Raw genomic sequence first — 56735 nt, forward strand, 5'->3', positions numbered from 1 at the left:
TCACCTGGAGCTGGACGCGGGTGTACGCCTCCCGGCGGGCCGCGGTGTCGGTGGTGCGGCGGGCCTCGTCCAGCGCCGCGTTGACCGCCGGGCTGTTGTAGCCGGACAGGTTGGCGAAGCTCGCGGCGTTGAGGACGTCGTAGACACCCGGTTCAGGGTCGTCGATCCACTGCTGTCCGACTGCCGCGTTCCAGGCGCCGGAGCCCTTCCGCACCGTCCCGATGTATGTGGGGACGTCGACCTCCCGGATGCTCATCGAAACACCGCGGTAGGCAGCGAGCTTGGCCTGCATGTACTGCGCGACCGCCACCGTGGTCGGCGCCGCCGGCGTCACGTAGGTGAATTCCAAGGGCTTGGCACCGTTGCCGGTCACCTCGTCGAACAGCTGCGCGGCCTGCGCGCCGTCGTTCTCCGGCGCGGCGATCTGGTTGTTGGCCAGCGGCGACGACGAGCTGAAGATGCCCTTGGCCGGAGTGCCCGCGCCTTTGTAGAACTTGTCGTTGATCTCCGAGCCGCTCAACGCCAGCGCGACGGCCCGGCGGGCCCGTGGGTCGGCAAACGGACCGGTCGCGGTGTTGAACAGCACCATCGCACCGCCGTTGAGCCGCAGTTCCTGGACATCAAGGCCGTGGTCGCGGGCAAGCGCCAGGTTCTTGGGATCGACGGTGACGGTCAGGTCCGCGTCGGTGCCCAGCCCCTTGACCGCGTGTTCGATGTCGAGTTCCGGCTTGATGATCAGTTCGTCGAGATACGGCAGCCCTTTGTCCTTCTCCCAGTAATCCGGGTTGCGGACGTAGACCTGGCGGCCTTTCGGCCCCTTGGTCCATTCCTTGAGCAGGAACGGCCCGGCGCCGACCGGCTTGTCGCGCGCCGTCCCGGCGCCGTCCAGGGTCTTGGGCGCGGCGATGAAGGACAGGTTGCGGGCCACGATGCGGTCGAAGTTCGCATTGGCCTGCCCCAGCGTGATGTGCAGGACGAGGGGATCGGCGGGATCGACGTCGAGGGCTTTGATGTTGAGTACGGCCATCGTCTGGAACGACTTGTTCGCGGGGAGCTTGTGCCATTGCCAGTTGGCCGCCACCGCCGCCGCGTCGTACGGCGTGCCGTCGCTGAACTTCACGCCCGGCCGGATCCGCAGCACCCAGGCCGCGCCTTCGCGTTCGGGTACGAGGCTTTCGGCGATGTTCGGCTGGACCGTGCCGGTGCCCGGATCGGTCCACAGCAGATTGTCGTAGACGGCGGCCAGCCGCTGGCCGTCGGCGACGTTCGCGAACATCGTCTGCGTGGGGTCGAAACTGGCCGCGTCGCCCGGCAGGCTCAGGGTCAGCGAGCCGCCCTTGCGCGGCGTGTCCGCCGGCGTCGGGGATCCTCCGCCGGACGCGCAGCCGCTGACGAGAATGCCGACGGCCGCGGCCACCGCGACGAGCCGCCCGCGGCGCGGTCGTGCGCCCCGGCCGTGTCTCGAGAATGGGGGGAGTACGCGCGAAATGCGAGTCAATGCAGGGCCAACCTTCACCTGATGGGCCGCGCCCGCGTCAACGGGCGGCTGTGGTACGCGGATCCGGGGCCGGTGCGGCTTCCGTCGGGGGGTGGTCGGCCGCTTCCGGTCGGGGTGGTGTGTGGTGCGGCGTGCTGTCCGTGCTTATCCGCGAGCCTTGGGACGGAAGGCCGTCGACAACGGTGGTGCCGGTGCGATTCCGCGGACGCGAAGCACCGGGTGGTCGAGGCGGTACGACCATCCGGTGGGACTCCGTTGCGGTGCGGTCTTTCTACCGCCCGGTGCAGGCGGGTTCCCCTCGCGCGCGGCCTACCCTGCGGGCTCTGGACAACCGGAGGTCATCGCCGCTTCGGTGCCGGAATCCTGCGGACCTTCGCGGACTCGATCAGGTAGGGGAACCCGTCGCCGTCGGGACGGACTTGGAGGATCCAATCGGGCCCGCCGGCAGGTTTCGCCACCATGACCACCCGGCCCGCCGGGCGGTACACGAAGCCGTCGCGGGTCGCGACCCAGTCGCCGACGGCGAACGGCGCGCCGGTCCGGTGGGGCTGCGTCGGCTCGCCGCGGAGCCTGCGGAGCACGGCGGTTCGGGCGCGGACCTGGCTGGGCTGGAGCACCACGATGTCGCCGTCCCGGTCCCAGGCGAACGCCGCGGCCTTCACGCGCGCTCCCGGATCCAGTCGGCGAGCCGGGCGGCGACGTTGAGCGATACGGGACCGACGTCAACGCCCACTGACCCGTCGGCGAGCAACCGGGGCTCGATTCCCGGGAGTTCGAATCCGGCCATCCGGAAAGCCGCGTGCAGGTCACGCACCGTCCCGGTCGCCGGACCTGCGGGATACCGGCGCCTGCTCGTCTCGCCCATGCCCTACCTGCCGTCCAATCGGTCAACCGCACTGTCACCGTGTGTATCTCGACCGTGGCGCAGCGCGGCTACTCTCGTAAGGCATGCCTTCCTGAAACGTGGAGGTTTCAGGGGAAATGATCTTGGCCGAGGGGGAATTCGTGCCAAACGTGAAACCGGTCGACTCGTTGGCCGCGTTGTTCGGGCGCCGCGTGCGGCTGCTGCGCGAGGCGCGCGGCTGGACGCAGGAGAAGTTGGGCGAGGAGGTGCGCGTCCACAGCACGCGGATCACGCAGATCGAACGAGCGCGGGGGCACCGGCCGACCCGAGAGCTGGCCCAAGCCCTGGACGATGCCTTGGGCGCCGACGGATGGCTCGTGGACCTGTGGGAGCACCTGATCAAGCAGGCGTTCCCGGACTGGTCACAGGAATACTTCGACAGGGCCGGGCGCGCCCTGGAGATCCGTCAGTACCTGGCGCACGCCGTGCCCGGTCTGCTTCAAACCGAGGATTATGCAAGGGCGTTGCTCCGGGTATGGCCCTCGTGGACGAGCGAGGAGCAACTGGCGGAGCAGCTCATGCTTCGGATGGGTCGTCAGGAACGACTCCGGAAGCCGGATGCACCGAAGCTGGGGATCGTGCTGGACGAAGCGGTGATCCGTCGTCCTGTCGGAGGTCCTGAGGTCATGCGGCGACAGCTTGCACGGATTCGAGACGCGGCAGATGATCCCCGAATCACCATGCAGGTGTTGTGTTTCGACCAGGGCGAACACGGGGCTATGGGTGGCTCGTTGACGCTTCTCTCCCTGCCTGGAGACGAACCCCTGGTTGCCTACACGGAAGGCGCCGACTATGGCCAACTCGTCGAAGACGCCACGGATGTTGCGCGCTATCAGACCACTTACGATCAGCTCCGGGCACTAGCCCTGCCCCCGAGCATGTCGCTCGACTTGATCGCACAAGCAATGGAGGACTTCAGCCGTGGACGTGTCCCGCCCCCGCCCCGAATCCCTCGCGTGGCGAAAGAGCAGCTACAGCAACCAAGCCGGCGGCGACTGCGTGGAGGTAGCCGACGGCTGCCCCGGTGTCGTCCCCGTCCGTGACAGCAAGGAGCCCGCGCGCGGCTTTCTCTCCGTCTCGACGTCCTCCTGGGCGACGATGACGGCCGCCCTCAAGTCGGCCGCCCGCGCATAAGCCCGGGCCGGGCGAGGCGCTTCGGGGGCGCGCCTCGTCCGGCCCGTTTTCACCGCCCGGACGGTGGGCGGCAGTCCGTTACTTGATCGATCCTGCCGTCAGCCCCGACACCACGTGGCGTTCGATGTAGGCGAAGAGCACCACGACCGGGATGATCGCGACCAGCGAGCCGGCGAACATGTACTGCCACTGCACCTCGTAGGCGCCGCGGAAGCTGTTGATGCCGACGGTCAGCGGCTGCTTCTTCGGGGTGGTGATCAAGGTCAGCGCGACCACGAACTCGTTCCACGCGGTGATGAACGCGAAGATCACCGCGGTCACGATGCCGGGCATCGCCAGCGGCAGCGTGACCCGGCGCAGCGCGCCGAAGCGCGACGCTCCGTCGATCATCGCGGCCTCTTCCAGTTCGACGGGGATCGACGCGAAGTACGCGGTGAGGATCCACACGGCGAACGCCAGGTTGAACGCGCCGTTCACGATGACCAGCGCCCACACCGAGTCGAGCAGGTCCGCGTTGTAGAACTCCCGGTACAGGCCGATCACCAGCGACGTCGGCTGGAACATCTGGGTCACCAGCACGAGCATCAGGAACGCGCCGCGTCCGCGGTAGCGGTGCCGGGCCGTGTAGTACGCGGCGGGCAGGGCCACCGCGATGACCACCACGGTGGACAGTGCGGCGACGAGCAGCGACACCTGGAGGTTGTGGCCGAGCTGGGAGTCCCGCCACACGTTCACGAAGTTCGACCACTCGAACTTCGAGGGCAGGTAGCCCGCTTCGGTGAGTTCCTCGCTGGGGCGCAGCGCGCCGAGGAACATTTCCACGTACGGGAAGAGGAACAGCAGCGCGATCGCCCACGCCGCTATGGCGACCAGCCACTTGCGGTATCCGGGGGAACGGCGACGCGGCGGGGCGGGGGCGGCCGGCGGTTCGACGCGCACGTCCTCGGCGACGACGGTGTCCGCCATGTCAGTCCGCCTCCTTGGTCGTCCAGCGGTTGACCCCGAGGTAGACCAGCACCAGGACGATGAGGATCCCGAAGTTCACCACCGACAGCGCGGCGCTTTCGCCGATGTCGGCCGCTTTGAGCTTGTACATGAACGTCGTCGTGGTGTCGGTCTCGTAGCCGGGACCGCCGCCGGTCATCGCCCAGATGATGGGGAACGAGTTGAAGACGTTGATGAGGTTGATGACGACGGCGACGAGGATCGCCGGGCGCAGCAGCGGCAGCGTCACGGACAGGTAGGTGCGCCACTTGGAGGCGCCGTCCACGCGCGCGGCTTCGTACACCTCGGCGGGGACGGTCTGGAGGCCGGCGAGCAGCGTGTACGTGGTGAACGGCAGGGACACGAACACCGCGACGCCCATCATCCACGGGAAGGCGGTGGCCGGTTTCCCGAGCCAGTCCTTGCCCTGGTCGATGATGTGCAGGTCGACCAGCAGGGTGTTCATCACGCCGTAGCTGTGGTGCAGCATCCAGCGGAACACCAGCGCGGTCATGAAGACCGACGCGGCCCACGGCACGATGAGCGCCCAGCGGGCGACCCGGCGGCCGGGGAAGTGCTGGTTGAACAGCTGGGCGAGGGCCAGTGACAGGACGATGGTGACGCCGACCACGACGACCACCCACATGACGGTGTTCCACAGCACGTGGGTGAAGTCGGGTTCGTCGAACAGCTTTTTGTAGTTGTCGGTGCCGTTGGAGCCTTTGACGACGCCGCTGCGGCGGATGCGCAGGAACGAGCTGCGCACCATCTCGTACACGGGCCACAGCACGACGAGCACGATGAGCAGGACCGCGGGGGCGATCCACGGGACGGGGCCGAGCGCCCGGCGCAGCCGGACGGGCAGGGGGCGGCGGGATCGGGCGGCCGCCCGGTCCGCCGCGGAGGCGTCCCGCGGCGGGGACGGTGGCGCGGTCTCGCGCACGGTGGTCTCCTCCCTCGGTCGGAGGGTGGTCGGCCGGGGCCGCCGCCGTCCCGCCGCGGTCCGGGCGGCGGGGTGGGCGACGGCCCCGGTCAGGGTCCGGCAGGCCGGCATTCGGACGTCGCGGCGGCTACTTCTGCTGCTGGACGGCGGCTTCGGCTTCCTTCTGGAGCTGGTCCAGGACGTCCTTCGGCGACTTGCCGGAGACGGCGAGGCCGAGCTGCTCCTTGATCTTCGGCGAGAGGACGTCCCACGCGGTGTCGTTCAGCGGGTAGAACTTCGCCTTGGGCAGCAGGTCGATGTACGGCTTGAGCGGGGCGTTGGCCGGGTCGGCGACCATCTTGGCCATGACCGACTTGGTGACCGGCGCGAACGAGTTCTCCTGCTGGAACTTCAGGGAGTTCTCGGTGTTGAAGGCGACGTCGAGGAAGGCCTTGATCTGGTCCTTCTTGCCGTTCTTCTTGAACGCCATGACCCAGTCGCAGACGCCGAGGGTCTCGGTGAGCGGGCCGGTCTTGCCCGGGATGGCCGCGGTGCCGTAGTTGAGGTTCGGGTACTTGGACTTGATCTGGGTCAGCATCGTCGGGTTGCTGTTCACCATGCCGACGTTGCCGCCGTAGAAGTCCGTGTAGACCTCTTTGCGGTCCTTGGTGCCCGGGTTGGGCTCGGTGAGGCCGGTCTTGACGAGGTTGTCGTTGATCCACGCCATGGTGTCGACGTTGGCCTGGCTGTTGACCGTGTACTTGTCACCGGTCTTGTAGCCGCCGCCGTTGCCGAGCATCCAGTTCATGAACTCGCCCTGGGCCTCCTCCTTGCCGAGCGGCAGGCCGAAGGGGGTGGCGACGCCGGCCGCCTTGAGCTTCTCGGCGTCGGCCTTGAGTTCGTCCCAGGTCTTCGGCGGCTCGGCGATGCCGGCCTTGGCGAAGAGGTCCTTGTTGTAGATCAGCTGGCGGGTGCTGGAGGTGAACGGAATTCCGTACTGCTTTCCGTTGACCGTGGCCGCCGGCAGGAACGAGTCGATGAAGTCCGCGCGCGTGGTGTCCGACATGACTTCGTCGACCGGGTAGAGGAGGTCGTCCGCGACCTTGTCCGCATATCCGCCGGTCTGCAGGATGTCCGGCAACTGGTTGTTCTGGACCATGGTCTGGACTTGCTTGTCGATGTCGTCCCAGTTGATCACCTGGAGGTCGACCTTGATCCCCGGGTATTTCGCGTTGAAATTCCCGATCACACCGTTCCAGTACTTCTGCGTGCTGCCGTCGCCGCTGCCGTAGTCGGCCACGACGAGCTTGATCGTGCCGTCCTTGGGGGCGCTGCCGCCGCCTCCGCCGGGCGCGGACGCGTTGGTGTCGTCCGTCTTGTCGTCGCTGCTGCCGCACGCCGTGAGCATCATCGTCGCGGACAGGCCGATTGCCGCCGCCGCCATGAGCTTCCGCTTCACCCTGAATCCACCTTTTCACCGGAGATCACGACTGGTGCCGTGGCCGGCTCCGGCAAAAAGCGGAGCCGCATGCTTGCCCGTGCGCATAAGTGTTTGCAAAGGGACCACTCTGCAAACGTTCAAGCAGTGACGAGCATCTTGGGACTCCACCGGTATCGAGTCAACACCCCGGCTCGCGAAAGGTCTACACCAATTCCCGGATTGGAATGATCAATTCGGCGAAGATGCACGGCAATGCGCGCCGAACCCGTACATGAACCGGCAAAAGGGGCGGCTCGGCCCGGAATTGGATCAGTAACGATTGGGCGTCGGCGGATCGGCCGCGGCCCGGATGCGGATCAACTCCGGGCCCGCGGCGGGTCGGAGGCGGTGCGGCGGCAGGTCAGACGCGCAGCACGCGGACGCCGGCGTCCTGGAACCGGGCGATCAGCGCGTCCGATGCGGAGGCATCGGTCACCAGGGTGTCGATGGCGTCGACCGCGCAGATGCGCGCGAACGCGCGTCGGCCGAGCTTGGACGAGTCGGCGGCCACGACCACGCGGTCGGCGCCCGCGGCCATCAGCTGGTTGATGCTCGCCTCGCCCTCGTGGTGGGCGCTCGCGCCGTGCTCCACGTCCACCGCGTCGACGCCGAGCATCGCGACGTCCAGGGCGACTTCGCGCAGGATGCCGGTGGCCAGCGGGCCGATCAGCTCGTAGGACTGCGGACGCGCGACACCCCCGGTGACCACGATCTTCACATGCCGGCGGACGGCGAGTTCGCCCGCGATGTTCAGCGCGTTCGTCACCACGGTGAGCGTCGTCGCGTCGCCTTCGGCGTGCAGGTCGGCGCGGGTCACCAGGGCCCGCGCGACCTCGGTCATCGTGGTGCCGCCGTTGAGGCCGACGGTCTGCCCAGGCTGCACGAGGCCGGCCGCGGCCACCGCGATCCGCTGCTTCTCGGAGGCCCGGCGCGCGGTCTTGTAGCGCAGCGGAAGGTCGTACGAGACGGAGTGCGCGACCGCGCCGCCCCGCGTGCGGGTGAGCATCTGCTGCTGGGCGAGCTGGTCGAGGTCGCGGCGGATGGTCGCCGCGGACACGTCGAGGACGCCGGCCGCCTCGTCGACGTCCAGGCGGCCTTCCTTCGCCAGCAGCTCCAGGAGCGCGCCCCAACGCTCATAGCGACTCACGCCGCACCTCCCACTTGTCGACGACATCCTGCCGGGTCGGGCGGCCCGGCTGTGCGGCGGGCGCCGCGGTCCGGCGCGCTCCGCACGCGCCAGCCTATGGCGTTCTTGCAGATTTGTGCTTTCAACTGCTATTCAATGAGCACATTCGAGCAGACAACCCCTGCCGACCTCGGCTCGGACCGCTCGTTTCACGCCACTTTCACGCCAAGAGGTCGAGACCGCTCCGCAGCCCCGGGAGGACACGCGCATGACGGCGAACGACGGAACGGGCGGCCCTTGCCTCGGCGCGGGCCACACCCTCGCCGAGATCGCCACCCAGCCCGGGCTGTGGGCGCGGGCCGCGAAGCTCGCCGCGGAGCCGCCGGCGGACCTCGCCGCCGCGCTCCCGCGGCCGGGCGAACGCGTCGCGATAGCCGGCTGCGGCACCTCGTGGTTCGTCGCGCAGGCCTACGCCGAACTGCGCGAACGCGCCGGGCACGGCTGGACGGACGCGTTCGCCGCGTCCGAGTTCCCCTACGGCCGCGCCTACGACCGGATCGTCGTGCTCACCCGCTCGGGCACCACCACCGAATGCCTCGACCTGCTCACCCGCCTGCGCACCACCTCCCCCGACGTGCCCGCCACCGCGATCACCGGCTCCCCCGGGACCCCCGTCGTCGGCGCCGTCCGGCACCTGGTGATGCTCGACTGGGCCGACGAAGAGTCCGTCGTGCAGACCCGGTTCGCCACCACCGCGCTCGCACTGCTGCGTGCCCACCTGGGCGAGGACCTGGCCGCGGCGGTCCGCGATGCGGCGGACGCGCTGGCCGAAGACCTCCCCGGCGACCTGGTCGCCGCCGAGCAGTTCACCTTCCTCGGCACCGGCTGGACGGTCGGCCTCGCCGCCGAAGCCGCCCTCAAGATGCGCGAAGCCGCCACCGCCTGGACCGAGCACTACCCGGCCATGGAGTACCGCCACGGCCCGATCAGCATCGCCGCGCCGGGCCGCGTGACCTGGGTGCTGGGCGCCGTCCCGGACGGCCTCGCCGCCGACGTCGCGGCCACCGGCGGCCGCCTCGTCACCGCGCCGGACCGCGACCCGATGGCCGAACTGGTGCGCATCCAGCGCCTCGCCGCGGCCGTCGCCTACGCCCGCGGCCTCGACCCGGACCGACCGCGCAACCTCACCCGCTCGGTGATCCTCGGCCAGGAGCAGCAGTGACGCACGCACACCCGGACCAGCTCCCCGCGCCCGGCTTCCCGGCCGACTGCGTGGTCGCCCTCGACGTCGGCGGCACCGTCGTCAAGGGCGGACTCGTCGGCGCCGACGGCACGTTCGTGCACACCGAACGCCGCCCCACCGGCCGCGAAGGCGGCCCCGCCGCGGTGACCGAGCGCATCATCGGCTTCGCCGACGACCTGCGCCGCACCGCGCTCGAACGCGGCCTCGACCCGGTCGCCGCGGGCGTCGTGGTGCCGGGCATCGTCGACGCGGCCACCGGCACCGCGGTGTGGTCCGCGAACCTCGGCTTCCGCGACCTGCCGCTGCGCGACCTGGTCGCGGAACGCCTGGGCCTGCCGGTCGCGTTCGACCACGACGTCCGCGCGGGCGGGCTCGCGGAAAGCCGGCTCGGCGCCGCGAAGGGCTGCGACAACTTCCTGTTCCTGCCGCTCGGCACCGGCGTCGCGGGCGCGTTCGTCCTCGACGGCAAGCCGTACGCGGGCGCGCAGGGCCGCGCCGGCGAAATCGGCCACATCGTCGTGCGGCCCGGCGGCGCGCCGTGCGGCTGCGGCGCGCGCGGCTGCCTCGAAACCGTCATCTCCGGCCCCGCGGTCGCCCGCATGTACGCCGAGGCCGTGCCGGGCTCGCACGCCACCGCGGCCGAAGTCGCCGCCCGGGTCGGCGCGGGCGACCCGGTGGCCGCCCGGGTCTGGGACGAGGCGGTCTCCGCGCTCGCCGACGGCCTGCTGATCGCGCTCGCGCTGCTCGACACGCGGCTGGTGGTCGTCGGCGGCGGTCTCTCACGCGCCCGCGACACGCTTTTCGAGCCGCTGCGCGCGGCCCTCGCGGAACGCGCGACCGTCCAGCACGTGCCGCGCATCGAGGCCGCCGCGCTGGGCGACGACGCCGGCTGCCACGGCGCGGCACTGCTGGCCTGGGACTTGGCCGAGGGCCTCAAGTGAGGCGCCGCACCCGGCTCCGCGGAGCCCGCGTCGTGCTGCCGTCCGGCGTGCTGGAGAACGGCGAGATCGTGGTCGCGGACGGCCTGATCGAAAGCGCCGGCCCGGCTGCCGACCCCGTCGAACCCGTCGGACCCGTGGGGCCCGTGGGACCCGTGGGACCCGTGGGACCAGCCGTCGCGGACGCCGTGCACGACCTGTCCGGGCACTGGCTGGTGCCCGGCTTCGTCGACATGCACGTGCACGGCGGCGGCGGGGCGTCGTACATGTCCGGCGACCCCGGCCAGGCGCTGCGCGTCGCGGCGTTCCACCGCGCGCACGGCACCACCACGACGATGGCCTCGCTGGTCACCGCCTCGCACGAAGAACTCGTGCGTTCCGTGGACGCGTTGGCGGGCCTCGTCGAGGACGGCGTGCTGACCGGAATCCACCTGGAAGGCCCCTACCTGAGCCGCGCACGGTGCGGCGCGCACGATCCGGAACTGCTGCGCGAACCGGACCGCGGCGAAGTCGACGCGCTCCTCAGGGCCGGCCGCGGCACCGTGCGGATGGTCACGCTCGCCCCCGAACTGGCGGGCGGCGTCGACCTCGTGCGGCAGCTGGTGGACGGCGGCGTGCTGGCCGCGGTCGGGCACACCGACGGCACGCACCGCGAGACGCAGGCGGCGATCGGCGCCGGGGCCTCGGTGGCGACGCACCTGTTCAACGCGATGCGCAGCGTCCACCACCGCGAGCCGGGCCCGGTCACCGCGCTGCTCCAAGACAGCGACGTGGTCGTCGAACTCATCAACGACGGCGTGCACCTGCATCCGGGCACGGTGAACCTCGCGTTCGCCGCGGCGGGTGCCGAGCGGGTCGCGTTCATCACCGATGCGATGGGCGCCGCGGGCATGCCGGACGGCGTCTATCCGCTCGGGCCGATGACCGCGCGGGTCGAGGGCGGGATAGCGCGGCTTGCGGACGGGGATTCGATCGCGGGCAGCACGCTCACGCTGGACCGGGCGCTGCGTACCGCGGTGCGCGACAACCATCTGCCGATCACCGACGCCGTCCGGGCGCTGAGCACGACGCCCGCGCGGGCGCTCGGCCTCGGCGACCGGGTCGGCGCGATCGCCCCCGGCCTGCAGGCCGACCTGGTGGTGCTGGACGCCGACTTGCGGGTCGCCGGAGTGCTGTGGGGCGGGCGCTGGGTCGGGGAGGCGCCGCCGCGCCGGATCCGGCCGGACGGGCGGTGAGGGCGTGACCGCGCCGTCGCCGGGGAGCCCGTCCGGGGAGTCCGGCATACCGCCGGCTCCGGCCGGCCCGCCTCGCCTGCCGTCCCGGGTGGCCGCGTGATCGTCACGGTCACCGCGAATCCCGCGCTGGATGTCACCTACCACCTCGACCGCGTCGCGTGGCACGGCAGCAACCGCGTCGAGCGCGTCGCCGCCCGAGCGGGCGGCAAAGGCGTCAACGTCGCCCGGGTGCTGGCCGCGCTCGGCATACCGGCCGCGGTGCTCGGTCCGGTCGGCGGCCGCACCGGCGAGCAGATACGCGAGGACCTCGCCGCGGCCGGACTCCGCGACGCCACCGTCCCGGTCGCCGCGGAAAGCCGCCGCACCACCACCGTCGTCGACGCGTCCGCCGACGACGCGACGGTCTTCAACGAAGCCGGTCCGCACCTCGGCGATGCCGACTGGGCCCGGCTCCGGGACGCCTACGACGCACTCCTCGGCGACGCCCGCGGCGTCGCGCTGTGCGGCAGCCTTCCGCCCGGCGCACCCGCCGGCCTCTACGCCGGCCTCGTCCGCCGCGCTCGCGACGCGGGCGTCCCGGTGCTGCTGGACACCTCCGGACCGGCCTTCCACGCAGGGCTCGCCGCCGGCCCCGACCTCGTCAAGCCGAACGCCGACGAACTCCGCGACGCCACCGGCGAATCCGATCCCGGGCAGGCGGTGGCCGCATTGTCCGCGAGACTCCGTGCCGCGGGCGGCGGCGCGGTCGTCGCGTCGCTCGGCCCCCGCGGACTGCTGGCCGCCACCGGGGCGGGCTGGTGGCGGGCGCGGCTGCCGTACGCGATCCGCGGCAACCCGACCGGCGCGGGCGACGCGGGCGTCGCGGCGCTGCTGGCCGGGCTGACCGCGGGCCGGCCGTGGCCGGATCTGCTCGCCGAAGCGGTCGCGTGGTCGGCCTCCGCGGTCGCCGCACCGCTCGCCGGCAGCGTGGACCGCACGACCTACGCGACCGCCCGCGCCCATGTGCTGGTCAGCGCCACGGAGCCTCCCGAAAGCAGGCCCCCCGGCAGCGGACCCCCGGAAAGCGGCCCCTCGGACGGCGGCCCCTCGGAAAGGAACTGCCATGCCGCTCACGGTGACCGGTGAGATCGTCGGGTCCGCGCGCAAGGCCGGGCGCGGGGCGGGCGCGTTCAACGCGATCACGCTCGAACACGCCGAGGCCGTCGTCGCCGGTGCGGAGGCGGCCGGACTGCCGGTGGTCCTCGCCCTCAGCGAGAACGCGGTCCGGTTCCACGGCGGACGGCTGCGTCCGCTCGCCGCGGCGTGCGCGGCCCTCGCCGAAGACGCCGCGGTCCCGGTCGGCCTGCACTTGGACCATGTGGTGTCCGAAGACCTGCTGCACGCGGCGGCCGGGACGGCGATCAGCTCGGTGATGTTCGACGCGTCGAAGCTGCCCTACGCCGGCAACGTCGCGGCCACCCGCGCCGCCGCCGCGTGGGCGCACGACCGCGGGCTGTGGCTGGAAGCCGAACTCGGCCAGGTCGGCGGCAAAGCCGGCGAACCCGCCCTCGACGCGCACGCGCCCGGCGCCCGCACCCGGCCGGACGAGGCCGTCGAGTTCGTCGCCGCGACCGGCGTCGACGCCCTCGCCGTCGCGGTCGGCAGCAGCCACGCGATGACCACGCGCACCGCCGCCCTCGACCACGCGCTGATAGCCGAGCTGCGCGCCGCGGTCGGCGTACCGCTCGTGCTGCACGGCTCGTCGGGAGTGCCGGACGGCGAACTCCGGCAGGCCACCGCGCACGGCATGACCAAGATCAACGTCGGGACGGCGCTCAACATCGCCTTCGACGGCGCCCTGCGCACGGAGTTCGCCGCCCACCCGGACCGCAAGGACCCGCGCCCCGCCCTGTCCCGGGCCCGCGACGCGATGGCCGAAACCGTGCGGCACTTGCTGACGGTGATCACCGCGACCCCCGGCCCCGCACCGGCAGGCTGAGCCCGTCCCGGACCCCGTTCCGGCCCCGGTGCCGGGCCCTGTGCCAGGCCCTGTGCCGGGTCCGGCTCACAGCTCCAGAATCGCCCGCAGCGCGATCTCCACGCGCTCCATCGTGTCGACGTCCACGCGCCCGAGCAGCTTGCCGTGGTCGAACCGGGCCTGCCGGAAACCGGCGACGTCGGGCACCCCGACGACACCCTCCACCGGCTCGGTCAGCGGCACCGTCACCAACGACTCGGGGAACGTGCCGGGCTCGTGCACGACCACGCACAGCGCCTGCCCGTAGAGCGCGGTCACCTCGTCGGCCCCGACCACCAGCACGGTGCGCTCGCGGCCCACCGTGGGAATCCGCCAGACCTGGCCGCGCCTCATCGCAAATCCGTCTCTGCCGCGTGCAGCACGTCGTCGGGCGGCGGTGCCGGAGGCCCGGCGTCGGCCACTTCCCGCATCGCGTCCATCAGGAGCGCCGACCGCAGCGCCTTGACGATGTACGCCTCCAGATCGCCGCCCGAGGCTTCGCGCACCGCGGCCGCCAGGTCCTCCGGCAGCGACAGCGCGACCTCCACGACCGCCATGGCCGACCCCCTCCCCTCGTCGTCCCTCGTCCCGAGGATCCGCCCGGGTCCCGGCCCGGCACGGCCCCAAGGTAGCGGGTTCCCGGCCGCGTCCCGGACCGCCGCGGCCGGAAGCCGGCGTCCGACGCGGATCCGCGCCCCGATCCGCACCGGATCGGCCCGCGGTCGGCGCGCCGCGGATGAGCAGGCGCCCTCCCGGGTAACAGTGGGCGCATGTTGGGACTGCCGGACTCGATCCACGCCTTTCTGTTCGACCTCGACGGAGTGCTCACGCAGACCGCGAAAGTGCACGACGCCGCCTGGAAGGACATGTTCGACGGGTTCCTGCGCGCCGAGGCGGCGCGCACCGGAACCCCGTTCGTGCCGTTCGACGCGGGCGCGGACTACGACACCTACGTGGACGGCAGACCCCGCCTGGACGGCACCCGCGGCTTCCTCGCCTCGCGCGGCATCACGCTGCCGGAAGGCGACCCGGGCGACCCGCGGGGCACCCGCACCGTCTACGGCCTGTCCAACGAGAAGAACGACACGGTGCTGCGGATGATCCGCGAGCAGGGCGTCGAGCCGTACGCGGGCTCGCTCGACTACGTCCGCAAACTGCAGGCCCTCGACGTGCCGCGCGCCGTCGTCTCCTCCAGCGCCAACTGCCGCGACGTGCTGCACGCCGCCGGATACGACGGCCTGTTCGACGTGATCGTCGACGGCATCGTGGCGCACGACGAGAACCTGCCGGGCAAGCCCGCCCCGGACACCTTCCTCGCCGCCGCCCGCAAGCTCGGCTGCACGCCCGCCGAAGCCGTGGTGTTCGAGGACGCCTTGGCCGGCGTCGCGGCGGGCCGGGCGGGCGGCTTCGGGTACGTCGTCGGCGTCGACCGGGTCGGCCAAGCCGACGCCCTTCGCGAGCACGGCGCGGACACCGTCGTCACCGACCTCGCCGACCTGCTCGACCCGCGGCACCCGCACGACCCGGAGGACCCCTCATGACCGCGCCCGACGCCTACACGGTCGAACCGTGGGGGCTCACCGAAACGTCCCTCGACCTCGACGTACTCGCCCGCGCCGAATCGGTGTTCGCGCTGTCCAACGGGCACGTCGGGCTCCGCGCCAACCTCGACGAAGGCGAGCCGCACGGCCTGCCCGGCACCTACCTCAACGGCGTGTTCGAACTCCGGCCCCTGCCGTACGCGGAAGCCGCCTACGGGCAGCCGGAATCCGGCCAGAGCGTCATCAACGTCACCAACGGCAAGATCATCCGGCTGCTGGTCGACGACGAGCCGTTCGACCTGCGGTACGGCGACCTCAGCGAGCACCAGCGCCGCCTCGACTTCCGGGACGGCATGCTCCGCCGCCGCGCGGAATGGACGTCCCCGGCGGGCCGCTCGGTGAGGGTCACCTCGACACGCCTGGTGTCCCTCACCCAGCGCGCCGTCGCCGCCATCGCCTACGAAGTCGAACCGCTCAACGGTCCCGCACGCATCGTCGTGCAGTCCGAACTCGTCGCCAACGAGCAGCTTCCGGCGTGGACCGGCGACCCGCGCGCCTCCGCGGTCATGGAAGCACCGCTGGTCGCCGAGCAGCACACGCACAACACCGACGCCAAGGCGCTGCTGGTGCACCAGACGCGGTTCAGCGGCCTGCGGGTCGCCGCCGCGATGGACCACGAAGTCGACTGCCCCGCCGACTTCCAGGGCGAGGTGGAAAGCGACCCCGACCAGGCCCGCTACAGCGTCACCACGGTCCTCCAGCCCGGCCAGAAGCTGCGGCTGGTGAAGTACATCGCCTACGGCTGGTCCGCCGCGCGCTCCCTCCCCGCGGTCCGCGACCAGGTCGCCGCCGCGCTCACCGCCGCCCGGTTCACCGGCTGGGACGGCCTCGTCAACGAGCAGCGCCAGTACCTCGGCGACTTCTGGAAGCGCTCGGACATCGAGATCGACGGCGACATGGAACTCCAGCAGGCCATCCGGTTCGCGCTGTTCCACGTCCTCCAGGCGGGCGCCCGCACGGAGGAACGCGCCATTCCCGCCAAGGGCCTCACCGGCCCCGGTTACGACGGCCACTGCTTCTGGGACACCGAGACGTTCGTGCTCCCGGTGCTGACCTTCTGCCTGCCCGACGCGGTCGCCCAAGCGCTGCGCTGGCGCCACTCGACGCTGCCGCTCGCCCGCGAACGCGCGAGCCAACTCGGCCTGGCCGGCGCGGTGTTCCCGTGGCGGACGATCCGCGGCGAGGAGTGCTCGGGCTACTGGCCGGCCGGCACCGCGGCCTTCCACATCGGCGCCGACATCGCCCGCGCCGTCGAACGCTACGTGCGGGCCAGCGGCGACATCGATTTCGAGCGCGACTTCGGCATGGAGATCCTCGTCGAAACGGCGCGCATGTGGCGGTCGCTCGGCCACCACGACGCCGAAGGCCTGTTCCGCATCGACGGGGTGACCGGGCCCGACGAGTACAGCGCCATCGCCGACAACAACATGTACACGAACCTCATGGCACAGGCGAACCTCCGCGCGGCCGCCGACTCGGCCACCCGGCACCTGCACGAAGCCGGCGCGCTGGGCGTGGACACCGAGGAGATGGCGGGCTGGCGCGACGCCGCCGCGGCCATGTTCCTGCCGTACGACGACAAGCTCGGCGTGCACTGCCAGTCCGAAGGCTTCACCAACCACGAGATGTGGGACTTCGACAACACGCCGCCGGAGAAGTACCCGCTGCTGCTGCACTTCCCCTACTTCGACCTGTACCGCAAGCAAGTCGTCAAACAGGCCGACCTGGTGCTCGCCATGCAGGTGCGCGGCGACGCGTTCACCGCCGAGGAGAAGGCCCGCAACTTCGCCTACTACGAGCGCCTTACGGTGCGCGACTCGTCGCTGTCCGCCTGCTCGCAGGCCGTCATCGCGGCCGAGGTCGGGCACCTCGACCTGGCCTACGACTACCTCGCCGAAGCCGCCCTGATGGACCTGCACGACCTCGGCGGCAACACCAAGGACGGCCTGCACATGGCCTCGTTGGCGGGCGCGTGCATCGCGCTGACCGCCGGGTTCGGCGGACTCCGCGACCACGACGACCACTTGGTGTTCCGGCCGCGCCTGCCGTCCGGGCTGTCCCGGATCGCGTTCTCGATGATGCTGCGGCGCGATTCGCTGCTGTACGTCGAGATCACGCCCTCACATGCGACCTACGAACTGCGCCAGGGCGACAGCATGACGCTCATGCACGACGAGGAGGAAGTGGAAGTGGTCCGGGGCCGCCCGGTCAGCCGCCCGATCCCGCGCCCGGTGCCGCTGGAACGCCTCCACCAGCCGCCGGGCCGCGAACCGGCGCGCCGCCACGCGCAGTCCGGCCCGAACGTCGGCTCGGGCGCCGAGCCCGCGCTGCACGACGCCGACCTGTGACGCCGGTGCTGCCCATCTCGTTCCTGACCGACTACGGCACGGCGGACGGCTTCGTCGCGGCGTGCCGCGGTGTCATGGCCCGGATCGCCCCGGAGGCCCGGGTCCTGGACATCACCCACGAAGTCCCGCCGGGGGACATCCGGCGCGGCGCGCTGCTGCTCGCCCAGACGCTCCCTTATCTCCCGCCGGGGGTGCACGTCGCGGTCGTCGATCCGGGGGTGGGGACGGCACGGCGCGGCGTGCTGGTGCGCACGTCCGAACACCTGCTGGTGGGGCCGGACAACGGGCTGCTGCCGTGGGCGGCGGACGCGCTGGGCGGGATCCGGGAGGCGTACGAACTCGGCAACCCCGCGCTGATGCTGCCGCAGGTGTCCGCGACCTTCCACGGCCGCGACGTGTTCGCGCCGGTCGCCGCGCATCTCGCCACGGGGACGCCGCCGTCCGAGGTCGGGCGACGCCTCGATGCCGGGAGCCTGGTGCGGTTGGCCGATCCGGTCGCCTACGTGGACCGCGGGACGGGCTACGCCGAAGTCCTCACCGAGGACCGTTTCGGGAACGTGCAACTGTCCCTGGCCGAAAGCCACATCCGCGAGCTGGGCGTGGAACGCGGCGGCGCCTTGGACGTCGAGGCCGGCGGCGACGTGCACTGGGTGCCGTACCGCCGCACGTTCGGCGACGTGGCCGCGGGTGCGCTCGTGGCGCTGCTGGACTCGGCCGGGTACGTCGCGCTCACCGTCAACGGCGGCGACGCGGCACGCGCTCTCCGCGTGCGGCCGGGCGACCCGGTCAAACTCCGGCGGCCGGACAGCGGCACGGGAGCGGTGTAACAGGCTGTGCGCGACGGGGGCGGGCGGTACGGCCCGCCCCCGGCCGACGGCTACTTCTTCGGCCCTATCCACATCTTGTCGACGGCGACGTTGCACGAGTCGCCGGGCTGGCAGGTGAGGCTGACCGCGTTGGTGCCCTGGTTGAGGTCGACCGTGCGGTACGTGGTGTACCAGCTGTCCGGGCTGCCGGTGCCGTACATGTTGAGCTGGCCGTACTTCGGGTCGCCGTTGGCGCTGACCGTGAGGGTGCGCTTGGCGCGGTTGGCGCCGCTGGTGACCGGGTCCGGGTTGGCGTACAGGACGTACAGCGAGTACGTGCCCTTGGCCGGCGCCTCGACGGTGATCGTGATGGACGCGCCCGGCGTGGCCGGCACGTTGACGAAGCCGCTGCCGCTGAACTTCTGGGCGTTGTTGGCGACCGCGGCACCGCCGGCGAGCTGCGCGCTCTCCGCCTCGTTCTCGCCGAACTTGTCGGGTGCCGCCGTCGTCGCGGGCGCGGAGGTCTGCGGCTGCGTCGAGGCGGGTGCGGTACTCGGCTGCTTGGCCGTCGGCGAGGCGGACTCGTTGCCCTTCGCGTCGTCGCCGCCCGAGTTCATGGCGAGCACTCCGGCGATCACCGCGATGACGACGACCACGGCGACGACCGCGCCGATCAGCGGGCCGCGGCCGCGCGAGCCGCCGCCCCGGCCGCCGTGCCCACCGCCGTCGCGGCGCTGCGGCGGCACACCCGGCGGCGCGGACGCGGGTCCGCCCGGTATGGCCTGGGTGGCCTGCGAAGCTTGTCCGGCCGCTCCCGAGGCAAAGGCCTGGGTCTCCGGTCCGGGGGGCGAGCCGTAAGGCTGCGGCTGCCCGTAGCGGGTCTGCCCGACCTGCACATACGGCGATGTACCGAACCCCGACGGGGGCGCAGACGGGACGCCGCCTTGCGCCTCACCCGGGCCGGGGCGGTAGAGGTAGCCGTACGGGTCCTCCGGCTCTCCCTCGGTACCCACCGTCATCGGGTTCGCCCTTCCTGTGAGACTGACTTCGTACGCTCCGTGCGGTCCACTAACGGCGCACGGCTATCGATTCGCGTCGACAGGCCGACGCATCACACTAACGGGCGACGGACGACGGGATGGCCACTGTCCATCGCCTGGACGACAAACATCCGCCCCACGGTTGGGCCGTACGGCGGCAATCGCCCCGCTTTCCGGCGAACATGCGTGCCCCTTTGCGACGCTTTTCCGACGTTCCCGCGACAGGTCCGAACGGGCGATCCGCCCCGTCAAGACCGAGATGCGCACACCTGTCGGAGCGGCGGCCGGGTCGGCGACCGGGTCGGCCGTCAGCCTGCTTGGCGCTGGGCGCGCTCGCGGCCGCGCTTCTGCCGGTACATGCGCTCGTCCGCAATCCGCAGCAGGTCTTCCGGTTTCTCCGCGGAGTCCGCCCACGCAATGCCGAAGCTCGCGCCGTCCAGCGGCACCATCTCGCCCTCGGCGCGGATCGGCAGCGACAGCGCGCGGCGCAGCCGGACCGCGAGGTCGTGCGCCTCGTCGCGCCCGATGCCGTCGGCGAGCACCACGAACTCGTCCCCGCCGAGCCGGGCGACGGTGTCGCCTTCGCGGACCGCGGCGGTGAGGCGCCGGGCGACCTCGACGAGCACGGCGTCGCCGACGTGGTGGCCGTAGTCGTCGTTGATGCGCTTGAAGCCGTCGAGGTCGCAGAAGAGCAGTGCGAGGCCCTTCCCGTCGCCGTGCGCACCGTGCGGACCGTGCGCGTGCGTGTGCATGGCGTGCTGGCCGTGCGCGGCCATCCCGCCGGGGTGCAGGAGCGCGGGGGACTGCGCGGGGACCGGGCCGGCGCCGACCTCGGCGAGCCGCGGGGCCCGGGTGAACGTGGCGTCGAGGCGGGCCCGGAGTTCGCGGCCGTTGGGCAGCCCGGTGAGCGGGTCGTGGCTGGCCTGGTGCACGAGGGCCTGCTCGCGTACCCGGCGGTCTTCGACGTCCTCGACGTGGGTGAGCAGGAACCGCGGGTTCCCGTCGCCGTCGCCGACGTGCGAGGTCCGCAGGGACACCCAGCGGTAGGTGCCGTCGCTGCGGGCGAGCCGCAGTTCCGTGCAGCCTTCGGTGGGTGCCGTGCCGCCGAGGTGGCCGACCAGCAGGTCGATGTCGTCCTGGTGCACGACGGCGGCCAGGCCGAGGCGGCGCAGGACCGGCGCCGGGTAGCCGAGCATGCGGCACAGGGCGTCGTTGGCGCGCAGCAGCTTGCCGCGTTCGCGGCCGAGCACGCCGGTCATGACCATGCCGCTCGGCGCGTATTCGAAGGCGTGCCGGAAGCTCTCCTCGCTGGCCCGCAGCGCATGCTGCTCGTCTTCGAGCCGGGCGAGCGCGCGCACCATCTCGGCGCGCAGCCGGGCGTTGTCGACGGCGATGGCGGCTTGGGCGGCGAACATCCCGAGCACCTCGCAGCGCCACGGGCCGGGCCTGCGGCCGTCGACGGGGAGGTCGACGGACAGTACGCCGACGAGTTCGCCTTCCGGGGTGGTGAGGGGGGCGAGGAGCGCGTCGTAGGGGTGCCAGGCGTCGGGGTGGTCGCTGACCGGGATGTCCGGCACCCAGGCGGGGACGCGGCCGTGCGGGTGCGGGCCCTGTCGGTGGCTCAGGAATCGGAGCGGTCCCCAGTGCTCGGCGGAGGCGAGGAGGCGCTCCCAGTCGGCGCGCGGGCCGACGCGGCCGACGAGTGCGGCGGAGAGGTCGCGGGCCCGGTCGTCGGCCACGCCCGCGCGGTGGTCGCCGCCGGCCACCGCGGACACTTCGAGGTCGCCGTCCGCGCGGACGACGTTGACCGCGGCGGCGTTGAAGCCGAGCCCGGACACGACGCCGTCCACCACGGCTTGCAGGGTGTCGCGCAGGTCTCGCGTGGCGTTGAGGTCCGCGACGACCCGGTAGAGGAGGCGGAGGGTCGCCAGCCGGACGTGGGTTTCCGTCTCGGCGGTCATCGGTCTCCCCGAGCGAGGGCGAAGGTGCTTCTGGGGTGGTTCTCGTTCATCGGTGCTCGTGTGAGCGTCTTCTGAACAGATATCGTCCGATTCCAGGGAAACTGAATCACAGGGGGCACAGAATCGGCGACGTACTGTCATCGATACCGGGCTTACTGTGAGCCACCTCACGCGTCACACCGTATCGGGCTGCACAAACCGTTTCGCTGGTGACGCGGAGCGCGCTCATTCAACCGCCTGCGGACCGGGCCGGGCAACGGGAATCCGTGAGGGCCCCGCGGAGAGATCACGACGACCCCGTGAAGGCCCGCGACGACCACGAACCGGCGGGCAGCGAACCCCCTCGGCCGGAGCCCCCGGCCTCGATCGTCGAACCCGCGCGGCGCGGCCTCGGTCGGCCACCTGTCTCTCTCCTCCCCCCCCGGCGCCCGAACAGGTCTCGCATCCGCGCGGCTCCCGTACCGCCCCGGCCCCTCAGCCCAGTCCCAGCCCCCGCAGCGCGAACTCCACGACGCGGGCCGTCTCCTCCGGCCCCGGCGCCGTCCGGGCGCGCAGGTGGTCGTGAAGGCAGGCGACGGTCAGGCGATAGACGGTCAGAGCGTCGGCATCGGCATCGGGGCGGCCCGCGTCCGCGGCGCCCGCCGACGCGTACACCTCCGCCAGCACCTCGCGCAGCGGGCCGATCATCGCCTCCGCCGAGTTCCGCTGCTCGGTCGGGAACTGTTCGGCGAGGCGGTCCTGGTGGGCGAGGAACGGCCGGGTGCGCGCCGCCGCGACCGGGTCGCCCGCCTGCGCGAGGACGCCTTCGATCCAGGCGCGGACCCGGCCCGCGGGGTCCCGAGCGGCGGCGATCCGGTGCCGCAGGTAGTCCGCCATCCGGCGGCGGCCGTCGTCGAGCAGCGCGACGAGCAGTTCGTCCTTGGAGCGGAAGTGCCGGTAGAACGCCTGGTTCGACAGCCCGGACTCGCGCAGGATCTCGCGCACCGTCGGGTCCAGGCTCCCGGTCCGCTCGACGACCCGGTACGTCGCGTCGACCAGCCGCTGCACCTCTTCCGCGTACACCGCCCACCGCGCCGCCAGCGGCCGCTGCACCGCCTCGCGCACCAGCCCCTCCGGCACCCGCGCACCGTCCGGCCGCTCCCCGCCGCCGGCGCCTTCCGCACCCTCGCCGCGCATCCCCGCTCCCGCCCGCCCGCAGTTCCCGCCCCGGAACTCTTCCGGTCCGGAACGCCGGACGCTACTCTCCGGAACAACGTTCTCATACTTGTGGTGCTTGTTCCGGACGGCGTCTCGGAGGCGTGCGTGCAACGCGAAACCCTGTGGACCGGTATCGGCGGCCAAGGCGTCCAGCTCGCCACCGAACTCCTCGCGCACGCGGCCGTCGCGGAGAGCCGGCACGCGATGTTCTTCGGCTCGTACGGCGGCATGATGCGCGGCGGCAACTCCGAGACCACGCTCGTGCTCGGCGACACCCCCGTCGAGTCCCCACCCACCGTCGGCAGCGCCTGGGCGGCGGTGGTCCTCCATCCCGCCCACGCCGCCGGGCCCCTGGCGAAGCTCCGGCCGGACGGGCTGCTCGTCGCAAACGCGACGCTCGACGCCGACCCCGGCACCCACCCCGGCCCGGCCGTCCGCATCCCCGCGACCGAACTCGCCACCGGCGTCGGGAACCCGAACGCGGTCGGCATGGTCGCGCTCGGCGCGTTCGCGGCCGCCACCGGCATCGCCGCGCTGGACACGCTGATCCGCGTCCTGCCCGACGTGCTGCCCGCCTACCGGCACCGCCACATCCCCGTCAACGAAGCCGCCCTGCGCGCCGGCCACGAGGCCGCCACCCCGCTGCTCGACGCGTGGGCGACGACGGGAGTCCCGGCATGAGCGAATCCCCCGACGAGCCCGCCGTCAGCCTCGGCACCCTCGTCATCGACACCGAAGCCTGCAAGGGCTGCGAACTGTGCATCGACGCATGCCCGCCGCGCGTGCTGCGCATGACCACCAACGAGGTCAACGAACGCGGCTACCGCTACCCGCAATTGCTGCCCGGCTGCATCGCCTGCAAAGCGTGCACGGCGATCTGCCCCGACTTCGTCTTCCAGGTCTACCGGTACACCGAGCCGCAGACCCACGACACCGCCGGAGGCCCCGCATGACGCCCGCGATCATGCCCGGCTCCGCGGCCATCGCCGAAGCCATGCTCGCGGCCGGCTGCCGGTTCTTCGCCGGCTACCCCATGACCCCGTTCACCGAGGTCCTGGAGACCATGGCGGCGCGCCTGCCGGAGGTCGGCGGGGTCTGCGTCAACGCGGAAAGCGAGCTGGAGGCCGTCGGCATGGCCTGGGGCGCGGCGGCGACCGGCACCCGCGCGGCCACCGGCTCCACCGGGCAGGGGCTGTCGCTCATGCAGGAGTCCCTCGCCGAAATCGTGTACGCGAGGCTCCCACTGGTCGTCCTCAACATGGCCCGAGCACAGGGCGACTACTTCCAGGCCACCCGCGGCGGCGGGCACGGCGACTACCGGCACCTCGTGCTGGCTCCGGCCGGCGTCCCGGAAGCCGTCGAACTCACCCAGCGCGCCTTCCATCTGGCGGACAAGTGGCGCAGCCCGGTGCTGGTCATGGGCGACTACTACCTCGCGCACACCCACCAGTCGGTCACCGTCGAGCCTTGCGACTTCGGCCCGCTGCCGCCGCGCGACTGGGCGTTGGACGGCAGGTCCGGCGGCACCGGCGCGGCCAAGCTGATCTCGCCGCTGAGCGACGCCAAACAGCGCCACGCCGCGGGCCGCGCGGACGCGGGCTACGACCTCGCCGAGTTCTACCACCGGCACGTCGACGCGATGGAGCGCATGGTCGCCGAGGAAACCCCCTTGGCGGAGAGCGCGTTCACCGACGACGCGGACGTGGTCGTGATCGCCTACGGCACACCGGGCACCTACGTCCGCCAAGCCGTCCGCGAACTCCGCGCCGAAGGCCGCCGGATCGGCTACATCCGCCCCATCACCCTCGTCCCGTTCCCCTCCGGAGCCGTCGCCGAGGCGGCCCGACGGGCCCGTGCGGTCGCCGTGTACGAGAACAACCGCGGCCAAATGCTCGACGACGTCCGGCTCGCCGTCCTCGGCACCGCGCCGGTGCACTTCATCGGCGGCCTCAGCCTCGACCCGTCCGGCTTCGGCATCGCGCCGGACCTCGACGTGGCCGTCCTGCGGCGGCGCATCACCGCCGTCCACGACGCGGCCGTGGGCGACTCCGCCACCGTCGGGAGGACCTCGTGACCGGCAAGCGGCTCCCCCTCACCCCCGTCGTGCCGACGGACGCCCCGCCGTCCTGCGGGGCACGCCTCGTACACGACTTCACCCCGGCGCTCATCGACGTGGGCGCCCACCACCTGTGCCCGGGCTGCGGCGAGCCGATCGCCATGCGGTCGATGGTCGAGCAGGTCGAGGAACTCGGCCAGGTCGACCGGGCGATCGCGGTGTTCGGCATCGGCTGCTACACCGCGTATTCCAACAACCTCGACATCGAGGTCCTGCAAGCGTTGCACGGCCGTGCGCCCTCGCTGGCCACCGGAGTCAAACGCTGCCGCCCCGACACGCTGGTGTTCACCGTGCAAGGCGACGGCGACATGGTCAACGAAGGCCTGCAGGAGGTCGTCCACGCGGCGGCCCGCGGCGAGAACATCACCTGCTTCATGCTCAACAACGGGGTGTTCGGCGAGACCGGCGGCCACCTGACCGCCGCGACCGTGCTCGGCCAACGCACCAAGAACACCCTCGGCGGGCGCGACGCGGCCGCCCACGGCCATCCGATCCGGCTCGCCGACCTGATCGCGGGCCTGGACGGCGTCGCCTACGTCGCCCGCGCCGCGGTCAACAACGCCGTCAACATCACCCGCGCCAACCGCATGATCAAGGACGCGTTCCGGGTGCAACGCGCCGGACTGGGCTTCTCCTTCGTGGAAATCCTCACGATGTGCCCGACCGGCTGGTTCGTCGACACCACCGAAGCCCCCGCATACCTCGACGACGTGGTGGCGCACACCCACCGGCCCGGCGTCCTCAAAGACCTCCGCAAAGACCTCCGCAAAGACCCCGGCTCCACCCGCGGCAGCACGGACAAAGGACTTCCCTCATGAACGCACCGCTCGTCGTCGGCATCATGCATCCGCCGACCTGGGACGCGCGCCCGCCCGAACGCGTCGCCGCGGACATCGACGCGCTGCGCGCGCTCGACCCGCGCATCGAGATCGTCGACTGCCGCTACACCGAGGACTTCGCCCTGCGCACCGAACGCGGCCGCCCAGGTTCCGCGGAGGACGCCGAACTACGCTCCCGCGCTCCCGAACTGACTGCCGATCAGGTCGCCGCTCTGGCCCGCGTCGAGGTGGCCTTGGTCGCCGACCTCCCCTTCGACGTGGCGGACCACGCGCCCCGCCTGCGCTGGGTGCAGAGCGTCGCCGCGGGCAACGGCCAGCTGCTGTCCTCGGGTCTGCCGACCGCGCGCATCACCGCGACCACGGCCGCGGGCGTCAACGGCGTCCCCATCGCCGAGTTCGCGTTCGCGCGCCTGCTCGCGCACTACAAGGGCCACCGCGAACTCGCCGAGCGGCAGCGCGCGCACACGTGGAAGGCCGTGTTCGGCACGCTCGCGTCCGGCCGCACGCTGGGACTCGTCGGCGTCGGCGGCATCGGCAGCGAGATCGCCAAGCGCGCCCAGGCGTTCGGGATGACGGTGTACGCGACACGGCGCCGCACCGACACCCCGGCCCCGCACGTCGACCGCCTCTTCGCCCCGAGCGACCTGCACACCATGCTCGGCCTGTGCGACGCGGTGATCTCGGCGGCTCCCGAGACCGCGGACACCATCGACACGATGGACGCGGCAGCCTTCGCGGCGATGAAGCCGGGCGCCTACTACTGCAACGTCGGGCGCGGCTCGTTCGTGGTCGAGAAGGACCTGATCGAGGCCCTGGAATCGGGGCACTTGGCCGCGGCGGCGATCGACGTCGCCCGCGCCGAGCCGCTGCCCGCCGACGACCCGCTGTGGGACGCCCCCAACCTGGCGATCTCCGCCCACTGCTCCAGCGACGGCCGCGACCACTTCACGGGCGTGTACCGGCTGTTCCGGGAGAACCTGGCCCGCTACCTCGCGGGCGAACCGCTGCGCAACACCGTCGACCCCGACGCGGGCTACTGACGCCCCGTCCGATTCTGCGAGGAGACCGGCATGAGCGAGCAGCACCAGCCCATCGAGGGCGGGACCGCGGAGCGCAAGCTCGGCGGCATCGGCAGCAGGATCCTGTTCGAGGACGCCAAGGTCCGCATCTGGGAACTGGCGCTCGCCCCCGGCGAGCGCAGCGACGTGCACCGGCACGACCTCGACTACTACCTCGTGCAGATCGGCGGCGACCGGATCGCGGTGGAGCCCGAACCGGACAGCGCGGGCGAGTACCGCGACTACTTCGCGGCGGACGTCGTGCCGGGCGTCGTGGTGCCGATGAAGCGGGGCGGCGTGGAGACCGCGGTCAACGTCGGCGAACAGCCGTACTACGAGATCATCGTGGAGTTGAAGGACGCCTGACCGGCGACGGCCGGCCCGGGGACGCGGCTCTTTTCAGCATCCCCTCCGGCTCGTAACGTACCTGGGTCGGGCGGGTGCACGACCGGGCGGCCGCGCGGGCACGAACAGGGAGGTACGGGGTGGGGCAGGGACTCGTCATCGGGGAGGTCTTCGCCGGTGCGGCACGGGCCGTCCCCGGCCGCGCCGCGGCAATCCTGGGCGACCGGAGCGTCACCTTCGCCGAGCTCGCCGCCGACGGCGACCGCACGGCGCGGGCGCTGCTCGGCTACGGCGTCTCCCCCGGCGACCGCGTGGTCTGCTGGAACGCGACGTCGCTCGACATCCTGCCGGTGTTCGCGGCGCTGGCCCGGATCGGCGCGGTATACGTGCCGATCGGGCCGGCGCTGCCGCCGGACGAAGCGGAGAGCCTGATCCGCACCGCCAAACCGGCGCTGCTGATCGGCGACGAGCGGGTCGCCGCGGACGAGGTCGGCGAACGGACGGGCGTGCCCGTGCTGTCGCTCGCCGACCTGCGCGAACTCGCCGCGGACGAGCCCGCCGAGGCCCCGGACGTACCGGAGCCGAAGGAGACCGACCCGCACGCGATCTTCTTCACCTCGGGCAGCACCGGGAAGCCCAAGGGCGTCGTGCTGTCGCACCGGGTCAACGTGCTGCGCACCCACCCGGGCTCGCAGCTCGAGCCGCGCGGGGCGATGGTGTGCGTGTACCCGATGTTCCACATGGGCGCGTGGACGATCGCGCTCCAGCAGTGGCAGGCCCGCGACACCCTCGTCATGGTGCCGCAGACCGACGGCGCGTCGATCGTCGCCGCGGTGCGCAAGCACGCGGCGACCCGGCTGAACTGCGTGCCCGCGGTGTGGGAACGCGTGCTGGCCGCGCTCGCCGAGGAGCAGGCGGGCGACGCGGCGGAACCCGCGGCCGACGACTCGGCCGTCGAAGCCGTCTCGGCAGCCGTGGACGACCGCGGGACCCTCCCGACGCTCCGCTTCGCCGACTCCGGCACCTCGGCCACCGGCCCGGAACTGCTCGCGGAAATAGCCCACGTGGCACCGAACGCCGTCCTGCGGGTGTTCTACGGCTCGACCGAGGCCGGCAACGTGACCTCCCTCGACGGCCCGGACGTGGTCCGCAAGCCGGGCAGCTGCGGCGTGCCGAGCATCTACCAGCACCTGGCCCTCGACCCGGAGGGCGAGCTGTACGTCAGCGGGCCGCTGCTCTTCGACGGCTACTTCGACGACCCGGAGGCCACCGCCGAGGTCCTCCAGGACGGCTGGTACCGCACCGGCGACCTCGCCGTGCTCGACGAAGACGGCTACCTGTCGATCGCCGGACGCAGCCGCGACCTGATCCGCACCGGCGGCGAAAGCGTCGCCCCCGCCGAGGTCGAACGCGTCCTCGCCGACGTCACCGGCGTCCGCGATGTCGCGGTCATAGGCCTCCCCGACACGACCTGGGGCGAAGTCGTCTGCGCCGTGGTCGTCCCCGCGGACCCGTCGGCCATCCCCGGCCCCGCCGCCATCCGCACCGCCTGCGAAGGCCGCCTCGCCTCGCACAAGCACCCGCGCCGCGTCTTCTACGCGGACGAGCTGCCGCGGACCCCGGCGACCGGCCAGGTGCGCCGACGGCAGCTGGTGGACGAGATCCTGGCGGCACGGGCGGGCTGAGGCCCCGAGATCGCCCGGAAAACGCGTGAGCGCGGCACCGTCCGACGACGGCGCCGCGCTCACGGAAGCTCTGCCCCTACTCCTCCGCGTCTCCCAGCATCCCCGCGAAGGCCTCCTCGAACAGGGCCACCAGGTCGTCCCGCGACAGCGCGGTCAGCTCGGTGAAGAAGCCGGTGGGGCGGATCGCCGCGAGGCCGATGAGTGCGGCGACGGCGAGTTCGACGCGCTGGCGGGCGCGGACCGTGTCGCCACCGATGCGTTCGACCATCGGGTCGACCATCGCACGGCGGACCGCCGCGGCCGCTTCCGCGCGGACCGCCACATCGCCTTCCTCGCCGAGCGCGGCGCGGAACATCGGGCCGGGGCCGCCGAGGTCGTCGATGCGGGCGACGAGGAAGTCGGCGAGCTTGCCGATGTGCGCGAGGTCGCGGCGGGCGGCGACGGCGTCCTGGCCGTCCTCCTCGATCGCCGCGAGGTACAGGCCCGCTTTGTTGCCGTAGTAGCGGGCGACCAGGGCCGCGTCCACGCCGGCGCGGTCGCCGATGTCGCGGAGCGTGGTGCGGTCGTAGCCGCGTTCGCCGAAGAGCAGGCGCGCGGCGTCGAGCAGTGCCTTGCGGCTGGCCGCGGCATCGCGACGGCGCGGCCGGTCGGTGGTCGCGTAGTGGGGTGCCGAGCTGTTCACCGCGTACTTCCTTCGCCGCAGGGGCCATCCAGGGCCTTAGACGGTAGCCCGTCGACCATTCGGTCGCCGTGTGATCCCGACGTCTGTCGGCTCACATTGCGCCTGGTCGCAGGTATGCCAATTGCCGCAAACGCGCCCAAAATACAAGCCCCGGCTCCGACGAGGAAGGCCACCGTGTAACCACGGTCTTCCGCCGGGCCCCCGGACGCGGGGGTGTAGGCGGTCAGGAGCGCCGCGACGGCCGCCGATCCGAACGCCCCGCCGACCGACCGCAGGACCGCGTTCAGGCTGGTCGCGCTGCCGGTCTCGTGCGGCGGCACCGCTTTGACGATCAGCGCCGGCATCGCCGCGAACGTCGTGCCGACGCCGACGCCCAACAGCACCGACCCGGCCACCAGTTGCCACAGATGGTCGCGCCACAAGGCCAAGAACACCATGTCCGCCGCGACCACGAGCGAACCGATGGGGAGCACCGGCCCCATGCCGAAGCGTGCCGCGAACACCCCCGCCACCCGGTTCGCGCCGAGGCTGCCCAGCGACAGCGGCATCAGCACCAGTCCGGCGCCGACCACCGACAGCCCGAAGCCGTAGCCGTGGTGGCCGGGGATCTGCGAGTAGAGGTTGATCAGCGACATCGTCATGTACAGGCCGATTCCGACCAGCACGGCGGCGACGTCCGCGGTCAGCACGTCGCGGTTGCCCAGCAGCCGCAGTTCGACCAGCGGATGGGCGGTACGCAGCGCCTGCCACACCCACGCCGCGAACAGCACCGCCGAGCACCCCCCAAGGCCCAGCACGGTCCCGGACCCCCAACCCCAGCGCCCACCCTGACTGACCATCAGCAGCAGCGACGCCAGGCCTCCGCACAACAGCAGCGCCCCGGTCAGGTCAAGCGGCTGCCGCCGCGACGCCAAGCCCTTCGGCACCACCAGCACGACGAGCAGCAGCGCGACCGCACCCACCAGCGCGGCGAACCAGAACGCCGCGCGGTAGTCCAGTTCGCGCGCGATGAACCCGGTCACCGGGTATCCGAGCCCGGCACCCACCGACGTGGTCACCGACAGCACCGCGATCCCCGACCGGACCTTGGCCGGTTCGAGATGGTCGCGGGCCACCGCGATGGTCAGCGGCATGATGCCCATACCGACGCCCTGCAGCGCCCGCCCGGTCACCAGCAGCCCGAACCCGGGTGCCACCGCCCCCAGCGCGCCGCCCGCCACCACGCATACCAGCGCGCCCACGATCACGCCGCGCCGGTGCGGGCCGTCGCCCAGGCGCCCCATCACGGGGGCCGCGACGGCGCCGGTCAGCAGCGTGACGGTGAGCAGCCACTGCGCGGTGTCCAGCGACACGTTCTGCTCGCGCGCGACGGTCGGCACGAGCGGCGCACCGAGCGTGCTCATGACCGACACGGCGACCGCGGTGAAGATGAGGACGGGCATCAGCGCCCGCTGCCGCGCCCCGAGGCGCCCGGTCCCACCGGTGTGTGCGTCCAGCCCCGTACTCCCGCTCCAGGGGCCGCCCACCGGGGGCGGCCGTGCCGTCGCCGGACCGGGCCGGGTTCGGCCCCGCCCGCCCAACGCCCACGCGTCCGCCCCCCGGCAACATCATGGGTCGATGACTTTTCGGGACCATACGGCATCTCCCCGCAGGTTTCTCTAGCCCCCGGGTCGCATCCCGGGCTCGGGCGGTCCCGCCGCCTACGCTGAGCCCGTGGACATTCCCGATCCCGCCGCCGACCGCGCGAGCACCTACCCGGTCGACCCCGACACCTTCAAGAACGCGCTGTCCCGCTTCGCCGCGGGGGTCGTCGTGGTCACCGCGCACGAGACCGGGGAGACCAGCGACACCCCCGCGTCCGACGACGTCGGCATGACGGCGACCGCGTTCCTGTCCGTCTCGCTGGACCCGCCGCTCGTCCTGGTGAGCCTGCGGCACCTGGCGCGCATGCGCGCCGTCCTCGACGCGCAGCCGCTGTGGGCGGTGTCGCTGCTGTCGCAGAGCCAGCGGCACGTCGCCGGACGGTTCGCGATCCCGGGGCGGGTGAGCGACCGGCTGATGTTCGCGGACGTCCCGCACCGGCGCGGCCCGGTCAGCGGCGCCCCGCTGGTCGGCGGCGCGCTGGCGACCCTCGAATGCCGCACCCACAAAATCGTCGAAGCAGGCGACCACTCCCTCGTCATCGGCGAGGTCCTGGCCGCCGAACTCCCCAGCCCCGAGGGCCTGCCGCTGGTGCATTTCCGCGGCCGTTACCGATCGCTCGGTTAACCGACCCGGGTCGGCCCCTACCCGGCGGCGCCGCGACGCGCCAGACTCCTGTGCGTACGCACACGGTCACTACCCCCGAGTAGTCCGCGCGCGTCTCCACGAGCACCACGCGAGTACGGCACGAGTACGCGTACGCGACCCACGACCCCTGCCGAGGGAAGGCCGCCACATGCTCACGTACGACTACGTCATCGTCGGCGCCGGCTCCGCGGGCTGCGTGCTGGCCGGGCGGCTTTCCGAGGACCCGGCGGTGCAGGTCCTGCTGCTCGAAGCCGGACCGTCGGACCGCAAGCAGGAGATCCGCGTCCCCGCGGCGTTCTCGAAACTGTTCAAGACCGCCTACGACTGGGACTTCCACACCGGCAAGCAGCCCGAACTGGCGCAGCGCGAGCTGTACTGGCCGCGCGGGCGGACACTCGGCGGCAGTTCGTCGCTCAACGCGCAGATGTGGGTGCGCGGGCACCGCGCCGACTACGACGGATGGGCCGAACTCGGCGCGGAAGGCTGGTCGTACGACGAGGTCGCCCCGTACTTCCGCCGCGCGGAGCACCGCACCGGCTCCAACAACGGTGACGTCTACGGCACCGACGGCCCGCTGCACATCCAGGAGTTGCGCGATCCCAACCCGACCACGCTCGCCTTCCTGGCCGCCTGCGCCGAACAAGGCATGCCGCGCCTCGGCGAACTCAACTCCCCCGACAACGAAGGCTATTCGCCGACCCCTGTGACCCAGAAGCGCGGCCGCCGCTGGAGCGCGGCCGACGGCTACCTGCACCCGGCCCGCAAGCGCCCCAACCTCACCGTCACCACGGGCGCCCGCGCCCGCAAGGTGCTGATCGACAACGACAAACGCGCGATCGGCGTCGAGTACGCCGACTCGTCCGACCGCATCCACCAGGTACGCGCCCGTCGCGAGGTCGTCCTCAGCGGCGGCGCGATCGGCTCACCACACCTGCTGATGCTGTCCGGCATCGGCGACCCGGACGTGCTGCGTACCGCCGAGCTGCCGGTCCGCCACGAACTCCCGGGCGTCGGGCGTAACTTGCAGGACCACCTGGCCGCCGCAACACTGACGAGCTGCACGGAACCGGTGACCCTCGCCGGCGCCGAGTCCCCGGCCCAACTGCTGCGCTATCTCCTGCTCGCCAAGGGCCTGCTCACGTCCAACGTCGGCGAGGCGGTCGCCTTCATCCGCACCGACGAGGACGCCCCCGCCCCGGACATCGAACTGATCTTCGCACCGGGCCCGTTCGTCAACCACGGCCTCGAACCCCCGGCCGGGCACGGCATCACCGTCGCCGCCGTCCTGCTCCAGCCGCGCAGCACCGGCACCATCGTCCCGTCCGGCCCCGACCCATACCGGCGCCCGGTCATCGACCCGGCCTACCTGAGCGCCCCGGAAGACCGCACCACTCTGGTCGCGGGCCTACGCCGCGCGGCAAGCCTGCTCACGACCAGCGCCCTCGGCCGCTACGTGGGCGCCCCAATGGCCCCTTGGCCCGGCATCGGCGACGACGACGACACCATCAACCGCTACGTCAACGAGCATTCCGAAACGCTCTACCACCCGGTCGGCACCTGCCGCATGGGCACCGGCGGCGACGCCGTGGTGGACCCGGAGTTGCGGGTGCACGGCATCACGAACCTGCGCGTGGTCGACGCCTCGGTGATGCCGCGCATCAACCGGGGACACACGCACGCACCGACGGTGATGATCGCGGAGAAGGCGGCGGACTTGATGAAGAGGTAGCCGGGGCCGCGGGGCGGACGGCGTCCGCCCCGCGCTCGGGGACTGCCTCGTGCCGGGGATCCACGTCACGGGTGGGGCCTCACGCCACCCGCATCAGCCCGTCCGCCGAGACCGAGGCGACCAGGCGGCCGTCCTCCGCATAGACGTGAATGCGGCCGTGCATGCGGCTGCGGCCCGCGTACACGCTCTCGCAGCGCAGCAGCAGCCACTCGTGGATCGAGAACGGCTCGTGGAAGGTCACCGTCTGGCTGAGCATCACCGACGTGCCCTTGCCGCCCCGCGCCGCGATGTCCTCCGCCGGGTACGGCCGCAGCGCGACCGGCCCGAGGAAGCCTTCGGTGCCGTGCGCGAGCAGCGCCCGGGACAGCGTCGGCGAGTCGTCGACGTCCTTGCACCGCATCCACACGTCCAGCGCGGGCGGCCCGGCGAGGTCCGGCGCGAGCGCGTCCTCCCCGCCGAAGGTCCGCACCTCCCACGGCATCAGCGCGACCGGGAGATCCGCACAGGCATCGGGCCGCGGCACGTCGTCGGGAAGGGGCCGCTGGTGCCGCAGGAAGTCCGGCTCGTCGCGCGACAGCATCACCAAGGCGCGGCAGTGCTCCCGGCCCTCCTGCTGGAACGTCACGCCAACCGTGGCGAGCGCGCGCCCGGACTGCACGATCTCCACGTCGATCCCGACCGGGTCCGCCGCGACCCCGCCGCGCGGGAAGACGCCCTGGATCGACTGCACCGCCATCCCCGGCACCACCCGCTCGGCCGCCACGACGGCTTGCGCGAGCACCTGGCTGCCGAGCGTGGTCGGCAGCCGCGAGGGGACGTTGCGGGCCCGGAAGCGGGCCGCGTACGGCGCCGGATCCGCGGCACCGGTGTCGGTGAGTTGCAAGGCGGCTATCAAGTCGGCCAGGTCGATGCCCGGCCACAAAGCTGTTCCACTGGCCATGCCCGCATGATCGCAAACCCGATCTGACGATGCGTCAGGGGGCGGAATCCACGATTCCGCCCCCTGCTGCGGGACACGCTTTCCAGCCCGGCCTTCACTGCCTTCACATCCGCGTCCTCACATCCGCGAACGCCCCTTGTTCAGATAGCCCGCGACCAGGGCGACAAGCCCCGCCGACACCGCGATGCTGATGATCCACCGGATCCAGTCGATGCCCCGGGTCTCCTCGACGCCCAGCGCGGCCGCGATGCCGTACCCGATAAGCGTGCCGAGGATCCCGACGCCGATCGTGGCCAGCATCCCGATGCGCTGCTTCCCGGGCAGGAACAGCCGGCCCAGCAGCCCGATGATCAGCCCGGTGAAGATGAGGCCGATGATGGTCCAGAACATGCGATCCCTCCCGCTCGGTACGCGGCAGCCGACAGGCCCGCGGAGAACTCCGACGACACCCGCCCCAATAACCGCAACAAACGAGACAAAACCTCGGGGCGGGCTCGCACCCCCGCCCCGCCACCACTCGGGCCCCTCGGCCGCGGGGCCCCAAATCGCATCGCCCGCCCGGGCCCGTGGCTTGTACCGTGTCCCGCACGGTGCACAATGGTCCGTGCGCATTTCCGCCCCGATAGCTCAGCTGGCCAGAGCGGCGCTCTTGTAAAGCGTAGGTCGTCGGTTCGAACCCGACTCGGGGCTCACCTCAAACCCCAGGACAGATAGCCTCTGACCTGGGGTTTTCCCATTTCCAACCGATACCCGACACCGAGAGCCCCGCATCCCGTCCCGGATGGGGCTCTCCGCGCAGGCCGGGCTTCACCCGCAGCAGCCACCGGAGTTCGCCGACTGCAGGTCGATGAGGTTTCCGGCGGCCAAGGGCGCCGGGACGCCGGAGTCGGTGGCGGGCAGGCAGCACGCCGAGTCGTCGCCCTTGGCCATCCGGTCGGCCTCGCCCTTGACGACGTAGACCTCCCACGGCTCCCGGCCGGGGCCGTGGACCCAGACCTTGTCCTGGACCGCGTAGCAACAGGACGTGTCGTTCTCCTCGATCGTGGCCAGGCCGGCGTCCGCGAGGCGGGTGGTGGCCGCGGTGACCTGCCCGACGGTCTCGACCTCGACGCCGAGGTGGTCCATGACCGTCGGCTCGCCCTCGGCACCCTGGATGAGGACGAGCTTGAGCGGGGGTTCGGCGATGGCGAAGTTCGCGTAGCCGTCGCGGAGCTTGGCCGGTTCAGTGCCGAACAGCTTGCTGTAGAACGCGATCGAGGCGTCGAGATCGGCGACGCGCAGGGCGAGCTGGACGCGGGACACGGCGGGTACCTCCAGAGTCGGGTGACGCCATTGCTTCGACGTCTGTCTATATCGCTCGCTTCGAGCATCTCCCCGGATTCGGCGATTGTCAATATCGGCGTCTGTCGAATCAGCGAGCCGCCGACCGCATCCGAGCGGGGGTTCCGTTAATGAGCGGCACATAGGCCGACAAGTAACTGCGGAGTAACTTCAGAAACCCTCTTCGACCGCAGGCCGGGGAGGACGGCCGCGAGTGGAGCGCCGTCTTCCGCCATGGTCGTCTCGGGCGGGCCTCATCCAGGCGTCGTCGTCGCTGGCGGCTGTCAGGGTGTCGGCGGCGGCCCGTCGCGGTGATGCGCTGTCAGGCTGCTGCAGGTTCAGGGGTTTGGGAGCCGCCCCCGGCGGCGGTGAGGTTCAGGCGGTTGCTCATATTCAGCCGGACTTCGCCGTACGGCTGGATGTGGGACCAGAACAACGGGGTCAGACCGCGCTGGTCCTCTTCGGCGAGTCGGTCGGCCCACTCGGGTTCGGCGAGTAGGTCCTGGACTGTCAGCGTGTTGACGTAGACCAACGCGGTCTGGAGCAGGTGAAGCACGAGGATCGCGAGTTCTTGCTGGTCGCGGCGGTTGGAGATGAGATCGCCGCCCTTGCCGAGGAAGATGACGTCGTTGGCGCCGTTCCAGCCCTCGACGACGTTGAGGCCCTCCTGGATCTCGCGCTGCGGGTCCAGGGAGTACCGGTAGCGGGCGGCGACTTCGGACACGGCGAGCTTCTCGGCCTGGTGCAGCACGCCGCGCACGATCAGTGCGAGCCGGTCGCCGGTGCCGCGCCAGTGGACGCACACCATCTGGACCGCGAAGCCGAGCCGGGAGTATCCAAAGCTGTTCCGCATCAGCTTCCAGTCGGCTCGCCGAGTGTGAAGTGGTCGACGGCGCCGTCCGGCCCCAGATCCCGTCCCATCACGAACCCCCGTTCGCCGATGAACCGGCCTCGTCCATGCGGACGATGCCGCCGCGACGGTAGGACACGGCTTGCGGTGGGCAACCCGGACCCGGTGAACCGGCCCTGGGGACAGGGATGTTCTGGTAATGCCGGCGACCCGGCCAGCCGAGGCCCCCCGCGGCGGCGCGGCGATAGGAGCGGCCGCGGCCGTAGCCACCAGCTAGCAAAATGAGCCGAATAACGAACTATGTCTCAGTACAGACGTTTGCGTGAATATGATGCTTGTTGGCTCGATTATCGCTCATGACACTGGGTGAAGTACTGCCCCGTCCGAGACGTTCCGCGCGGTCGAGAGGGGCCTTCATCTTCGAGCTGAGGAGAGTGCGTTGCGGGCAGTTATGGTTCGCGAATTCGGGCCCCCGTCCGTTCTGACTACCGAGAAGGTCGATGCTCCACGACCGGAGGCAGGCCAGGTACTTGTCGCCGTCGAGCTGGCAGGAGTCGTTTTCGGGGACACAATCGTTCGGTCTGGTCGGCATCCGTTCCCCCTGCCCTACATACCCGGACTCGAGATCGGCGGCCGCATCGTCGGGACCGGGCAGGGCGTGGACGCAGCGATGGAGGGGCGCACAGTCGTCGCGACGACGCCGCAAATGTGTGGCGGCTACGCCTCGTTGGCGCTTGCCGACGCGACGTCGGTCCACCCGGTCCCGGCAGGCCTCCCTTTGGCGCAAGCCGTTGCGACCTTCCAGGCGGGCGCGGTCTCCCTCGGGATCCTGGCCGCTATGGGAGTCAGCCCAGGCGATTCCGTACTGGTCACGGCGGCAGCGGGCCGTATCGGCTCTCTGCTCGTGCAGCTCGCCAAGGCCAAAGGAGCAACCGTCGTCGCAGGGGTCGGCAGCACGGAGAAAGCCCTCGCGGCAGCCAGTTTCGGCGCGGACACCGTGGTCGACTACTCGGACGGGGACTGGGTCGGCCAGGTGCGAGCCGCCACCGACAACCGCGGCGTGGACGTCGTCCTCGACGCCATCGGCGGCACGGTTGGCGCGCAAGCCCTCGACGCGGCCGCCGACGGACTTGGCCGCATCGGCATCTACGGCTTCGCCTCCGGCTCTTGGACGAAGCTCAACGCCTACACGATCGGCCGTCGCGGACTCACCGTCGTCGGCCCGCTGGGCATTGCGTTCGCGCAGCCGGAGGCCACGCAGCATGCAGCCGCCGAGCAGGCGCTGCGGCACGCCGCGGCGGGTGAGCTAGCCGCCCGCATCCATGCGTTCTACGCGCTTGAGCAAGCTGCAGCGGCGCACACCGCTATCGAGAACCGGCAGACCGTCGGTGCCGTCCTTTTGAGGCCCTGACACCAAATCGGCGGCCATGCGGCGGCGGGACTGACCCACCGTCGCCGTGTTCGATCAGCACGACGTCGTGCAGGTGTCCGCAGGGTGCGCGGCACCGCCCATGCCCACTCCATGTCGGGGTTAGGCGTAGGGGATGCTGCCCAGGCAATGCTGCAACGGGTGGAACGCAAACACCGCGTTATCCCAGCCGGCGGTGATTGCCGGGCTTCGCCGCTGACGCACCGACGGCCGTGCCCGGGGCCGGCACAATGTGCCGGCCCCGGGCACGGCAGCGCGCTTCCCCTGGGCGTCTACTCCGGGCCCTTCTGGGCATCGGGGATCTCGACGACGCGCTTCCCCTGGCTGTGGCCCGTTTCGGGGAACCGGGAGCCGCTCAACAGCCGCATCTTGCCGGCGCGGACCTGCGCCTCGGCGGGATTCGCGCTGGTGGCACACACACGCACGAGAACCTCGCCAGCGCGCGGGGACGGCACTGTCACGTCCCGTACTTCGAGCACTTCCGGAGGTCCGTAGCGCCCGTAGCGCCCGGCACGCACCGTGGTTTTCGTCGGTTCGGTCATGGGCTCACTTCCTCGCTTGCGACGCGGGCCGCCGCTGTGGGGGTACCGTGCCCGCGGCATCCTCGCCGCCGAGCCGAGCTCCGTCGATGTCGGGATTGGGAAGCACGGCTGCCAGCCGCCGAGGGAGCCACCACGCGGCCTGGCCCAGCAGGGCCAGTGCGGCGGGGACCAACGTCATGCGGACGACGAACGCGTCGAGAAGCACGGCCACTCCCAGCCCGAAGCCGAGCATTTTGATCATCGGTTCGGTGGATCCGATGAAGCCGGCGAAGACGCTGATCATGATGAGCGCCCCGGCCGTCACCACGCGGGCGTTGTGGCCCAGGCCGGCGACCACAGCAGCGCGCGGCTGGGCACCGGATGCGTACTCCTCGCGCATGCGGCTGACCAGAAAGACCTCGTAGTCCATCGCGAGGCCGAACACCACACCGATCAGGAAGATCGGCATCGTACTGTTGATGGGGCCGGTCTGGTCGACGCCCAGCAGGCCACCGAGCCATCCGTGCTGGAACACCCCGACGATCACGCCGAGCGAGGCGAGCACCGACAGCAGGAAGCCCGCGGCCGCTTTCAGCGGGACGACGACTGAGCGGAACACGATCAGCAGAAGTACGAACGCCAGCCCGCAGACCAACGCCAGGTACGGGATCAGCGCGGTGGCAAGCCGATGGGCGATGTCGATGTTGAGTGCCGTACGACCGGTTACCAGCACATCTGCGCCGGTCGCCGCACGCAACTCTCCCCGATAGTCGCGAATGTGCGAGACCAGATCCTTGGTCGCCGAGTCGTTGGGGCCGGCCTTGGGCACCACGGTGACCATCGCGACACCGTCGAACGCGTCGACGGTGGGCGGGCCGACGGCCGCCACTCCGTTCAAGGCGCCGACGATCTGGGACGCCTTGTCCGCAGCAATCCGAGCGTCGCGGTGTTCGCCGGTGTTCACGGTGATGATCAGCGGCCCGTTGAAGCCGGGTCCGAACCCGTTGGCAAGCAGGTCGTAGGCCTTCCGCTGGGTGGTATCGCGCGGCTTGTGCCCATCGTCTGGAAGCGCCATGCGCAGATCCAGCACGGGCAGAGCCAGGGCGCCCAAGCCGAGGATGCCCAGGACCAGCACTGCGAGCGGCCTAGCCATCACGATACGTGCCCACCGTGCGCCGAAGCCCGCGGTCGACGACCGCGGCTGCCGCGAAGCCTTCGATTCCCGGCCCTCGTTCTTCTCCGCCTTGCGCACCTTTCGAGGCAGGATGCGGCGCTTGGCAAATCCGAGGAACGCCGGCACCAGGGTGAGCGCGATGAAGACCGCCACGGTTACGGTTGCTGCCGCGGCCAGACCCATCTTTGTGAGATTCGGGATGTCGACCACCGCGAGTCCGGAGAGTGCGACAACCACGGTGAGACCGGCGAACACCACGGCCGAGCCGGCCGTTCCCAGGGCACGGCCGACCGCGTGCTCGCCGTCGTGGCCGTCCGCCAATTCGGCGCGGTAGCGGGAGACGATGAACAGGGCGTAGTCAATGCCGACCGCCAGGCCCAGCATCAACGCCAGCAAGGCGGTGCTGCCGGAAAGGTGGAGGACCCCGCCGAGCGCCGTGATGCCGGCGATTCCGATGCCCACTCCCCACAGCGCGGTCACCACCGGCAGGCCGGCTGCGATCAGGGAGCCGAAGGTGAGGATCAGCACCAGGACGGTAATCGCCAAACCAACGATCTCGCCTCGTCCGGCGACCGGCACTTCGGTTAGCGCGTCGCCTCCGATCTCCACGCGCAGGCCCGCTCGCCTCCCGTCGGCAGCCGCCCGTTTGAGCGCGTCGACGGTGGTGTCGGAGAGTTCCGTGGCAGTGGTGGTGTAGGTGACGACGGCGTAGGCGATGGTCTTGTCGGCGTTCAACGCTCTCGGGCCAAGCCCCTGGCTGTCATCGAATGGGCCTACGACCGAGGCGACTTGCGAAGACCCGGTGCGCAGCTCGGCCACCACGTTCCGCACCGCGGCCACGTTCTCGGACGATGCGAGAGTTTGGCCGGGTACGGCGCTGAAGACCACCCGGGCGGTCGCCCCGTCGGCCGATGCCCCCGGAAAGCGCTTGTCGATGAGGTCGAAACCGCGCTGCGACTCGGTCCCGGGGACGGTCAACGGACTGTTCGACGGTCCGGACGCCGCGGCCGCGGCAAACCCGACACCGACCAGCGCCACAACCCAGGCCAGCAAGAACCACCATCGGCGTCGGAATGCGCATCTGCCGAGCCGGTAAAGCAGGGAAGCCATGACGAGACACTGCTCTCTTCGTGAGCCGAGTAGGGATGACGGCCCGGCCGACTGTGCGGACAGTTGATCGTTGACAGCCCGATCCGGGCGGGACAACATGTCTCATTCAGAGCATGCCGTCCGACGAGCAGTCTCCTGACCCGCCTCGACGCCCGACAAGTCTCAGATCAGGCGGGACGCACCTACTGAGACAACGCGCTCCGATTGTGTCGATCCGGAAGGCGGCGCCCATGCCGGAAGATGCCACCCAGCCCCGAGAGAACCTGCGTGTACGGCGCACGCGCACGCTGCTGCGCCGCGCATTGGTCGAACTGATCGAGGAACAGAGCTTCGAACGGCTCACCGTCGGCGAGATCGCCGAGCGCGCCATGGTCAGCCGCGCCGCGTTCTACCGCAACTACCGCGACAAGTACCACGTCGTCGAAGAGATCTTCGACGACGCCATGGCCGTGATGCTGGCCGCCGTGGACGCGCCGGACGCCCGCCCGGTCCTCGAGCTATGGACATCGTTCTTCGAGCACATCGCACGGTACGACAGGCTGTATGCCGCACTCCTGAGCCGCAGCGGGAGCCAGTGGTTCACCGTAAGAATGCGGGCTTCGCTCGGCGACATGGTGGCCGAGCACCTTGATTCCCCCGCCACCGCCGACGGCCTGGTCCCCACGCTCGTAGGGGCCATGTTCGTGCAGGCGATCACCTGGTGGCTGGAGAACGACCAACCCGTGTCCGCCGAGCAGATGGCCACCAGGACAGGCCATCTGGCCGGCTCACTGATCGCGGCCGCTTCCCGGTGGCCCCCCGGCAGCCGCTGACGCATCCTGGAGCGACTTCCTCCCCGACGCGCGCGGGCGCTCAATCGGGGGCAGCGGCTCCGACCTACCCGTCGGTCAAAACCAGCATGGGGACCACTGGCGGGGGGATGGTCCGCGCCGGATCCGCTGCGATTGACCTGCAGGGTTGCTGACGCGGGTAATCGGGGGTTGGCCTTCGATTGCGGTGTGGCAGCGATGGTAGTTGTCGGTGTCGAGGAACAGGGCGAGTGCGTCTGCTAGTACTGCAACGGTGTTTACCGGCGCGTTCCACGGCCTGGAGGCGATCGCGGTAGGCACCCCGCTCGGCGGCCCTGGCCGTCTCGGCGTTGTACTTGCCAGTTTCGCGTAGCCACGCAGTCCCAGCCCATTCACACCTGCGGCCAGCTGTACGAGTTGACCCAGCAAAGACACTGTTGCGCCACCCGAGAGCACGAAACCGCGAAGGTCTGACGAGGCATCGGAAATGATGCCGGCGTCAAGCACGGGGACTTCGAACTCCCGTGCCGCGATGACATGGCCGGCCTCGTAAAACGCGGCGAATTCACGTTGCGCCCGGGTGCCGACCGTGCGGGCCAGGAGCGGTGTCCAATTCAGTTCGTATTCGGGCCGGGAGGAGAGCACACGGGGGGCGGATAGCTGGAGGGAATGCCGCTCGCGTTCTCGTGCCAAAGCCCGTGCGGCCAGTTCGCAGCAACGGCCGGGTCCCTCCCGGCACGCCATGACGCGGGGAGCCGGCTGGTCCAGCCCACAGGTGGACTCCCCATTCGGTCGGCGGGTTTACCGTCAAGAAGGTACCGGCCCGGGGACGACTGCCTGCTTTGCGGTGCTTCTGGCTCATGTCATGAGCGTGAATTGGACCAGTCCTGGACGCGGGGCGGCCTCTACGTGGGGCGGATCGCGTCCGCTTCCGCAGGGACCTGGTAGCGGCCCTGCACCGGCTCTACGGCGAAGCAGGCCACCCCGGAACCCGGATGCTCGCCAAGACCATCAAGGCCGACAACCGCACCCCGAGCGCCGGGCAGTCGCGCATCGCGGCGGCCGGGCGCTTCTTGCCGGGCCACTCGACGGGTGTCAATATCGACGTATGTCGAATCTTCGGGAGCTGCCGGTCCTGGACACCGCCGCGGACGCGGTTCCGTGCTGCCCCCCGCTGTCCCGCAAGCCGCTGGACGCGGTCGACGCGGACCGGCTGGCCGCCATGTTCAAGGCACTCGGCGACCCGGTGCGGCTGCGGCTGTTCTCGTTCATCGCCTCCCACGAAGGCGGCGAGGCGTGCGTGTGCGACCTGCCGGACGTGGGGGTGTCGCAGCCGACGGTGTCGCACCACCTGAAGAAGCTGCGCGAGGCCGGCCTGGTCTCCGCCCGACGCAAGGCGAGCTGGATGTTCTACAAGGTCGAGCCGGCCGCCCTCACCGCGCTGTCGGGTCTGCTCGCCGACCGGAGCTGACGCGCGTTCGGCGACGCGTCAGGCCGGGCGTCGGGTGCGCCGCCCGAGGGCGAGCGACACGTACACCAGCGCCACCAGGACGGGGACTTCGATGAGCGGGCCGACGACGCCCGCGAGGGCCTGGCCGCTGGTCACGCCGAACGTGCCGATGGCGACCGCGATCGCGAGTTCGAAGTTGTTGCCCGCGGCGGTGAACGCGAGTGTGGCGGTCCGGTCGTACGGCAGGCCGATGCCGCGCCCGAGCGCGTACGAGCCGAACCACATGACCGCGAAGTACACCAGCAGCGGCAGCGCGATCCGCGCGACGTCGCCCGGCTCGGACGTGATCGTGTCGCCCTGCAGCGCGAACAGGATCACGATCGTGAACAGCAGCCCGTACAGCGCGACCGGGCCGATCTTCGGCAGGAACCGCGTCTCGTACCAGGCGCGGCCCTTGGCGCGTTCGCCCTGGCGACGCGTCACGAAGCCGGCCAGGAGCGGGATACCGAGGAACACGACGACGTTCAGGGCGATCTTCCAGAACGACACGTCCAGGCGCTCACCCTCACCAAGGCCGAGCCACCCGGGCAGCACGTCGAGGTAGAACCACCCGAGCACGCCGAACATCACGACCTGGAAAACCGAGTTGAGCGCCACCAGCACCGCGGCCGCCTCGCGGTCTCCGCACGCGAGGTCGTTCCAGATGATGACCATGGCGATGCACCGCGCCAGTCCGACGACGATCAGGCCGGTGCGGTACTCCGGCAGGTCGGACAGGAAGATCCAGGCCAGCGCGAACATCACCGCCGGGCCGATGATCCAGTTGACCACCAGCGACGAGGCCATCAGCTTGCGGTCGCCGGTGACGGTGTCGAGCTTGTCGTAGCGGACCTTCGCCAGCACCGGGTACATCATCAGCAGCAGGCCGAGCGCGATCGGCAGGGAGATCCCGCCGACCTCGACCTTGCTCAGCCCGTCGTCCAGGCCCGGGATCAGCTTGCCCAACCCAAGCCCGACAGCCATCGCGACGCCGATCCACACCGGCAGGAACCGGTCGAGCGTCGACAGCTTCGCGACGATCGCCGTGGCACCCGCGTCGGGCTGTGCGGGTGTGTGCCGGGGTTCGGTGGCGGTCACGTGCAGGGCCTCTTCCGGTCGGACGTCGCGGTCTGGGCCGCGGCATCGGCGAGCCGGCCGAGGGACGCGGCGAGTTCGGTGACGACGTCGGCCTTGAGCCGGTAGTAGAGGAACCGCCCGCACGGCTCGGTGTCGACGAGCCCGGCCTCGCGCAGGACCTTGAGGTGGTTCGACAGATTGGTCTGCTTGGCTCCGGTCTCCTCGACCAAGTGGCACACGCACAGCGCCTCGCGGGCCAGCAGCGTGGCGATCCGCATGCGCAGCGGATCCGCCAGCACCTTCAACAGATCAGTGTCGACTGACGTCATCATGGACTGATACGTTACCGGACCGGGAAGCGGCCGCACGAATCCCCTCGCGATCCGCGTCAGCACGTAACCGAGCCACGGAAAGGCACCCGCATGTCCCCCGAAAAGCCTTCGGTGCTGTTCGTCTGCGTCCACAACGCGGGCCGCTCCCAGATGGCGGCGGGGTTCCTGCGCCACCTCGGCGGGGACCGGGTCGAGGTTCGCTCCGCAGGCTCGATCCCCGGCGACCGGGTCAATCCCGTCGCCGTGGAGGCGATGAAAGAGGCCGGCATCGACATCGCCGGCCGACAGCCCCGGGTCCTGACCACCGAAGCCGTCCAGGCGTCCGACGTCGTCATCACCATGGGCTGCGGCGACGCCTGCCCGGTCTTCCCCGGCAAGCGCTACCTCGACTGGGCCCTCGACGACCCCGCCGGACAGGGCATCGACACGGTCCGCCCGATCCGCGACGAGATCGAGCGCCGCATCCGCACGCTCCTCGCCGAACTTCTGCCCGACACCGCCTGACCGCACTGCATCATCTGTCGTCCATCGTCTATCGTCGATTGTCGATGAATGACAGGTATCCGCGCCCTCGACCGCTCGACGCCGACGCCGCCGCCACCTACGCGTCCTGGTTCAAGGCACTCGCGGACCCCACACGGGTCCGGCTGGTCAACCTGCTCGCGGTCGAGCGACGCCCGATGAGCGTCGGCGAGATCGTCGAGCGCTCCGACGTCGGGCAGTCCACGGTCTCCCACCACCTCAAGCTGCTCGCCGACGTGCGGTTCGTCATCGCCGAGCGACGCGGCACCTCCGTTTTCTACCGGATGAACGCGAACTGCCTGTCCCGCTTCCCGACTGCCGCCGACGCCGTCATGGGCTACCCCGCCCCCACCCCGTCGGCCGTGCCCTGCGAGGAGACGATATGAGCGACGACCACCGAGTCCCCGCCGACGCGACCGCCGTTGTCCGGGCGAGGCGGCCGTGAGCGCGTCGCCGACCGGCGTCGTCCGCGTGGCCGTGATGACCGCCGACCACGCCGACCAGGTCCTCGCCGTGTACCAGGCGGGCATCGACACCGGGCACGCCACCTTCGAGACCGGGGCCCCCACCTGGGCCGACTTCGACCAAGTCCGGCTGCCCGAGCACCGATTCGTCGCCCTGGCGCAGGAAGCGGGCCACGAGCACGTACTCGGCTGGATCGCGGCCTCGGCCGTGTCGGACCGCTGCGTGTACGCGGGCGTCGTCGAACACTCCGTCTACGTACGCCCCGACGCCCGACGCCGTGGCGTGGGCCGCGCACTTCTGCAAGCCCTGATCACCTCGACCGAAGCAGCCGGCATCTGGACCATCCAGTCCGGCATCTTCCCCGAGAACACCGCCAGCCTCGCCCTCCACCACGGCGCGGGCTTCCGCACCGTCGGCGTCCGCGAACGCATCGGCCGCCACCACGGCACCTGGCGCGACGTCGTGATGATCGAACGCCGCAGTCCGCAGTTGTAGCGATCGGCAGTACGCGCGCCGTGCAGGGGGCCCTGCCGGTGCACCCCGCCATCCCCACGCCACGCTCTGGCACCGCCCTGCCCTCGGCCCGACGCCGCCGCGCTCCCCCTGGCAAACGCCTCCGGCTCACCCTCACCCCACCACCGGCACCCCCGTCGGATCGTCCAGCACCCCCAGCCGCCCCGATTCCACCGCCCCCCGCAGCGTCGCGTCGCGGCCCAGAACGCCCGGGGCCACCCGCAGGGTCAGGTCCGGGACCAGCGTGCGGCGGGCGGACAGGGCTTCGTCGATGCCCGGGCGGAGCCACGTGTACCAGTCGGCGAGGTAGCCGCCGAGGATGACCTCGCCGGCGTCGGTCACGCCGGAGAGCGCGAGGATCGCCGCGGCGAGCTTGCCGCCCGCGTCGTGGAGTGCCGCGCATGCGGCCCGGTCCTCGGCGTGCAGGCGGCGGTCGAGTTCGGTGAGGGCCGCGTCGGTGCCCGACGTTTCGCGGAGGGCGGCCAAGCCGGCCGTGGCGAGCAGGGGTTCGGGGCCGATGTACTGGGCGAGGCAGCCGCGGGCGCCGCACGGGCAGGGCGGGCCGTCGAAGGCGATCGGCATGTGGCCGATCTCGCCGCCCGCGCCGTGTGCGCCCGCGTGGATGCGGCCGCCGATCAGCAGGCCGCCGCCGACGCCGGTGTCGGCCTTCACATACGCCACCACGTACGGCAGTTCGTCCTCGCGTGCGTGGTACTCGGCCAGTGCCGCCACGTTCGCGTCGTTCACCACGTCGAGCGGCCGGTCGAGCCGCGGCAGGTGGGCGGCGACCAGCGCGCGCAGGTCGGTGTGCCCGCGCCAGCCGAAGTCGATCGCCGCCGCGACCGTCTCCCCCGGGCCGGTGACCGGCCCGGCCATCGCCACCACGACCCGGGCCAGGTGCGCGCCGGGACGGTCCCGCACCGCGTCGGCGGCGAGCCGCACCTCGCGGGCCACCGCGGCGGCGAGCGCGTCGGCGTCCCCGTACGGCGCCCGGTGCACGGCCGAGGAACGGTGCACGACCGCGCCCGCCAAGTCCGCCGCCATCGTCTCGACGCGTTCGAGGGTGACCTGCGCGGCGATCGTCAGCACCCGCCCCGGGACGAGTTCGAGCAGCCGCCGCGGCCGTCCCCGCCCGCCGGTCGCCGCCGCGCCGACCTCGCGGACCAGCCCGCGCTCCAGCAGTTCCGCGGTGAGCCCGGTGACCGACGCGTGCACCAAGCCGGTGGCCGCCGCGATGTCCGTACGTGCGCACGGCCCGTCGGCGATGCGGCGCAGCACGAGCGCCAGGTTGTGGCGGCGTACGGCGGCGGTGTCGGCCGGAGCCGGCGCGGGGTGCGTCACGTCCCCGATTCTGCCGCGCCGAGCCGAAAGGCGCGCCGCGGCATGATCCACCCCACACTATTTTTTTCAGACCTTGCAAAATATCGGGCGGGGTGTCGATACTCGGCTGAACGATCCCGGCGCAAAGGACTCCCCCGTGTCGCAGCAACCCCTCGTCACCACCGCCTTGGGGCCCGTCCTCGGCGCCTGGCAGGGCGAATCCGCCCGCTTCCTCGGCATCCCGTACGCGCAGCCCCCGGTCGGCGACCTCCGCTTCGCCGCCCCCGTGGCCCCCGAGCCGTGGACCGAGCCGCGCGACGCCACCACCTACGGGCCGACCGCGCAGCGCCGCAGCTTCGGCGACGGGCCGACGATCATCCCCGAGCCGTCGATCCCGGGCGCGGACATCCTCAACCTCAACGTCTTCACCCCGAACCCGGACGGCGCGGCCGGCCTCCCGGTGCTCGTGTGGATCCACGGCGGCGGCTACATCGCCGGATGCTCGTCGAGCCCGTGGTACGACGGCGCCGCCTTCAACCGCGACGGCGTCGTCGTCGTGACGGTCGGCTACCGGCTCGGCATCGAGGGCTTCCTGCACCTCGACGGCGCCCCGGACAACCGCGCGGTGCGCGACTGGATCGCCGCGCTCACGTGGGTGCGCGACAACATCGCGGCGTTCGGCGGCGACCCGGCCAAGGTGACGATCGCCGGCCAGTCGGCGGGCGGCGGCGCCGTCCAGACGCTCCTGGCCACCCCGTCCGCGCACGGCCTCTTCCGGGCCGCGATCTCGATGTCCGGCGCCGTGCGCGTCCCGCAGAGCCGCGAGGACGGCGTCGCGGTGGCCGCACTGTTCACCGAGCGCACCGGCCTGCCCGCCACCGCGGCCGCGCTGCGGGACCTCGGCGACGACGACATCCAGGACCTGCAGGACAAGGTGAACGCCCCCGGGCCGGACGCCGTGGTGCCGATCGACCTCGTCCTCGCCCCGTTCGCGGACGGCGAGCTGGTCCCGGAGCAGGTGCACGACGCGTTCCGCGACGGCTCGGCCGCACCGGTGCCGCTGATGCTCGGCGCGACCCGCCACGAGTTCCACATGATCGGCGCGTACCTGGCCGAGGCCCCGATCGAGCTGGCCGGCGCGGTCCTGGCGAAGTTCGGCGTGGCGCCCGAGGCCATCCCCGCCTACCTCGCCCTGCACGAGGGCAAGAGCGCCGGCGAGTTGATCGGCGAGGCCATCACCGACTCCTTCTTCCGCGGCCCGGCCACGCTCATCGCCGAGGCCCGCGCCGCCCACGGACTCCCGACGTGGCTGTACGAGTTCGACTGGAAGTCGGGGTCCCCGGAGCACGGCCCCGCGGCCTTCCACTGCCTGGACGTGCCGTTCGCGTTCGACGCGCTGCACGCCGAGCGCGCGGTCGAGGCCACCGGACCGGACGCTCCGCAGGCGCTTGCCGATGCCGTCCACGGTTCGTGGGTCGCGTTCATCGGCACCCTCGACCCGGGCGCCGACTGGCCCGCCTATACCGCGGCGGACCGGGCGACCCGTCTGTGGGACACCGAGCCGACGGTCGTCCCGGACGCCCTCGGCGCGGTACGCGGCATCTGGACCGGCACCCCGGCCTGACCGGCCGGCCGCCGGCCCCGGGCCGCGCCCGGACAGCGGCGGCGCCCGCCCCCACCCACGGGTCGGGCGCCGCCGCTTTTTGCGGACCGTGAACGACACCACTAGGGGGTACCCGTATCGGACACCCAGGCGACCAGCGGAAAAAGGCCTCGCCGAACCCTCTTGACTAGATACCCCCCTAGGGTATTGTTCTGGGTGTCGGAACGAGGCACCGCCTCGGACGGCACCGCAGCAGCCGAGCCCGACCCGCCCCGCGGACCGCAGCGGCCGCGCCACGAACGAACCGAGGAAAGAGAGGCACCGCCATGACCACCACGGCCCCCGCCACCGCGACCTACACCGTCACCGGCATGACTTGCGGCCACTGCGCCGGCTCGGTCGAGGGCGAACTGGGCACGCTGCCCGGCGTCACCGACGTCGCCGTCGACCTCCCGTCCGGCCGGGTCACGGTGACCGCCGACGGCCCGATCGACGACGCGGCCGTGGCCGCCGCGGTCGCGGAAGCCGGCTACCGGGTCGTCCCCCGCGAACGCACGCTCCTCCCCCAGGCCTCCGACGGCTGCTGCGGAGGCGGCAGCCGCGGCTGAGGCCGCACCGCGCCGCACCAACGAACCGCAGAACCGCAGCACGGCAGCACGGCAGCGGCGCACCACCGAGACCGACATCCGAGAACCACCGCACGACACGCACTGAGGAGCACGGGGACATGAGCGGCAACGCGCACGCAGGACACGGCAACCACGCACAGGCCGGCCTCCCGGGGGGCCTGCAGGTCTCGGAACGCGGCTACACGCTGGTCCCGGCCGGCAACCCGGTCGAGGCGGGCGCCCGCAGCGACTTCCGGTTCCGGATCACCGGACCCGACGGGCAGCCGGTGACCCGGTACGACGTCCAGCACGACAAGGAACTGCACCTGATCGTCGCCCGCCGCGACCTGTCCGACTTCCGGCATGTCCACCCGGTGCTCGGCGCCGACGGCACCTGGGCGATCCCGCTGACGTTCGCCACCGCGGGCGACTACCGGGTATTCGCCGACTTCGCGCCGTCCGGCGACCCGGCCGGACCGCTCACCCTGGGCGCCGACGTCGCGGTCTCCGGCGTGTACCGGCCGACCCCGCTCCCGGCGGCGTCCCGCACCGCCGAAGTGGACGGCTACACCGTCGTCCTGGACGGCGACCTGTCCGCCGAGACCGGCACCGTGATCACCCTGTCGGTCCACAAGGACGGCCGCCCGGTCACCGATCTGGAGCCCTACCTCGGCGCGTTCGGCCACCTCGTCGCGCTGCGCCTCGGCGACCTCGCCTACCTGCACGTCCACCCGCAGGGCGAGCCGGGTGACGGCGTCACCCCGGCCGGCCCGGGCATCGGCTTCCACACCCAGGCGCCGAGCACCGGCACGTATCGGCTCTACCTCGACTTCCAGCACGACGGCGTGGTGCGCACCGCGGAGTTCACCGTCGTCGTGGCAGCCCCGCAGCCCACCGCACACGACGCGCACACCGCCTACGCCGCGCACACGAACCACACCGGGCATGCCGGCCACGAGGGCCATGCCGCCCACAACACCCCTGCCGGGCACGCCGGCCTTGCGAGCCACACCGACCACGCCGGACATGCCGCGCACGGCAACCACGCGGGCCACCACCACTGACCCGCCCCGGCCCCCGACTCCCCGCCCCTCCGACTCGCGGTGCCGCGACCTGACCACCGGTCGCGGCACCGCGTTCCCACGTCCGCGGCGCACGCGCGCCAGGCGGTCCGGCAGCTCCGCCGCGGGTCGACGGGTCGGGGAAGGCCGGCAGGTCGGACGCGTCAGGCGGGTCGGCGTGGTCCGCAGGGCGACTCGTCGGGGCCCGCGGGCCGAGGGGCCGGATCACGCGCGTCAGGCGGCTCGGCGGCAGGTCCGCCAGGCCAAGGTGTCAGACCATGCCGTCAGGTTGGGCCGGTCGGACCGGTCGGCGTGGTCAGCGTTGTCAGCGTTGTCAGCAGGGACGATGCGCCGGGGCCCGCGAGTCGAGGGCGCCGCTCGCACACGCCACACGGATCGGCGGATCCGCCGGGCCGCCGGGTCACCGCTGGGTCCGCCGAGCCGACGAATCGGCAGCGCCGACAGGTTCGGCGGGCCAGGCGGGTCTGCGTGATCCGCAGGGATGACGGGTCGGGGCCCGCGGATCGAGCGCGAATCGCGCACGTCGCGCCGATCCCCGCCCGCACCATCCCGGGCCCACGCCCCCGGACCTCAGTCCTCCGCGTCCAGCGCCGCCGCCCGTTCCCGCGCCAGTTCCGCCACCCGTTCCGGCATCTCCGGCGTCGCCAGTACCAGCGCGGCCAGCGACCGCAGCACCGTGACCTCGCGCGTGCGGTACGCCTCTTCCGCGTCCAGGAACCGGGTCGCCACCGCCGTCGCCACGTCGACGCGTGCCTCGGGCACCAGCCACGCGGTCGCCACCAGCGCGAACAGCGCCGCGTCCGACACCCAGTCCTCGGGCCCGAACGCCAGGTCGAGCAGCACCGACCGCCGCACCGACTCCGCCCACGGCTCGTCGCCGCGGTGGTGCGCGATCCCCAGGCACGCCCACACCTGCACCATGCGGATCCACAGCGCCGGCTCGTGCCGGGCGAACGTCCGGCCCAGCTCCGTGTCGTCCGGCGCGGGCGGGTGCGCGAGCACGCCGAGGAGGTCGTCGAGCGGGTGCCCGGACAGCAGCACCGCGCGGTCGTAGGCGAGCGCCGGATGCGGCCACGACGCCTCCGCCATCCCGCGCACCGCCTCCGCGGCCGCCGTGCCGGGCGGCGGCGGCACCGCCTCGGCCTCGGTCGCGCCGGGCGCGTACCGCCACACCGCCCATGTCCCGCGCCGCAGCGGCTCCCGCGCGTCCGGCTGCGGCACCGACTGCACGGTCAGCCCGAACCGCGGGAAAGCGGCACGGACCGCGAGCAGCGCGCTCGGCGGTTCGAGCGCGCTCAGCGTGATGGCGATGTCCGCGTCACCCGGCTCGACCTGGTCGAGGAGCTGGCGCAGCGTGTTGGTGAGCGCCTCGGTCGGATAGGGCACGTGCCGCAGCCACGGCCCGGAGCAGGCCCGGCCCAGGATTTCGTGGGCGTAGCCGTGGTCCGGGTGGTGGCGCAGGTGGTCGACGAGCGCGACGAGGTGGGCGATGTCCCGGTCGCGGGCCCACCGCACGCCGTGCGCGGCGGGCGCCGCCTTGGGGTGCCGGGGGTCGCTCGCGAGAGCGCGTTCGATCCAGTCCAGGCCTTCGTCGAACCGGCCTTGGGAGGCCAGGAGTTCGCCGAGGTCGACGTGCAGGTCGAGGTCGCCGGGGTGGTCGCGGAGCACGGACGCCCACAGTTTCTCGGTGTCCGCGGCGCGGCCGACCCGGCGCCACGCGTTGCCGAGCATGATCGCTGCTTCGAGCGACCGGTCACGGGTCCACGCGCGGAACGCCCAGTCGACCGCGTCGTCCATCTCGTCGAGGCGGCGCATCAGCGACGACCCGGACCACAGCAGGAAGCCGTGCCCGGGGTGCTCGGCGACCATGGCGCGCAGCAGGTCGGCGAACGGCGCGAGGGCGGCCCGGTGGTCCTCGTCGACCGGGTCGTCGAGGACCTGCACCATGCCGAGCACCGAGCGGGCGAACGCGTCCGCGTCGAGCCGGGCGGTCAGGTCGCGGCCGAGCCAGGCCGCGGACGCGCCCCACGGGCGGTGCGGTTCGTGCGCGGCGACCTGCGCCAGGCCGCCGAAGGCACGGTCGAAGTCCCCGGCGGCCGCGCGCAGGTGGGCGAGCGCGGCGGCGCTGCCCGCGAACATGCCGCCGCGTTCGTCGGGCCCGTACAGCGAGACGCCGCCGTCGCCGGTCCGCGCCGCGAGGACGCCGAGCATCTCGTGGGCCTCCGGCAACCGGGGTTCGCAGAAGATCGCGTTGGCGACGTGGACCGCGGCGTGCTCGGTCTCCCCGTCGTCGAGCGCCAGTCTGGCCATGGCCAGTTCGCCGTGCGCTTCCTGCGTCGCGTCGCCGATGCCTTCCGCCGGATGACCGCACTCGTGCGGCTGCCGACCCGGCGCGTCCTCGAATCCCACGGTGGTACGCCCCCGCCCCTTGCTTGCCTACGGCCTGTGTTCCGCCCCGATCGCATCCAGGGCGTCGGCGCCTGCGGGAAACGGGCGAGGAGCGCCGCCGGACGGTGATCGACACTAACGGAGCACGTCGGGCGGGTCGTCAGACCTCCGAAGGAGCCGCCGGCGCGGCACCCGAGACCGCAGGCGGAGCCGCGTCGGCCATCCGCAGCACGACCGGTGCGGGCGCGGGGCCGTTGCCGTCGCGCGCGTGGCCGGTGGAACCGCGCACCACCAGTTCGGGGCGGTACACGAGTTCGGTGCGCGGCGCGCGGCCGCCGCCGATCTCGTCGAGCAGCGCGCGCACCGCGGCCGCGCCCATCGCCGGGACGGCCTGCCGCACGGTGGTCAGCGGCGGGTCGGTGAAGGCGACGAGCGGCGAGTCGTCGTACCCGACGACGGACACGTCCTCCGGCACGCTCAGCCCGCGCTGCCGCACCGCGCGGATCACCCCGAGGGCCATCAGGTCGCTGCCGCACACCACGGCCGTCGCGCCGCGGTCCACCAGCGCGCCGCCCGCGGCCTGGCCGCCTTCCACGGAGAACAGCGAGCGTTCGATCCACGGGTCGGCGTCGCCGATGCCGAACGTCTCGGCAAGGCCGCGCCGGAATCCGGCGATCTTGCGCGCGGTCGGCACGTACCGCTCGGGGCCGACCGCCAGGCCGATCCGCCGGTGCCGCAGAGACGCCAGATGCCCTATCGCCAGCTCGACGGCGACCGCCTCGTCGCTGGAGATGAACGGCGCGTCGATGCCGTCGGCCCAGCCGTTGACGAAGACGACCGGGAGGCCGCGGTCGACCAGGCGCACGTACCGTGAGGTGTCGGCGGCGGAGTCCGAGTGCAGGCCGGAGACGAAGACGATGCCGGAGACGCCGCGCTCCAGCAGGAGTTCCACGTAGTCGTCCTCGGTGACCCCGCCGGGCGTCTGGGTGCACAGCACCGGCGTGTAGCCGTGGTGCGCCAGCGCCCGCTCGATGACCTGCGCGAACGCCGGGAAGATCGGGTTGTCCAGCTCGGGCACCATCAGCCCGACGAGGCCCGCGCTGCGGCGGCGCAGCCGGGACGGGCGCTCGTAGCCGAGCACGTCGAGCGCGGTCAGGACGGCCTGGCGGGTGTCCTCGGCGACCCCGGGGCGGCTGTTGAGCACGCGGCTCACGGTCGCTTCGCTCACACCTGCTTGCGCGGCGATATCCGCCAACCGTGTCTTCATGACGATCCAGCGTAGTTGACGGATTATGCAGGAATCAGCAGAGGCCTTGCAGATCATGCAAGGACTTGCAATCCGATCGGCCGCGCCCGAGCCCTGTCCGGGTCTGTGATGAACGGCAAGCCACCCCAGTACTGACAAAAAGCGGACACGGCAGGTACCGTGAGCGGAGTCCACTCAGGTGGACTAGACCAATTTCACCCTCCACTCGGATCGTCCGGCACGTTCCTGCCGGTGAAGGGGAGTTTTCTCATGGCTTCGGTCAGCTACCGCAAGGCGACCTGCACGTACAAGGGCGCCGAGCGCCCCAGCGTCAACGCCCTCGACCTGGAGATCGCCGACGGCGAGTTCCTCGTCCTCGTCGGCCCGTCGGGCTGCGGGAAGTCCACCTCGCTGCGCATGCTCGCGGGCCTCGAAGAGGTCACCGAGGGCGGCATCCACATCGGCGACCGGGACGTCACCTACCTCGAGCCGAAGGACCGGGACATCGCGATGGTGTTCCAGAACTACGCGCTCTACCCGCACATGACGGTCGCGGACAACATGGGCTTCGCGCTCAAGATCGCCGGCGTGGACAAGAAGACCATCCGCGCCAAGGTCGAGGAAGCCGCCAAGATCCTCGACCTCACCGAATACCTCGACCGCAAGCCCAAGGCCCTCTCCGGCGGCCAGCGCCAGCGCGTCGCGATGGGCCGCGCGATCGTCCGCGAACCGCAGGTGTTCCTCATGGACGAGCCGCTGTCGAACCTCGACGCCAAGCTCCGCGTCCAGACCCGCACGCAGATCGCCTCGCTCCAGCGCCGCCTGGGCATCACGACCGTGTACGTCACGCACGACCAGGTCGAGGCCATGACCATGGGCGACCGCGTCGCGGTGCTCAAGGACGGGCTGCTCCAGCAGGTCGACAGCCCGCGGAACATGTACGACCGCCCGGCGAACGTCTTCGTGGCCGGCTTCATCGGCTCGCCCGCGATGAACCTCCTCGACGTCGACCTGGCCGAGGACGGCGTCCGCTTCGGCGACACCGTCCTCCCGGTGTCCCGCGAGGCCCGGGAGAGCGCCGCGGCGGCCGGCGAGACCAAGGTGACGCTGGGCATCCGCCCCGAACACCTGGAGATCCGCAGCGAGGAGAGCCTCGACAAGTCCGGCAACGGCCTGCCGGTCACCGTCGACGTCGTCGAGGAGCTGGGCTCCGACGCCTACGTCTACGGCACCGCGAAGATCGACGGCGAGCCCAAGCAGGTCGTCGTCCGGGTCAGCGGCCGCAACGTCCCGCGCAAGGGCGTGACCCTGCACGTCGTCGCGCACTCCGGCGAGACCCACCTGTTCAGCACCGTCACCGGCGAGCGCCTGGCCGACTGACGCAACCGGCACAGCCGACAGAGTCGGCACCGTCGGCCCGACGCACCACGCACGCGGCCCCCGCCCGGATCTCCCGGACGGGGGCCGCGCCGCATCCGGCGGGTGCCGCCGCGGCCTCGAAGCCGTTCCCGCGCGAGGCGCGGACCGGAACCGCGGTTCCGCCGCACTGCCCGCGCGCTCGCGCCGTTCCCGCCTCGGGCGGTGATCCCGGCGCCCCCTCCCCCGATTCCGCTGCCGACGGCTTCCGCTTCCCGAGAGGAAGCTCAGCCGCCCAACCGGCCATTGCCGACGTCCCCGATCACCCCCCCAGCAGCCCGCCGAGGGGCGCGCTGCCGCCCATGGTCTTGGTGTCGGACGGCTTCTCCGCCACCGACCGCGGCGACTTCGGCGCCGTCGGGGCCGCGTTGCCGCCGCCCGCGGCGGGCTTGCGGGTCGTCGTGCCCTCGGCCGACGTCTTCTGCTGGGCGCTCGCCGACGCCTTCGGCGCGGCCGTACCGGAACTGCCCGCCCCGGCGGTCGGCTTGGCCGTCGCGGACGCGGTGCTGCTCGCCGCCGGCGGCGCCGACGCGGCAGGCGGCGCCGCGGGGGCCGGGCCCGCCGGGCCCGTCGACGTCCGCACCGCGGGCGGCCCCGTGACCGTCGTCTCGTCCGCGCCCGGCGCCGACCCGTCGCGCGCCGGGTGCCCGAACAGCGCACCCGCGAGCAGGGTCGTGCCGACCGCGAGGCCCGCGATGATCGAGCCGTAGCCGAGCTTGCGGCGCCGCGCCCGCACCGGAGTCGTCAGCGGGCCGCGCCACTTCCGCAGCGACAGCCAGCAGTCCACCGAGTACATCGGCGCGCCGGCCAGCGCCAGCGGACTCCACGCGGCCAGGAACACCACGTACGCACCGTGGTACGGCGACGAGTTGCCGCCCACCGCGATCAGCACGCCCAACGCCAGCAGCATGCCGATCAGGCCCATCAGGCGCGTCCACAGCCCGAGCAGCGCACCGACGCCGACCAGGACCTGCCCGAACGCGAACAGCAGGCCGGTAGTGATCGCGTGGTCCGCCGCGAGGTCCATCACCGGCGGGAACCAACTGCCGTCGTGCAGGGCCTGGATGTGGTGCGCGAACGAATCCGGCGCGTCCGCGTCCAGGAACCCCGGGTCGTAGAACTTGCGCAGGCCCTCCAGCAGGAACGCCAACCCGAGGAACACCCGCAGCGGAAGCAGGAACATCCCGGGCTGCACGGGCCCGCGTTTGGCCGCCGCACCGGCGGCACGCGCCGGGGCCGCGGGCGCCGAACGCACCCCGGCCGCCCGGCGCTCGGCGGCTTTCGCCCGCGCCCGGGGCAGCGCGTTACTGCGCCGTACCTTCCGCAAATCCTCGGTGATCCGCGGAAGTTCCGCGGTGACCGCCATGGGGTCGGTGGCGGCCCGCT

55 protein-coding genes and 1 tRNA gene (2 of these 56 cut by a window edge) are annotated in these 56735 nt (G+C 71.9%); 30 read left to right on the forward strand and 26 right to left on the reverse strand.

Annotation, left to right across the window (positions count from 1 at the left end; translation table 11 throughout):
• The 3 genes from ABEA93_RS20505 to ABEA93_RS20515 all read right to left on the reverse strand — a co-directional run.
• A protein-coding gene (locus ABEA93_RS20505; protein WP_345677089.1) for an ABC transporter substrate-binding protein crosses the window boundary here: on the reverse strand, positions 1-1417 show its 5' portion. It extends 128 nt beyond the left edge of the window; 1417 of the gene's 1545 nt are visible here — the first part of the coding sequence; its start codon is at positions 1415-1417; the stop codon falls past the left edge of the window.
• A gap of 419 nt (positions 1418-1836) precedes the next feature.
• The gene (locus ABEA93_RS20510; RefSeq protein ID WP_345677090.1) at positions 1837-2160 is read right to left on the reverse strand and encodes a hypothetical protein; all 324 of its coding nucleotides are present in this window, start codon (positions 2158-2160) and stop codon (positions 1837-1839) included.
• Positions 2157-2363 (reverse strand): hypothetical protein, encoded by a 207-nt coding sequence (locus ABEA93_RS20515; RefSeq protein ID WP_345677091.1) that lies wholly within the window; start codon positions 2361-2363, stop codon positions 2157-2159. Before ABEA93_RS20515 ends, ABEA93_RS20510 begins: the two co-directional genes overlap by 4 nt.
• Positions 2364-2530: 167 nt before the next feature.
• On the opposite strand from ABEA93_RS20515, the gene ABEA93_RS20520 reads away from it, so the two are divergent.
• Together ABEA93_RS20520 and ABEA93_RS20525 are read left to right on the forward strand one after the other, a co-directional pair.
• Positions 2531-3445: a helix-turn-helix domain-containing protein gene (locus ABEA93_RS20520; protein WP_425585028.1), complete on the forward strand. Its 915-nt coding sequence runs from the start codon at positions 2531-2533 to the stop codon at positions 3443-3445.
• Positions 3402-3536, forward strand: a complete 135-nt coding sequence (locus tag ABEA93_RS20525; protein ID WP_425585020.1) for a DUF397 domain-containing protein — start codon at positions 3402-3404, stop codon at positions 3534-3536. The genes ABEA93_RS20520 and ABEA93_RS20525 overlap by 44 nt, the downstream gene beginning before the upstream one ends.
• A 78-nt stretch (positions 3537-3614) precedes the next feature.
• On the opposite strand, the gene ABEA93_RS20530 is transcribed toward ABEA93_RS20525, so the two are convergent.
• The 4 genes from ABEA93_RS20530 to ABEA93_RS20545 form a co-directional block, all read right to left on the reverse strand.
• Entirely contained in the window at positions 3615-4502 is an 888-nt protein-coding gene (locus ABEA93_RS20530) for a carbohydrate ABC transporter permease (RefSeq protein WP_345677092.1), read from the reverse strand.
• 1 nt (position 4503) lies between these two features.
• Positions 4504-5463 (reverse strand): carbohydrate ABC transporter permease, encoded by a 960-nt coding sequence (locus tag ABEA93_RS20535; protein ID WP_425585021.1) that lies wholly within the window; start codon positions 5461-5463, stop codon positions 4504-4506.
• A gap of 127 nt (positions 5464-5590) precedes the next feature.
• Positions 5591-6901: an extracellular solute-binding protein gene (locus tag ABEA93_RS20540; RefSeq protein WP_345677093.1), complete on the reverse strand. Its 1311-nt coding sequence runs from the start codon at positions 6899-6901 to the stop codon at positions 5591-5593.
• A 382-nt stretch (positions 6902-7283) separates the two neighbouring features.
• Positions 7284-8069, reverse strand: a complete 786-nt coding sequence (locus ABEA93_RS20545) for a DeoR/GlpR family DNA-binding transcription regulator (protein WP_345677094.1) — start codon at positions 8067-8069, stop codon at positions 7284-7286.
• Between the two features lie 247 nt (positions 8070-8316).
• On the opposite strand from ABEA93_RS20545, the gene ABEA93_RS20550 reads away from it, so the two are divergent.
• From ABEA93_RS20550 to ABEA93_RS20570, 5 genes are all read left to right on the forward strand, one after another.
• Complete coding sequence (locus ABEA93_RS20550; protein WP_345677095.1) at positions 8317-9270, forward strand: SIS domain-containing protein; 954 nt, start codon at positions 8317-8319, stop codon at positions 9268-9270.
• Positions 9267-10232, forward strand: a complete 966-nt coding sequence (locus ABEA93_RS20555) for an ROK family protein (RefSeq protein ID WP_345677096.1) — start codon at positions 9267-9269, stop codon at positions 10230-10232. Before ABEA93_RS20550 ends, ABEA93_RS20555 begins: the two co-directional genes overlap by 4 nt.
• Positions 10229-11464 (forward strand): N-acetylglucosamine-6-phosphate deacetylase, encoded by a 1236-nt coding sequence (gene nagA, locus ABEA93_RS20560; protein WP_345677097.1) that lies wholly within the window; start codon positions 10229-10231, stop codon positions 11462-11464. Before ABEA93_RS20555 ends, nagA begins: the two co-directional genes overlap by 4 nt.
• A gap of 96 nt (positions 11465-11560) precedes the next feature.
• Positions 11561-12589: a 1-phosphofructokinase family hexose kinase gene (locus ABEA93_RS20565; protein ID WP_345677098.1), complete on the forward strand. Its 1029-nt coding sequence runs from the start codon at positions 11561-11563 to the stop codon at positions 12587-12589.
• Positions 12567-13442 (forward strand): class II fructose-bisphosphate aldolase, encoded by an 876-nt coding sequence (locus ABEA93_RS20570; protein WP_345677099.1) that lies wholly within the window; start codon positions 12567-12569, stop codon positions 13440-13442. The genes ABEA93_RS20565 and ABEA93_RS20570 overlap by 23 nt, the downstream gene beginning before the upstream one ends.
• 66 nt (positions 13443-13508) lie before the next feature.
• Here the strand turns inward: ABEA93_RS20570 and ABEA93_RS20575 are convergent, their stop codons facing one another.
• Positions 13509-13814, reverse strand: coding sequence for a hypothetical protein (locus tag ABEA93_RS20575; RefSeq protein ID WP_345677100.1), 306 nt, complete (start codon positions 13812-13814; stop codon positions 13509-13511).
• Complete coding sequence (locus ABEA93_RS20580) at positions 13811-14017, reverse strand: hypothetical protein (RefSeq protein ID WP_345677101.1); 207 nt, start codon at positions 14015-14017, stop codon at positions 13811-13813. The genes ABEA93_RS20575 and ABEA93_RS20580 overlap by 4 nt, the downstream gene beginning before the upstream one ends.
• Before the next feature lie 213 nt (positions 14018-14230).
• Here ABEA93_RS20580 and ABEA93_RS20585 point away from each other — a divergent pair, with 213 nt between their 5' ends.
• From ABEA93_RS20585 to ABEA93_RS20595, 3 genes are read left to right on the forward strand one after another with little or no spacing between them, the layout of a single operon-like run.
• The gene (locus ABEA93_RS20585) at positions 14231-15001 is read left to right on the forward strand and encodes a beta-phosphoglucomutase family hydrolase (RefSeq protein ID WP_345677102.1); all 771 of its coding nucleotides are present in this window, start codon (positions 14231-14233) and stop codon (positions 14999-15001) included.
• Positions 14998-17409, forward strand: coding sequence for a glycoside hydrolase family 65 protein (locus ABEA93_RS20590; protein WP_345677103.1), 2412 nt, complete (start codon positions 14998-15000; stop codon positions 17407-17409). Before ABEA93_RS20585 ends, ABEA93_RS20590 begins: the two co-directional genes overlap by 4 nt.
• A 5-nt stretch (positions 17410-17414) precedes the next feature.
• A complete protein-coding gene (locus tag ABEA93_RS20595; RefSeq protein ID WP_345677104.1) occupies positions 17415-18236 on the forward strand; it encodes an SAM hydrolase/SAM-dependent halogenase family protein in 822 nt (273 codons plus the stop codon).
• A 50-nt stretch (positions 18237-18286) separates the two neighbouring features.
• On the opposite strand, the gene ABEA93_RS20600 is transcribed toward ABEA93_RS20595, so the two are convergent.
• From ABEA93_RS20600 to ABEA93_RS20610, 3 genes are all read right to left on the reverse strand, one after another.
• Entirely contained in the window at positions 18287-19234 is a 948-nt protein-coding gene (locus ABEA93_RS20600; protein ID WP_345677105.1) for a carbohydrate-binding protein, read from the reverse strand.
• A 329-nt stretch (positions 19235-19563) separates the two neighbouring features.
• Positions 19564-21216 carry a diguanylate cyclase domain-containing protein gene (locus tag ABEA93_RS20605; RefSeq protein ID WP_345677106.1) on the reverse strand — a complete coding sequence of 551 codons (1653 nt, stop codon included), beginning with the start codon at positions 21214-21216 and terminating at the stop codon, positions 19564-19566.
• A 474-nt stretch (positions 21217-21690) separates the two neighbouring features.
• Positions 21691-22392, reverse strand: coding sequence for a TetR/AcrR family transcriptional regulator (locus ABEA93_RS20610; protein ID WP_345677107.1), 702 nt, complete (start codon positions 22390-22392; stop codon positions 21691-21693).
• Positions 22393-22518: 126 nt separating this feature from the next.
• Between ABEA93_RS20610 and ABEA93_RS20615 the strand changes: the two genes are divergently transcribed.
• From ABEA93_RS20615 to ABEA93_RS20645, 7 genes are all read left to right on the forward strand, one after another.
• Positions 22519-23094, forward strand: a complete 576-nt coding sequence (locus ABEA93_RS20615) for a 2-oxoacid:ferredoxin oxidoreductase subunit gamma family protein (RefSeq protein ID WP_345677108.1) — start codon at positions 22519-22521, stop codon at positions 23092-23094.
• Complete coding sequence (locus ABEA93_RS20620) at positions 23091-23366, forward strand: 4Fe-4S dicluster domain-containing protein (RefSeq protein WP_345677109.1); 276 nt, start codon at positions 23091-23093, stop codon at positions 23364-23366. Before ABEA93_RS20615 ends, ABEA93_RS20620 begins: the two co-directional genes overlap by 4 nt.
• Positions 23363-24487, forward strand: a complete 1125-nt coding sequence (locus tag ABEA93_RS20625) for a hypothetical protein (protein WP_345677110.1) — start codon at positions 23363-23365, stop codon at positions 24485-24487. The genes ABEA93_RS20620 and ABEA93_RS20625 overlap by 4 nt, the downstream gene beginning before the upstream one ends.
• Positions 24484-25347 carry a thiamine pyrophosphate-dependent enzyme gene (locus ABEA93_RS20630; protein ID WP_345677111.1) on the forward strand — a complete coding sequence of 288 codons (864 nt, stop codon included), beginning with the start codon at positions 24484-24486 and terminating at the stop codon, positions 25345-25347. Before ABEA93_RS20625 ends, ABEA93_RS20630 begins: the two co-directional genes overlap by 4 nt.
• A complete protein-coding gene (locus ABEA93_RS20635) occupies positions 25344-26408 on the forward strand; it encodes a D-2-hydroxyacid dehydrogenase (protein ID WP_345677112.1) in 1065 nt (354 codons plus the stop codon). Before ABEA93_RS20630 ends, ABEA93_RS20635 begins: the two co-directional genes overlap by 4 nt.
• Positions 26409-26438: 30 nt before the next feature.
• Complete coding sequence (locus ABEA93_RS20640) at positions 26439-26792, forward strand: cupin domain-containing protein (protein ID WP_345677113.1); 354 nt, start codon at positions 26439-26441, stop codon at positions 26790-26792.
• Between the two features lie 119 nt (positions 26793-26911).
• Positions 26912-28456 carry a class I adenylate-forming enzyme family protein gene (locus ABEA93_RS20645; RefSeq protein ID WP_345677114.1) on the forward strand — a complete coding sequence of 515 codons (1545 nt, stop codon included), beginning with the start codon at positions 26912-26914 and terminating at the stop codon, positions 28454-28456.
• 76 nt (positions 28457-28532) lie between these two features.
• On the opposite strand, the gene ABEA93_RS20650 is transcribed toward ABEA93_RS20645, so the two are convergent.
• Both ABEA93_RS20650 and ABEA93_RS20655 read right to left on the reverse strand, forming a co-directional pair.
• Positions 28533-29138: a TetR/AcrR family transcriptional regulator gene (locus ABEA93_RS20650; protein ID WP_345677115.1), complete on the reverse strand. Its 606-nt coding sequence runs from the start codon at positions 29136-29138 to the stop codon at positions 28533-28535.
• The gene (locus ABEA93_RS20655; protein ID WP_345677116.1) at positions 29135-30580 is read right to left on the reverse strand and encodes an MFS transporter; all 1446 of its coding nucleotides are present in this window, start codon (positions 30578-30580) and stop codon (positions 29135-29137) included. Before ABEA93_RS20655 ends, ABEA93_RS20650 begins: the two co-directional genes overlap by 4 nt.
• Positions 30581-30851: 271 nt before the next feature.
• Here ABEA93_RS20655 and ABEA93_RS20660 point away from each other — a divergent pair, with 271 nt between their 5' ends.
• Positions 30852-31406, forward strand: a complete 555-nt coding sequence (locus tag ABEA93_RS20660) for a flavin reductase family protein (protein ID WP_345677117.1) — start codon at positions 30852-30854, stop codon at positions 31404-31406.
• A 169-nt stretch (positions 31407-31575) separates the two neighbouring features.
• On the forward strand, positions 31576-33156 hold the full coding sequence (locus ABEA93_RS20665; RefSeq protein WP_345677118.1) for a GMC family oxidoreductase: 1581 nt from the start codon (positions 31576-31578) through the stop codon (positions 33154-33156).
• Positions 33157-33235: 79 nt separating this feature from the next.
• Here ABEA93_RS20665 and ABEA93_RS20670 read toward each other — a convergent pair whose 3' ends face one another.
• Both ABEA93_RS20670 and ABEA93_RS20675 read right to left on the reverse strand, forming a co-directional pair.
• Positions 33236-34096, reverse strand: coding sequence for an acyl-CoA thioesterase (locus ABEA93_RS20670; RefSeq protein WP_345677119.1), 861 nt, complete (start codon positions 34094-34096; stop codon positions 33236-33238).
• 117 nt (positions 34097-34213) lie between these two features.
• On the reverse strand, positions 34214-34486 hold the full coding sequence (locus ABEA93_RS20675) for a GlsB/YeaQ/YmgE family stress response membrane protein (RefSeq protein ID WP_345677120.1): 273 nt from the start codon (positions 34484-34486) through the stop codon (positions 34214-34216).
• Between the two features lie 226 nt (positions 34487-34712).
• Here ABEA93_RS20675 and ABEA93_RS20680 point away from each other — a divergent pair.
• Positions 34713-34786, forward strand: a tRNA-Thr gene (locus ABEA93_RS20680).
• Positions 34787-34903: 117 nt separating this feature from the next.
• Here ABEA93_RS20680 and ABEA93_RS20685 read toward each other — a convergent pair.
• Entirely contained in the window at positions 34904-35398 is a 495-nt protein-coding gene (locus tag ABEA93_RS20685) for an ArsI/CadI family heavy metal resistance metalloenzyme (RefSeq protein ID WP_345677121.1), read from the reverse strand.
• Between the two features lie 340 nt (positions 35399-35738).
• Complete coding sequence (locus ABEA93_RS20690) at positions 35739-36269, reverse strand: Tn3 family transposase (RefSeq protein WP_345677122.1); 531 nt, start codon at positions 36267-36269, stop codon at positions 35739-35741.
• Positions 36270-36717: 448 nt separating this feature from the next.
• Here ABEA93_RS20690 and ABEA93_RS20695 point away from each other — a divergent pair, with 448 nt between their 5' ends.
• The gene (locus ABEA93_RS20695) at positions 36718-37677 is read left to right on the forward strand and encodes a zinc-binding dehydrogenase (RefSeq protein ID WP_345677123.1); all 960 of its coding nucleotides are present in this window, start codon (positions 36718-36720) and stop codon (positions 37675-37677) included.
• A gap of 290 nt (positions 37678-37967) precedes the next feature.
• On the opposite strand, the gene ABEA93_RS20700 is transcribed toward ABEA93_RS20695, so the two are convergent.
• Entirely contained in the window at positions 37968-38237 is a 270-nt protein-coding gene (locus ABEA93_RS20700; RefSeq protein ID WP_345677124.1) for an MDR/zinc-dependent alcohol dehydrogenase-like family protein, read from the reverse strand.
• A gap of 4 nt (positions 38238-38241) precedes the next feature.
• Complete coding sequence (locus tag ABEA93_RS20705; protein ID WP_345677125.1) at positions 38242-40500, reverse strand: MMPL family transporter; 2259 nt, start codon at positions 40498-40500, stop codon at positions 38242-38244.
• Between the two features lie 230 nt (positions 40501-40730).
• Here ABEA93_RS20705 and ABEA93_RS20710 point away from each other — a divergent pair, with 230 nt between their 5' ends.
• On the forward strand, positions 40731-41312 hold the full coding sequence (locus tag ABEA93_RS20710) for a TetR/AcrR family transcriptional regulator (protein WP_345677126.1): 582 nt from the start codon (positions 40731-40733) through the stop codon (positions 41310-41312).
• 1084 nt (positions 41313-42396) lie between these two features.
• The gene (locus tag ABEA93_RS20715) at positions 42397-42759 is read left to right on the forward strand and encodes an ArsR/SmtB family transcription factor (protein WP_345677127.1); all 363 of its coding nucleotides are present in this window, start codon (positions 42397-42399) and stop codon (positions 42757-42759) included.
• An 18-nt stretch (positions 42760-42777) separates the two neighbouring features.
• Here the strand turns inward: ABEA93_RS20715 and arsB are convergent, their stop codons facing one another.
• Both arsB and ABEA93_RS20725 read right to left on the reverse strand, forming a co-directional pair.
• Entirely contained in the window at positions 42778-43875 is a 1098-nt protein-coding gene (gene arsB / locus ABEA93_RS20720; protein WP_345677128.1) for an ACR3 family arsenite efflux transporter, read from the reverse strand.
• On the reverse strand, positions 43872-44186 hold the full coding sequence (locus ABEA93_RS20725; RefSeq protein ID WP_345677129.1) for an ArsR/SmtB family transcription factor: 315 nt from the start codon (positions 44184-44186) through the stop codon (positions 43872-43874). Before ABEA93_RS20725 ends, arsB begins: the two co-directional genes overlap by 4 nt.
• 90 nt (positions 44187-44276) lie before the next feature.
• Between ABEA93_RS20725 and ABEA93_RS20730 the strand changes: the two genes are divergently transcribed.
• From ABEA93_RS20730 to ABEA93_RS20740, 3 genes are all read left to right on the forward strand, one after another.
• A complete protein-coding gene (locus ABEA93_RS20730; protein WP_345677130.1) occupies positions 44277-44690 on the forward strand; it encodes an arsenate reductase ArsC in 414 nt (137 codons plus the stop codon).
• A gap of 44 nt (positions 44691-44734) precedes the next feature.
• Positions 44735-45094, forward strand: a complete 360-nt coding sequence (locus ABEA93_RS20735) for an ArsR/SmtB family transcription factor (protein WP_345677131.1) — start codon at positions 44735-44737, stop codon at positions 45092-45094.
• 94 nt (positions 45095-45188) lie between these two features.
• The gene (locus ABEA93_RS20740; RefSeq protein WP_345677211.1) at positions 45189-45668 is read left to right on the forward strand and encodes a GNAT family N-acetyltransferase; all 480 of its coding nucleotides are present in this window, start codon (positions 45189-45191) and stop codon (positions 45666-45668) included.
• A gap of 132 nt (positions 45669-45800) precedes the next feature.
• Here ABEA93_RS20740 and ABEA93_RS20745 read toward each other — a convergent pair whose 3' ends face one another.
• On the reverse strand, positions 45801-47027 hold the full coding sequence (locus ABEA93_RS20745; protein WP_345677132.1) for an ROK family protein: 1227 nt from the start codon (positions 47025-47027) through the stop codon (positions 45801-45803).
• 136 nt (positions 47028-47163) lie between these two features.
• On the opposite strand from ABEA93_RS20745, the gene ABEA93_RS20750 reads away from it, so the two are divergent.
• The 3 genes from ABEA93_RS20750 (at position 47164) to ABEA93_RS20760 (ending at position 50281) form a co-directional block, all read left to right on the forward strand.
• Positions 47164-48630, forward strand: coding sequence for a carboxylesterase/lipase family protein (locus ABEA93_RS20750; RefSeq protein WP_345677133.1), 1467 nt, complete (start codon positions 47164-47166; stop codon positions 48628-48630).
• Positions 48631-48935: 305 nt separating this feature from the next.
• Entirely contained in the window at positions 48936-49217 is a 282-nt protein-coding gene (locus ABEA93_RS20755; protein WP_345677134.1) for a heavy-metal-associated domain-containing protein, read from the forward strand.
• Between the two features lie 119 nt (positions 49218-49336).
• Positions 49337-50281, forward strand: coding sequence for a hypothetical protein (locus ABEA93_RS20760; protein WP_345677135.1), 945 nt, complete (start codon positions 49337-49339; stop codon positions 50279-50281).
• A 588-nt stretch (positions 50282-50869) separates the two neighbouring features.
• On the opposite strand, the gene ABEA93_RS20765 is transcribed toward ABEA93_RS20760, so the two are convergent.
• Positions 50870-52708, reverse strand: coding sequence for a tetratricopeptide repeat protein (locus ABEA93_RS20765; protein WP_345677136.1), 1839 nt, complete (start codon positions 52706-52708; stop codon positions 50870-50872).
• A gap of 139 nt (positions 52709-52847) precedes the next feature.
• Positions 52848-53954 carry a LacI family DNA-binding transcriptional regulator gene (locus ABEA93_RS20770; RefSeq protein ID WP_345677137.1) on the reverse strand — a complete coding sequence of 369 codons (1107 nt, stop codon included), beginning with the start codon at positions 53952-53954 and terminating at the stop codon, positions 52848-52850.
• Between the two features lie 249 nt (positions 53955-54203).
• On the opposite strand from ABEA93_RS20770, the gene ABEA93_RS20775 reads away from it, so the two are divergent.
• Entirely contained in the window at positions 54204-55313 is a 1110-nt protein-coding gene (locus tag ABEA93_RS20775; protein ID WP_345677138.1) for an ABC transporter ATP-binding protein, read from the forward strand.
• A 298-nt stretch (positions 55314-55611) separates the two neighbouring features.
• On the opposite strand, the gene ABEA93_RS20780 is transcribed toward ABEA93_RS20775, so the two are convergent.
• Positions 55612-56735, reverse strand: partial view of a TQO small subunit DoxD gene (locus ABEA93_RS20780; RefSeq protein ID WP_345677139.1) — the 3' portion only. Its footprint extends 205 nt past the window's final position; the window shows 1124 of its 1329 coding nt (coding positions 206-1329); the start codon falls outside the window, past its right edge; its stop codon occupies positions 55612-55614.

It is taken from the genome of Yinghuangia aomiensis, from assembly GCF_039542225.1.
Lineage (GTDB): Bacteria > Actinomycetota > Actinomycetes > Streptomycetales > Streptomycetaceae > Yinghuangia > Yinghuangia aomiensis.

Coding starts and splice junctions, on each gene's coding strand:
- ABEA93_RS20515 (WP_345677091.1), bottom strand. CDS start 2,363: ATGGGCGAGACGAGCAGGCGCCGGTATCCCGCAGGTCCGGCGACCGGG.
- ABEA93_RS20530 (WP_345677092.1), bottom strand. CDS start 4,502: ATGGCGGACACCGTCGTCGCCGAGGACGTGCGCGTCGAACCGCCGGCC.
- ABEA93_RS20550 (WP_345677095.1), top strand. CDS start 8,317: ATGACGGCGAACGACGGAACGGGCGGCCCTTGCCTCGGCGCGGGCCAC.
- ABEA93_RS20570 (WP_345677099.1), top strand. CDS start 12,567: ATGCCGCTCACGGTGACCGGTGAGATCGTCGGGTCCGCGCGCAAGGCC.
- ABEA93_RS20575 (WP_345677100.1), bottom strand. CDS start 13,814: ATGAGGCGCGGCCAGGTCTGGCGGATTCCCACGGTGGGCCGCGAGCGC.
- ABEA93_RS20580 (WP_345677101.1), bottom strand. CDS start 14,017: ATGGCGGTCGTGGAGGTCGCGCTGTCGCTGCCGGAGGACCTGGCGGCC.
- ABEA93_RS20585 (WP_345677102.1), top strand. CDS start 14,231: ATGTTGGGACTGCCGGACTCGATCCACGCCTTTCTGTTCGACCTCGAC.
- ABEA93_RS20590 (WP_345677103.1), top strand. CDS start 14,998: ATGACCGCGCCCGACGCCTACACGGTCGAACCGTGGGGGCTCACCGAA.
- ABEA93_RS20600 (WP_345677105.1), bottom strand. CDS start 19,234: ATGACGGTGGGTACCGAGGGAGAGCCGGAGGACCCGTACGGCTACCTC.
- ABEA93_RS20605 (WP_345677106.1), bottom strand. CDS start 21,216: ATGACCGCCGAGACGGAAACCCACGTCCGGCTGGCGACCCTCCGCCTC.
- ABEA93_RS20610 (WP_345677107.1), bottom strand. CDS start 22,392: ATGCGCGGCGAGGGTGCGGAAGGCGCCGGCGGCGGGGAGCGGCCGGAC.
- ABEA93_RS20620 (WP_345677109.1), top strand. CDS start 23,091: ATGAGCGAATCCCCCGACGAGCCCGCCGTCAGCCTCGGCACCCTCGTC.
- ABEA93_RS20625 (WP_345677110.1), top strand. CDS start 23,363: ATGACGCCCGCGATCATGCCCGGCTCCGCGGCCATCGCCGAAGCCATG.
- ABEA93_RS20635 (WP_345677112.1), top strand. CDS start 25,344: ATGAACGCACCGCTCGTCGTCGGCATCATGCATCCGCCGACCTGGGAC.
- ABEA93_RS20640 (WP_345677113.1), top strand. CDS start 26,439: ATGAGCGAGCAGCACCAGCCCATCGAGGGCGGGACCGCGGAGCGCAAG.
- ABEA93_RS20655 (WP_345677116.1), bottom strand. CDS start 30,580: ATGCCCGTCCTCATCTTCACCGCGGTCGCCGTGTCGGTCATGAGCACG.
- ABEA93_RS20665 (WP_345677118.1), top strand. CDS start 31,576: ATGCTCACGTACGACTACGTCATCGTCGGCGCCGGCTCCGCGGGCTGC.
- ABEA93_RS20670 (WP_345677119.1), bottom strand. CDS start 34,096: ATGGCCAGTGGAACAGCTTTGTGGCCGGGCATCGACCTGGCCGACTTG.
- ABEA93_RS20675 (WP_345677120.1), bottom strand. CDS start 34,486: ATGTTCTGGACCATCATCGGCCTCATCTTCACCGGGCTGATCATCGGG.
- ABEA93_RS20690 (WP_345677122.1), bottom strand. CDS start 36,269: ATGCGGAACAGCTTTGGATACTCCCGGCTCGGCTTCGCGGTCCAGATG.
- ABEA93_RS20695 (WP_345677123.1), top strand. CDS start 36,718: ATGGTTCGCGAATTCGGGCCCCCGTCCGTTCTGACTACCGAGAAGGTC.
- ABEA93_RS20700 (WP_345677124.1), bottom strand. CDS start 38,237: ATGACCGAACCGACGAAAACCACGGTGCGTGCCGGGCGCTACGGGCGC.
- ABEA93_RS20705 (WP_345677125.1), bottom strand. CDS start 40,500: ATGGCTTCCCTGCTTTACCGGCTCGGCAGATGCGCATTCCGACGCCGA.
- ABEA93_RS20710 (WP_345677126.1), top strand. CDS start 40,731: ATGCCGGAAGATGCCACCCAGCCCCGAGAGAACCTGCGTGTACGGCGC.
- ABEA93_RS20715 (WP_345677127.1), top strand. CDS start 42,397: ATGTCGAATCTTCGGGAGCTGCCGGTCCTGGACACCGCCGCGGACGCG.
- ABEA93_RS20725 (WP_345677129.1), bottom strand. CDS start 44,186: ATGATGACGTCAGTCGACACTGATCTGTTGAAGGTGCTGGCGGATCCG.
- ABEA93_RS20730 (WP_345677130.1), top strand. CDS start 44,277: ATGTCCCCCGAAAAGCCTTCGGTGCTGTTCGTCTGCGTCCACAACGCG.
- ABEA93_RS20735 (WP_345677131.1), top strand. CDS start 44,735: ATGAATGACAGGTATCCGCGCCCTCGACCGCTCGACGCCGACGCCGCC.
- ABEA93_RS20740 (WP_345677211.1), top strand. CDS start 45,189: ATGACCGCCGACCACGCCGACCAGGTCCTCGCCGTGTACCAGGCGGGC.
- ABEA93_RS20755 (WP_345677134.1), top strand. CDS start 48,936: ATGACCACCACGGCCCCCGCCACCGCGACCTACACCGTCACCGGCATG.
- ABEA93_RS20760 (WP_345677135.1), top strand. CDS start 49,337: ATGAGCGGCAACGCGCACGCAGGACACGGCAACCACGCACAGGCCGGC.
- ABEA93_RS20770 (WP_345677137.1), bottom strand. CDS start 53,954: ATGAAGACACGGTTGGCGGATATCGCCGCGCAAGCAGGTGTGAGCGAA.
- ABEA93_RS20775 (WP_345677138.1), top strand. CDS start 54,204: ATGGCTTCGGTCAGCTACCGCAAGGCGACCTGCACGTACAAGGGCGCC.